The organism is Streptomyces sp. NPDC027962, assembly GCF_055566095.1.
Map to the genome: position 1 here is coordinate 1 of NZ_JBVHTA010000014.1, position 56862 is coordinate 56862.

Annotated in this window: 50 protein-coding genes and 6 pseudogenes (1 of these 56 only partly in view); 28 read left to right on the forward strand and 28 right to left on the reverse strand. The window is 69.7% G+C overall.

The features are described from left to right. The first annotated feature begins 113 nt into the window (after positions 1-113). Together ACZ4SA_RS15500 and ACZ4SA_RS15505 are read left to right on the forward strand one after the other, a co-directional pair. A complete protein-coding gene (locus ACZ4SA_RS15500) occupies positions 114-1067 on the forward strand; it encodes a hypothetical protein (RefSeq protein ID WP_468274283.1) in 954 nt (317 codons plus the stop codon). Next, positions 1064-1306 (forward strand): hypothetical protein, encoded by a 243-nt coding sequence (locus tag ACZ4SA_RS15505; RefSeq protein WP_269730250.1) that lies wholly within the window; start codon positions 1064-1066, stop codon positions 1304-1306. The genes ACZ4SA_RS15500 and ACZ4SA_RS15505 overlap by 4 nt, the downstream gene beginning before the upstream one ends. A 344-nt stretch (positions 1307-1650) precedes the next feature. Here ACZ4SA_RS15505 and ACZ4SA_RS15510 read toward each other — a convergent pair whose 3' ends face one another. Next, a complete protein-coding gene (locus ACZ4SA_RS15510; protein ID WP_468274576.1) occupies positions 1651-2172 on the reverse strand; it encodes an ISL3 family transposase in 522 nt (173 codons plus the stop codon). Between the two features lie 90 nt (positions 2173-2262). Continuing rightward, positions 2263-2838: pseudogene (locus ACZ4SA_RS15515) on the reverse strand (recombinase family protein); the annotation flags it as partial. Between the two features lie 113 nt (positions 2839-2951). Here ACZ4SA_RS15515 and ACZ4SA_RS15520 point away from each other — a divergent pair. The 14 genes and pseudogenes from ACZ4SA_RS15520 to ACZ4SA_RS15585 all read left to right on the forward strand — a co-directional run bounded on the left by ACZ4SA_RS15520 (position 2952) and on the right by ACZ4SA_RS15585 (position 19905). Further along, positions 2952-4373, forward strand: a complete 1422-nt coding sequence (locus ACZ4SA_RS15520) for a tyrosine-type recombinase/integrase (RefSeq protein WP_468274287.1) — start codon at positions 2952-2954, stop codon at positions 4371-4373. 65 nt (positions 4374-4438) lie between these two features. After that, the gene (locus tag ACZ4SA_RS15525; RefSeq protein WP_468274289.1) at positions 4439-5542 is read left to right on the forward strand and encodes a tyrosine-type recombinase/integrase; all 1104 of its coding nucleotides are present in this window, start codon (positions 4439-4441) and stop codon (positions 5540-5542) included. A gap of 17 nt (positions 5543-5559) precedes the next feature. Then, the gene (locus tag ACZ4SA_RS15530; RefSeq protein WP_468274291.1) at positions 5560-5910 is read left to right on the forward strand and encodes a helix-turn-helix domain-containing protein; all 351 of its coding nucleotides are present in this window, start codon (positions 5560-5562) and stop codon (positions 5908-5910) included. Next, a complete protein-coding gene (locus tag ACZ4SA_RS15535) occupies positions 5907-8336 on the forward strand; it encodes a site-specific integrase (RefSeq protein ID WP_468274293.1) in 2430 nt (809 codons plus the stop codon). The genes ACZ4SA_RS15530 and ACZ4SA_RS15535 overlap by 4 nt, the downstream gene beginning before the upstream one ends. Beyond that, a complete protein-coding gene (locus tag ACZ4SA_RS15540; RefSeq protein WP_468274296.1) occupies positions 8333-8791 on the forward strand; it encodes a nucleotidyltransferase family protein in 459 nt (152 codons plus the stop codon). The genes ACZ4SA_RS15535 and ACZ4SA_RS15540 overlap by 4 nt, the downstream gene beginning before the upstream one ends. After that, positions 8779-8946 (forward strand): hypothetical protein, encoded by a 168-nt coding sequence (locus tag ACZ4SA_RS15545; protein ID WP_468274298.1) that lies wholly within the window; start codon positions 8779-8781, stop codon positions 8944-8946. The genes ACZ4SA_RS15540 and ACZ4SA_RS15545 overlap by 13 nt, the downstream gene beginning before the upstream one ends. After that, complete coding sequence (locus tag ACZ4SA_RS15550) at positions 8946-10661, forward strand: hypothetical protein (protein WP_468274301.1); 1716 nt, start codon at positions 8946-8948, stop codon at positions 10659-10661. The genes ACZ4SA_RS15545 and ACZ4SA_RS15550 overlap by 1 nt, the downstream gene beginning before the upstream one ends. Continuing rightward, the gene (locus ACZ4SA_RS15555) at positions 10658-12829 is read left to right on the forward strand and encodes an integrase (protein ID WP_468274304.1); all 2172 of its coding nucleotides are present in this window, start codon (positions 10658-10660) and stop codon (positions 12827-12829) included. Before ACZ4SA_RS15550 ends, ACZ4SA_RS15555 begins: the two co-directional genes overlap by 4 nt. Then, positions 12826-13254: a hypothetical protein gene (locus tag ACZ4SA_RS15560; protein ID WP_468274306.1), complete on the forward strand. Its 429-nt coding sequence runs from the start codon at positions 12826-12828 to the stop codon at positions 13252-13254. Before ACZ4SA_RS15555 ends, ACZ4SA_RS15560 begins: the two co-directional genes overlap by 4 nt. A gap of 84 nt (positions 13255-13338) precedes the next feature. Continuing rightward, complete coding sequence (locus ACZ4SA_RS15565) at positions 13339-14256, forward strand: alpha/beta hydrolase (protein WP_468274309.1); 918 nt, start codon at positions 13339-13341, stop codon at positions 14254-14256. Between the two features lie 347 nt (positions 14257-14603). Beyond that, positions 14604-15260, forward strand: coding sequence for a TetR/AcrR family transcriptional regulator (locus ACZ4SA_RS15570; RefSeq protein ID WP_468274312.1), 657 nt, complete (start codon positions 14604-14606; stop codon positions 15258-15260). Positions 15261-15310: 50 nt separating this feature from the next. Next, the gene (locus tag ACZ4SA_RS15575; protein WP_468274578.1) at positions 15311-16726 is read left to right on the forward strand and encodes an MFS transporter; all 1416 of its coding nucleotides are present in this window, start codon (positions 15311-15313) and stop codon (positions 16724-16726) included. A gap of 160 nt (positions 16727-16886) precedes the next feature. After that, a pseudogene (locus tag ACZ4SA_RS15580) lies at positions 16887-17330 on the forward strand (DUF4158 domain-containing protein); the annotation flags it as partial. Positions 17331-17790: 460 nt separating this feature from the next. Beyond that, positions 17791-19905, forward strand: coding sequence for a Tn3 family transposase (locus ACZ4SA_RS15585; RefSeq protein WP_468274314.1), 2115 nt, complete (start codon positions 17791-17793; stop codon positions 19903-19905). On the opposite strand, the gene ACZ4SA_RS15590 is transcribed toward ACZ4SA_RS15585, so the two are convergent. Both ACZ4SA_RS15590 and ACZ4SA_RS15595 read right to left on the reverse strand, forming a co-directional pair. Next, positions 19902-20177 (reverse strand): hypothetical protein, encoded by a 276-nt coding sequence (locus tag ACZ4SA_RS15590; protein ID WP_468274317.1) that lies wholly within the window; start codon positions 20175-20177, stop codon positions 19902-19904. The genes ACZ4SA_RS15585 and ACZ4SA_RS15590 overlap by 4 nt on opposite strands. A gap of 578 nt (positions 20178-20755) precedes the next feature. Further along, positions 20756-20890, reverse strand: a complete 135-nt coding sequence (locus ACZ4SA_RS15595; protein ID WP_468274320.1) for a hypothetical protein — start codon at positions 20888-20890, stop codon at positions 20756-20758. On the opposite strand from ACZ4SA_RS15595, the gene ACZ4SA_RS15600 reads away from it, so the two are divergent. Together ACZ4SA_RS15600 and ACZ4SA_RS15605 are read left to right on the forward strand one after the other, a co-directional pair. Next, a complete protein-coding gene (locus ACZ4SA_RS15600) occupies positions 20889-23273 on the forward strand; it encodes a CHAT domain-containing protein (protein ID WP_468274322.1) in 2385 nt (794 codons plus the stop codon). The two genes, ACZ4SA_RS15595 and ACZ4SA_RS15600, sit on opposite strands and share 2 nt — an antisense overlap. A gap of 6 nt (positions 23274-23279) precedes the next feature. Further along, the gene (locus ACZ4SA_RS15605) at positions 23280-23675 is read left to right on the forward strand and encodes a hypothetical protein (RefSeq protein WP_468274325.1); all 396 of its coding nucleotides are present in this window, start codon (positions 23280-23282) and stop codon (positions 23673-23675) included. 16 nt (positions 23676-23691) lie between these two features. Here ACZ4SA_RS15605 and ACZ4SA_RS15610 read toward each other — a convergent pair whose 3' ends face one another. The 3 genes from ACZ4SA_RS15610 to ACZ4SA_RS15620 all read right to left on the reverse strand — a co-directional run bounded on the left by ACZ4SA_RS15610 (position 23692) and on the right by ACZ4SA_RS15620 (position 26329). Next, positions 23692-23871: a hypothetical protein gene (locus ACZ4SA_RS15610; protein WP_468274328.1), complete on the reverse strand. Its 180-nt coding sequence runs from the start codon at positions 23869-23871 to the stop codon at positions 23692-23694. Beyond that, entirely contained in the window at positions 23868-25007 is a 1140-nt protein-coding gene (locus tag ACZ4SA_RS15615) for a hypothetical protein (protein WP_468274330.1), read from the reverse strand. Before ACZ4SA_RS15615 ends, ACZ4SA_RS15610 begins: the two co-directional genes overlap by 4 nt. A 224-nt stretch (positions 25008-25231) precedes the next feature. Beyond that, positions 25232-26329 (reverse strand): hypothetical protein, encoded by a 1098-nt coding sequence (locus tag ACZ4SA_RS15620; protein WP_468274332.1) that lies wholly within the window; start codon positions 26327-26329, stop codon positions 25232-25234. 128 nt (positions 26330-26457) lie between these two features. Here ACZ4SA_RS15620 and ACZ4SA_RS15625 point away from each other — a divergent pair, with 128 nt between their 5' ends. Next, on the forward strand, positions 26458-26853 hold the full coding sequence (locus ACZ4SA_RS15625; RefSeq protein WP_468274335.1) for a TOBE domain-containing protein: 396 nt from the start codon (positions 26458-26460) through the stop codon (positions 26851-26853). Between the two features lie 25 nt (positions 26854-26878). On the opposite strand, the gene ACZ4SA_RS15630 is transcribed toward ACZ4SA_RS15625, so the two are convergent. After that, the gene (locus ACZ4SA_RS15630) at positions 26879-27226 is read right to left on the reverse strand and encodes a hypothetical protein (RefSeq protein ID WP_468274337.1); all 348 of its coding nucleotides are present in this window, start codon (positions 27224-27226) and stop codon (positions 26879-26881) included. Between the two features lie 361 nt (positions 27227-27587). On the opposite strand from ACZ4SA_RS15630, the gene modA reads away from it, so the two are divergent. From modA to ACZ4SA_RS15645, 3 genes are read left to right on the forward strand one after another with little or no spacing between them, the layout of a single operon-like run. Beyond that, a complete protein-coding gene (gene modA / locus ACZ4SA_RS15635; RefSeq protein ID WP_468274340.1) occupies positions 27588-28415 on the forward strand; it encodes a molybdate ABC transporter substrate-binding protein in 828 nt (275 codons plus the stop codon). Beyond that, positions 28412-29260: a molybdate ABC transporter permease subunit gene (modB, locus tag ACZ4SA_RS15640; protein ID WP_468274342.1), complete on the forward strand. Its 849-nt coding sequence runs from the start codon at positions 28412-28414 to the stop codon at positions 29258-29260. Before modA ends, modB begins: the two co-directional genes overlap by 4 nt. Next, positions 29257-30351: an ABC transporter ATP-binding protein gene (locus ACZ4SA_RS15645; protein WP_468274345.1), complete on the forward strand. Its 1095-nt coding sequence runs from the start codon at positions 29257-29259 to the stop codon at positions 30349-30351. The genes modB and ACZ4SA_RS15645 overlap by 4 nt, the downstream gene beginning before the upstream one ends. Positions 30352-30406: 55 nt before the next feature. Here ACZ4SA_RS15645 and ACZ4SA_RS15650 read toward each other — a convergent pair whose 3' ends face one another. The 5 genes from ACZ4SA_RS15650 to ACZ4SA_RS15670 all read right to left on the reverse strand — a co-directional run bounded on the left by ACZ4SA_RS15650 (position 30407) and on the right by ACZ4SA_RS15670 (position 37000). Continuing rightward, a complete protein-coding gene (locus tag ACZ4SA_RS15650; protein ID WP_468274347.1) occupies positions 30407-30694 on the reverse strand; it encodes a hypothetical protein in 288 nt (95 codons plus the stop codon). Beyond that, complete coding sequence (locus ACZ4SA_RS15655) at positions 30687-32237, reverse strand: sensor histidine kinase (RefSeq protein ID WP_468274349.1); 1551 nt, start codon at positions 32235-32237, stop codon at positions 30687-30689. The genes ACZ4SA_RS15650 and ACZ4SA_RS15655 overlap by 8 nt, the downstream gene beginning before the upstream one ends. Continuing rightward, positions 32234-32974 (reverse strand): response regulator transcription factor, encoded by a 741-nt coding sequence (locus ACZ4SA_RS15660; protein WP_468274351.1) that lies wholly within the window; start codon positions 32972-32974, stop codon positions 32234-32236. Before ACZ4SA_RS15660 ends, ACZ4SA_RS15655 begins: the two co-directional genes overlap by 4 nt. Before the next feature lie 87 nt (positions 32975-33061). Then, entirely contained in the window at positions 33062-34591 is a 1530-nt protein-coding gene (locus ACZ4SA_RS15665) for a streptophobe family protein (RefSeq protein WP_468274354.1), read from the reverse strand. Positions 34592-34738: 147 nt separating this feature from the next. Next, positions 34739-37000: an MMPL family transporter gene (locus tag ACZ4SA_RS15670; protein ID WP_468274356.1), complete on the reverse strand. Its 2262-nt coding sequence runs from the start codon at positions 36998-37000 to the stop codon at positions 34739-34741. A gap of 651 nt (positions 37001-37651) precedes the next feature. On the opposite strand from ACZ4SA_RS15670, the gene ACZ4SA_RS15675 reads away from it, so the two are divergent. Then, positions 37652-38446 carry a class I SAM-dependent methyltransferase gene (locus ACZ4SA_RS15675; RefSeq protein ID WP_468274359.1) on the forward strand — a complete coding sequence of 265 codons (795 nt, stop codon included), beginning with the start codon at positions 37652-37654 and terminating at the stop codon, positions 38444-38446. Positions 38447-38752: 306 nt separating this feature from the next. On the opposite strand, the gene ACZ4SA_RS15680 is transcribed toward ACZ4SA_RS15675, so the two are convergent. The 4 genes and pseudogenes from ACZ4SA_RS15680 to ACZ4SA_RS15695 form a co-directional block, all read right to left on the reverse strand. Further along, on the reverse strand, positions 38753-39469 hold the full coding sequence (locus tag ACZ4SA_RS15680; protein ID WP_468274361.1) for a tetratricopeptide repeat protein: 717 nt from the start codon (positions 39467-39469) through the stop codon (positions 38753-38755). 495 nt (positions 39470-39964) lie between these two features. Then, positions 39965-41359: a TIGR00341 family protein gene (locus tag ACZ4SA_RS15685; protein ID WP_468274580.1), complete on the reverse strand. Its 1395-nt coding sequence runs from the start codon at positions 41357-41359 to the stop codon at positions 39965-39967. 9 nt (positions 41360-41368) lie between these two features. Next, positions 41369-41752, reverse strand: a pseudogene (locus tag ACZ4SA_RS15690) (pyridoxal-phosphate dependent enzyme); the annotation flags it as partial. Next, positions 41739-42230, reverse strand: a pseudogene (locus ACZ4SA_RS15695) (Rossmann-like domain-containing protein); the annotation flags it as partial. The pseudogenes ACZ4SA_RS15690 and ACZ4SA_RS15695, both read right to left, overlap by 14 nt. Positions 42231-42241: 11 nt before the next feature. On the opposite strand from ACZ4SA_RS15695, the pseudogene ACZ4SA_RS15700 reads away from it, so the two are divergent. Further along, a pseudogene (locus ACZ4SA_RS15700) lies at positions 42242-42469 on the forward strand (MFS transporter); the annotation flags it as partial. Positions 42470-42483: 14 nt separating this feature from the next. Here the strand turns inward: ACZ4SA_RS15700 and ACZ4SA_RS15705 are convergent. Beyond that, positions 42484-42841 (reverse strand): annotated as a pseudogene (locus tag ACZ4SA_RS15705) (GTP-binding protein); the annotation flags it as partial. A 165-nt stretch (positions 42842-43006) separates the two neighbouring features. After that, on the reverse strand, positions 43007-43387 hold the full coding sequence (locus ACZ4SA_RS15710) for a winged helix-turn-helix transcriptional regulator (protein WP_468274582.1): 381 nt from the start codon (positions 43385-43387) through the stop codon (positions 43007-43009). Between the two features lie 138 nt (positions 43388-43525). Between ACZ4SA_RS15710 and ACZ4SA_RS15715 the strand changes: the two genes are divergently transcribed. Further along, on the forward strand, positions 43526-43933 hold the full coding sequence (locus ACZ4SA_RS15715) for a RidA family protein (RefSeq protein ID WP_468274363.1): 408 nt from the start codon (positions 43526-43528) through the stop codon (positions 43931-43933). A 116-nt stretch (positions 43934-44049) separates the two neighbouring features. Here ACZ4SA_RS15715 and ACZ4SA_RS15720 read toward each other — a convergent pair whose 3' ends face one another. From ACZ4SA_RS15720 to ACZ4SA_RS15730, 3 genes are read right to left on the reverse strand one after another with little or no spacing between them, the layout of a single operon-like run. Continuing rightward, a complete protein-coding gene (locus ACZ4SA_RS15720) occupies positions 44050-44457 on the reverse strand; it encodes a PRC-barrel domain-containing protein (protein ID WP_468274365.1) in 408 nt (135 codons plus the stop codon). 29 nt (positions 44458-44486) lie between these two features. Further along, on the reverse strand, positions 44487-45047 hold the full coding sequence (locus ACZ4SA_RS15725; protein ID WP_468274367.1) for a PRC-barrel domain-containing protein: 561 nt from the start codon (positions 45045-45047) through the stop codon (positions 44487-44489). Beyond that, positions 45047-45187, reverse strand: a complete 141-nt coding sequence (locus ACZ4SA_RS15730; RefSeq protein WP_468274368.1) for a hypothetical protein — start codon at positions 45185-45187, stop codon at positions 45047-45049. Before ACZ4SA_RS15730 ends, ACZ4SA_RS15725 begins: the two co-directional genes overlap by 1 nt. A 255-nt stretch (positions 45188-45442) precedes the next feature. Here ACZ4SA_RS15730 and ACZ4SA_RS15735 point away from each other — a divergent pair, with 255 nt between their 5' ends. Further along, positions 45443-46360 (forward strand): universal stress protein, encoded by a 918-nt coding sequence (locus ACZ4SA_RS15735; RefSeq protein ID WP_468274370.1) that lies wholly within the window; start codon positions 45443-45445, stop codon positions 46358-46360. 253 nt (positions 46361-46613) lie between these two features. Here ACZ4SA_RS15735 and ACZ4SA_RS15740 read toward each other — a convergent pair whose 3' ends face one another. The 5 genes from ACZ4SA_RS15740 to ACZ4SA_RS15760 all read right to left on the reverse strand — a co-directional run bounded on the left by ACZ4SA_RS15740 (position 46614) and on the right by ACZ4SA_RS15760 (position 52420). Beyond that, a complete protein-coding gene (locus ACZ4SA_RS15740; protein ID WP_468274373.1) occupies positions 46614-47063 on the reverse strand; it encodes a CBS domain-containing protein in 450 nt (149 codons plus the stop codon). Then, positions 47050-48300 carry a cation:proton antiporter gene (locus ACZ4SA_RS15745; RefSeq protein ID WP_468274376.1) on the reverse strand — a complete coding sequence of 417 codons (1251 nt, stop codon included), beginning with the start codon at positions 48298-48300 and terminating at the stop codon, positions 47050-47052. The genes ACZ4SA_RS15740 and ACZ4SA_RS15745 overlap by 14 nt, the downstream gene beginning before the upstream one ends. A gap of 456 nt (positions 48301-48756) precedes the next feature. Next, on the reverse strand, positions 48757-50064 hold the full coding sequence (gene nhaA, locus ACZ4SA_RS15750; protein ID WP_468274378.1) for a Na+/H+ antiporter NhaA: 1308 nt from the start codon (positions 50062-50064) through the stop codon (positions 48757-48759). A 226-nt stretch (positions 50065-50290) separates the two neighbouring features. Further along, on the reverse strand, positions 50291-51826 hold the full coding sequence (locus ACZ4SA_RS15755) for an alanine/glycine:cation symporter family protein (RefSeq protein WP_468274381.1): 1536 nt from the start codon (positions 51824-51826) through the stop codon (positions 50291-50293). Between the two features lie 369 nt (positions 51827-52195). Next, positions 52196-52420 (reverse strand): hypothetical protein, encoded by a 225-nt coding sequence (locus tag ACZ4SA_RS15760; RefSeq protein ID WP_468274384.1) that lies wholly within the window; start codon positions 52418-52420, stop codon positions 52196-52198. Positions 52421-52744: 324 nt separating this feature from the next. Between ACZ4SA_RS15760 and ACZ4SA_RS15765 the strand changes: the two genes are divergently transcribed. Then, complete coding sequence (locus ACZ4SA_RS15765) at positions 52745-54655, forward strand: NAD-binding protein (protein WP_468274387.1); 1911 nt, start codon at positions 52745-52747, stop codon at positions 54653-54655. A 215-nt stretch (positions 54656-54870) separates the two neighbouring features. Here the strand turns inward: ACZ4SA_RS15765 and ACZ4SA_RS15770 are convergent, their stop codons facing one another. Beyond that, a complete protein-coding gene (locus tag ACZ4SA_RS15770) occupies positions 54871-56361 on the reverse strand; it encodes a SulP family inorganic anion transporter (protein ID WP_468274585.1) in 1491 nt (496 codons plus the stop codon). Positions 56362-56786: 425 nt separating this feature from the next. Between ACZ4SA_RS15770 and ACZ4SA_RS15775 the strand changes: the two genes are divergently transcribed. Next, a protein-coding gene (locus tag ACZ4SA_RS15775) for a MerR family transcriptional regulator (protein WP_468274389.1) crosses the window boundary here: on the forward strand, positions 56787-56862 show its start. 347 nt of this gene lie beyond the right edge of the window; the window shows 76 of its 423 coding nt (coding positions 1-76); its start codon is at positions 56787-56789; its stop codon lies beyond the right edge, outside the window.

Here is a 56862-nt window from a genome sequence, read left to right on the forward strand (position 1 = left end):
AGAGATTCTGGCGAAGGTCCGCCTCGTCCAGACCAACATCAAGAAACTCGTGGCAAACAACTCGAAGTGACATCAACAGGATCACGAGACACTAGTCGCTAGGCGAGGTACCCATGCTGGTGTTCCAGCAGCTTCTCAATCTGAAAACGAAGCCGCTCGACGAGGCGATCGACGACTGGGTCGCCATGCTCAAGAAGCTCAAGGAACTCGCCAAGGGCGCCGGGGATATGGGCACCTACGCACAGGGGACGACCTGGAAGGGCAAGAACGCCAACGTCACCAAGCCGTTCGTGACGAGGACGGCGTACGAGTTCCAGGACGCGGTGACGCAAGCCGAGAGCATCCTCAATCTGCTCAAGGACGCCCACAGCACGTTCACCAAGGCCAAGGCCGACCTGAAGGCGATCTACGAGAACCCGCCCAAGGGCCTCACCATCGCCCCCGATGGCGCCGTCGGCTACCGGGAGGACTCCGACGCCGACGAAGGCGCGGCCGAGGCGCTCCTCAAACGGATGGAGGCCGTGCTCCAGCGCGCGGTGGACGCGGACGCGGCCTGTGCCTGGGGCCTGGCGAACCTCACCAAGGACAGCCGCGAATTCAACAGCCTGCACTACGGCTCACTGAAGGACGCGGCGGCGGGCGCGGCCAACGAAGCGCAAATGAGGCTGGACGAGTTGCAGCACCAGCCCGAGCCAAAGTGGGGTAGCGGCACCATCAAGCCGGTGGCCGAATTCCTCAGCTACCGCTCGTGGATGAACAGTGGCGAGTACTTCCTGCGCGGTGACATGGACAAGGGCTGGAAGTACTTCATGGGTGGTGCGCCCTCGGCATCTGCCGGCCTGGTCGCCGGCGGCCTGGAGAAGAACATCGGCGGCGGCGGGCTGCACCGTAAACCGTCCGCGGTGAACATACTGGGCAAGTTCGGCGGCAAGGTATTCGGCGCACCGGTAGCGGTCGTGGCCACCGTGGTCGACTTCTATTACACCCCGCCGGGATCAAACAAGGAGCCGGGCGACGAAAAGATTCTCGCCCCCGATGCACCGCCCCGGGTGGAGTACAACAAATGAAGCACGCGAGCAACAAACCCACCTCATACCGCGGACCTTTCTCCTCCAACTGGCTGAAACCCAGAGGGCATCGCACATTCCTCCTCGGAATCGGCGCCTCGGTGGTCGGCTTCGCGGGCGCCGTCAGAAGATTGCTCGAGGGATCCGGAATCCTGCCGGTCCTCGGATTCTTCGCGGCGGGTGTGCTCGGAGTGACGCTCACAGTCGCGTGGATCGTGACGTACGCGAAGGAACACTGAGCCCGGCGAAGGACTCTCCTCTCCTGCCCCGGTGGTCTGCGGCGGTTGGTCATCGACCACTTGGCGGCTCACGCCATGAAGGCGTTCACCGCCACCCGCATCGGCCGGGGCTATCGAGAAGCCTAAGTGCGTGCCCCGCCGCACATGGGAGGTCGTACCCATGCCGCCGACGGTGTCGCCGCCGCAGCATGGGTGCACCGGATCACCGTCACCTGGGCAGGAGTCCCAGCCCATGGACCGCGCACCGCTGTATGCTCCCGCCGGACCGGCATCGGCCCGCGCGCCGTTTCCCCGCGGCTCCGTCCAGCGGTCCGCAGCCACGGACACGGCGGGTTGATGGGTCTTCAATGTTGAGCGGTGCGGAGGTGTCCGCGGGCTCGGCAGGTGGTGACGCAGCGCGTGCGTAGGCGTTGGTCCTCTGCGCTGCGGAAGCCGAAGGCGTTGCGGGCGACGAGCTTGATCACGCGGTTGATGCCCTCGCTCTTGGCGTTGCTGTGGCCGGTGTCGAGGAATGCGGCGACCTCCGCCCACCACCGGTCCACGGTCACGGCCAGCCGGACGACCTCGGGGATGTCCGAGTCCGCGCACCAGGTGAGGAACTTCCATCGGGCATGGCCGATTTGGTGTCGGTCGGCGCTGGTGCGGGCCAGGGCGAGGAGATTGCGCAGGCTCTCCTTCGCGATCCACGCGGTCAGCAGCGTCTGCCCGATCTGCCCCTCGTCCAGCAGTGGGTTCCACATCTTTGCGAACTGCTCATCGGTGAGGTCCTCGCGGTTGCGCAGGAGACGGGGGCCCGAGTAGGAACTGGCCAGGAAACCGGTGTTGCTGTCAGAAGTTTTGACAGGTTCTGATCCGGGCCATGTCAGGGCCGGTGGCGACGCAGTCGGCGAGGCATGAACCGGTCCCCCTGTAGTCCTAGCTCGGACGCCAGGGAGCGAGTAACCCGCTGGTAGCTTTCAGGGCTTCGCAGCAGCCGTCTTCTTCGGCTGGCGGGGCACGGTCTTGGTCTTGTCGAGGTGCCCGTACACCGTCGACCGCGGCACGCCGAACATGTCGGCGATCTGCTGGACGGTCTTCTCCCGCTCGTCGTAAAGCCGTTGGGCGAGCGAGGCCTGGTCGTCGGTGAGCCTGGGCCGACGCCCGCCGACCCGGCCGCGGGCCCGTGCGGAGGCGAGCCCGTCGTTGGTGTTCGCCACGATCAGTTCGCGCTGGAGCTCGGCGAGCACGGACAGCATCCCGAACATCGCGCGGCCCTCCATGGTGGAGGTGTCGATGCCCTGCCCGATGACGTGAAGCCCGATGTCGCGCTCGCGCAGGTCTGCGCCGAGGGTCACCAGGTGAAGCACCGAGCGGGAGAGCCGGTCGAGCCGGGTGACCTTGAGCGTGTCGCCCTCGCGCAGCAGCTGGAGCACGAGGTCGAGCTTTGGCCGGGACGCCTTCGCTCCGCTCGCGGTGTCGACGTGGATGTGGTCGCGGTCGACGCCGGCCCGCAGCAGGGCGTCGATCTGGTGGTCGGGGTTCTGGTCTGCGGTCGAGACCCGCGCGTTAGCTCTGCGGTTTGAGCGTGTCTCGTGAGGGTGAAGTTCTGCTCCTCGTACGAGTGTTAACTCTTGCTCTGTCTCGTGTCTCGCTTCAGGTTCGTTCCGTGATCCTTCATTACTTCTGTTCCGCCGGGTGGGAAGAGTGGGGCCTGTACGAGCGGCCCGTCATCCGGGAGGCCATGCCCGTCCTCATCGACGAGGACCTTTGCTTCGAGGACTCTTCGGGGCCTCGGCCGACGGTGGTGATGAACCTGTGGCTTCGGGAGTTACCGGTCAGCGGGGCGCCGTCGCCGAAGTCGTGGCGTACGTACGCCCAGGCGCTCAAGGGCTGGGCGGAGTTCCTCGGCGCCTGCCGGATCCCGGTCTTCGCTGATCGGCAGCGGCTTCGGGATGCGTTGTCGATGTACGCCGAGTACCGGCTGTCCGGGCCGCTGGAGGTGCGGCTGAGTCCGGCGAGCTGGAATCTGGCGGTCAAGACGCTCTCGTCCTTCTACCGGTGGGCGGCGGCCGAGGGGCACGCGCCGACGGTTCCGTTCTCCTACGTGCGGCAGTCGATGACCCGCCCGGACGGTGCGCATGTGGAGGCCACCAGGAATTTGGCGACGGTGCGCACGGGCAACGCGCACGCGACGCGGAAGTACCTGGAGAAGCCGTACGCGGACCTGTTGATGCACGCCTTGGCGGGCAACGACCCGGCGGGCGAGAGGGACGTCTCGTTCCGGGGACGGGAGACCGGCCGCAACGCGGCCGTGATCGGCCTGGCGCTGTCCAGCGGGCTGCGGTCGCAGGAGTTCACGCATCTGACGGTCTACGAGGTGCCGCCGCTGCCGCGCCGCCGCACGGCGGTGCCGGTGCCGCTGGTGCTCGCACCACCGATGGCGAAGGGCAGGAAGGGCCGCTCGACGTGGATCGGTTACGAGGACCTGGCCCGGGTTCACGACTACATCGGCTGGGAGCGGGTCGCGGCGGCGGAGGGCTCGCGCTGGCGGCCCCGCGATCCGCTGTTCGTCGAGGCTCCGACTCACGACGGCGCGCTGATCAACGGAACGCGCCGCCGCTGGCACACCCTCACCCCGGCCGACCGGCTGCGCTTGGTGGCACCCGGCGGGGGCAGTGCCCTGCTGGCGGTGCAGTCCGGCGGGAGGCCGTTCGTCGACTGGGCCACCGTTCTGCGCCGGACCGCGCAGCGGATCCGGGACCGCTTTGAGCCGTCCTTCCCGCATGTCCATCCCCATGTCACCAGGCACACCTTCGCAATGGCCACTTTGGAGCGGCTGGTGCGCGGCTACTACCAGCAGGCCGCCCAGCTCGTCGTGGACACGCGCGGTGACGACGCCCTGGCGCTCTATCTGACCAAGGCTGATCCGCTGCTGGTGCTGCGTGATTTGTTGGGGCATACCAGTGCCGCCACCACTCAGGCGTATCTGAACCATCGGGAATTGCATCAGGCGGGCGAGAAGTCGCAGGTCGCCTGGTCGCGGAGGGAAACGGAAGGTGTTCGTAGGCTCTACGAACTGGCCTCCTGAACAGGGGTGTTGCCGAGCCGATCCCTTCTGATGCATGATCTGCTCTCCAGAAGGGATGGTCTGGAGTGGCACATCAGCGCAAGGTGGCCCTGGCCGGGTCGGCTCATATGGAGCTTGTCTCCGGTGTGGTCCAGTTGCGTCCGGAGGACGCGATGTTCGACGCGATGCTGAGGGGCTGGCGAGCTCAGCAGAAGTCGCGAGGGCTGAAGGACGACACGATCGACCCGAGGGAACGGCTGATCCGCCGGTTCCTGGAGTTCACGAACGAGTATCCGTGGCGATGGACGCCTGCCCATCTGGACGAGTGGTCGGCATCGCTGACGAGCGAGAGACACTTGGCGCCCTCCACGATCCGCAGCTACCAGGGCACGGTTGGACTGTTCACCGAGCTCCTCATCGACGCCCGATACGGCTGGGTCCCGGCGTGCGAAGAAGCCTTCGGCACCTTTCCGGTGGCGATCTGCCATGAGTGGAATACTCTCCCTCACCTGCAGGATTACGAAGGCAGCCCGGAGGCGAGACCGTTCACGAGGGAAGAGCTGCAGCGCTTCCTCGACTACGCCGACGACCAGGTCGCACGCGCCGTGAAGGCCAAGCGCAAGGGGGCCCTCGCCGCCTACCGCGACGCCACGTTATTCAAGGTCATCTACGGCTGGGGGCTGCGCCGGACCGAGACGTCCAAGCTCGACATGGTCGACTTCGGACGCAATCCGCAGGCCCGGCAGTTCGGCCGGTACGGCACGCTCAACGTCCGCTACGGCAAAGCGAAGAAGGGGCAGCCGCCGCGGCGGCGGAACGTGCTGTCGGTAATGGACTGGGCCGTCGAGGCGGTCGCTGACTACGTCGAGAACGTCCGGCCGCGCTTCGGATTCCCCGATCACCCGGCCCTGTGGATCACCGAGCGCGGGGGCCGCCTCCAGCCCGGCTCCATCAACGACCGGTTCGAGGCATACCGCGACGCCCTAAAGCTCCCAAAAGACCTAACTCCCTACTCAATCCGACATTCTTACGTCACGCATCTGACCGAGGACGGAGTCGACCGCCGGTTCATCCAGCAGCAGGTCGGCCACGAGTGCGACAGCTCCCTGGCCATCTACACGCACGTCAGCGACGACTTCATGAACACTTCCCTGCACAAGGCACTGGCCCCGGCGTTCGCCGGAGCCTGACGAGGAGGGATCCGGCGATGGCCGCCAAGCTCGACTACCACTGGCACCTGCGCAAAGTCATGGCCGACCGCGGGATGTTCTCCACCACCGACCTCCTCCCGCCACTCGCCGAACGTGGCATCAGCCTGTCATCGAGCCAGGTCTACCGGCTCGTCGTCGAGCGACCAGAGCGACTGAGCCTGAAGATCCTCATGGCCCTGCTCGACATCCTCGACTGCACCATGGACGACCTCATCGAGCCCATCGCGGCGGCCGGCGCTGTGAAGAAGCCGAAGAAGGCAGCTGCCGGCGGCTCGGCACCCAATACGGAGGGACTCGGCGGGCTGCGGCCAAAGCGGGCCCGGATCAGGGGTGTTGACCGCTCGTGATCACAGCGGACCAGCTCGACCGCGCCGTCGCCGATCCGATCGGCCTGCTCACAGACCTCGTCGCTGCTGTCGAGAACGATCTCGACAGCGCGACCGTCCGCACCGTGGTCACCGCGGTCGCGGGCGGCCGAGCGAAGTCACGACAGCTGGCCAAGGCCCTGGCGATCCGGCCCGCCGTCCTGACCGACGGCCGGTCCCCGGCGCCCCGGGCCGTCGGCGATCTGCTCATCGAGCTCCGCCAGGCCGGAGCATCGGCGATCGCACCGCCGGTCTGCGCCGAGTGCGGCAAGAAGCTGCGAACCCTCCAACGCAGGGGCCAGGACTGGTACTGCGGAGTCTGCGGGCAGGAAACCGCCGAGTGCACCACCTGCGGCAACGTCCGACGCGTCGGCTTCCGCGACCGCAAGGGCCTGCCCCGCTGCAAGATGTGTCCCGACCACGACGACCGTGATCCCGTCACAGTCGTCCACGAACTGATCAGCGCGATCGCCCCGGGTGCCGACCGTGACGCGGTTGCCGAGGCCCTCCGCCGGACGGCGCCCGACCGTCCTCACTATCGCCAGCGAGTGGTTTGGGCCCTGGAGGAGAATCCCCGGCTGCTGACCGGGGAGGGCTATCTGGCGCCGCATCGCGCCATCCTGAAGTTCATCGACCTGCTGCACGAGGCCGGTGTCGCCGGGATCGTCCGGCCCGCCTGCCCCCGCTGCCACCGGGTGGTCCGCATCGACAAGCCGCTGGACGGGCAGCGGGTCTGCCGCAACTGCATCGCCAAGTCCCGCTTCGAAGAATGCGTACGCTGTGGTGCCCGGCGCGAGCCGGCCACCCGCGACGCCGAGAGACGACCGCTGTGTCCAAGCTGCCTGATCAGGGACCCGGCGAACCTGGAGACCTGCATCGTCTGCGGCGAGTCACGCATGGTCAACTCCCGCACCGCGGATGGGCCGATCTGCCCGAACTGCCGTCCTTTGCCCGTGCTTCTCTGCTCGATCTGCGGCCGCACCGCTCCCTGCATGCTCTCGAAGCTCACCGGTTTGCCCCGCTGCGGCGGCTGTGATCGGCGCCAAGCGCACTGCACCGTCTGCGGACGATTGCGCGGCATTCACTCCGGCACCGCCGACGCCCCCGTCTGCGGCCCCTGCACCACGCCGGACGCTGAGCTCTGGCGCCCGTGTCCGACCTGCGGACAAGCCGAGCGTCTGCACGCGCCGGGTCCGTGCCCCCGCTGCACACTCAAGCAACGGCTCCACGACCTCCTCGGCGACAGCACCGGCTCCATACCCCCGAAGCTGCAGTCCCTCCACGACGCCCTGGCCAGCACTGAACGGGTCGGCACCGCGATGCGCTGGCTCTCCAAAGGCATCGTCTCCACCGTCCTGTCCGACCTTGGCTCCGGCCGCCGACCCCTCACCCACGAGGCCCTGGACGAACTCCCCGAAGGCAAGGTCGTCGAGCACATCCGCAGCGTTCTCGTCGCCACCGGCGTCCTGCCCCAGCGCGACGAGCAGATGGTCCGTCTCGAACGGCACGTGAAGAACCTCGTCGCCTCCCACACGACGGTCGAGGGGCGGAAAATCCTGCACCGGTACGCAACGTGGCACCTTCTACGTCGCCTTCGACGACGCAACCGCGGCAAGGATGTCACCCATTACCAGCTCTCGACCGCACGGCAACATCTGCGGGCAGCCGTCTATCTCCTGGACTGGCTCGAGGAACAGAACCTGACCCTTGCCACCTGCCGACAGGCCGACCTTGAACACTGGATGACCAGCGACGACGTCCTCCTTCGCACAGAGGCAGGCCACTTCGTTCGCTGGGCCCTGGCCCAGAAGATCACCCGCGATCTCAGCTTCCCGGCCGTGAGATGGAACGGCCCCACCCAGTCGATGGACGACGACGCCCGCTGGAACACCGCCCGGCGCCTGCTGCACGACGACACCCTCAGGCCCGAAGACCGCCTCGCCGGCCTGCTGTTGCTCCTCTATGCCCAGTGGCCCGCCGCGATCTCCCGGCTCACCGTCGACCACATCGAGGAGACGGACGGAGCCGTCCGCATCCACCTCGGCGCCGTCCCGGTCGAACTACCGGCACCCGTCGCTGACCTCGCCCTCCAACAAGTCGCGCTCCGTCGCAGCCATGCCGTCCTCGCCCGGACAGACTCGCGCTGGCTGTTCCCCGGAGGCCAGCCCGGCCGCCCGATCAGTGCCTGGGCCATGGGTGAACGGCTCCGCAAACTCGGCATCCGGCTCGCCGAAGCCCGCTCGACCGCGCTCTTCCAACTCGCCACCGAGCTACCTGCAGCAGTCCTCGCCCGCACCCTCGGCATCGACATCACCGTCGCCGTCAAATGGCAGCGAGCCGCCGCCGGAGACTGGGCCGCCTACGCGGCCGAGGCCGGCCGCCGTCAAAATACCCAGGAGCCCACATGACACACCGCGCCGGACAATCGAACCGGAACGAGGTCTCCCAGGAACGAGCCGCCGAAGTACAGGAGGTCATCGCCCGCATCGCACGCTGGGCCACGACCCGCCAGGACATCGTCGGCCTGCTACTTGTCGGCTCATATGCCCGCAATGCCGCACGGCCTGACTCGGATATTGACATCGTCCTGCTCACGACAGACCAGACCCAATACTTCAACAACTCCTGGGCCGACGAACTCGCCCTCGGCGAGCTCGTCCGAACGCAAGCGTGGGGGCCCATCACCGAACGACGTTACGCCACGGCCTCAGGTTTGGAAGTTGAGATCGGCATCGGGTCTCCGGAGTGGGCACAGACGGACCCCGTTGACCCTGGCACACGTCGCGTCGTCACCGATGGCGCCCGCCCTCTACATGATCCGGCAGGAGTCCTTGCCTCTCTGATCCAGACATGCGGATCATGAGCCATCCCATCAGGGCATTCCGGGAGTTCCAATACCCGACTCCACCATTACATCTGCTCGATACCCAGCGGATCTACCGGGACGCCTACGCGACCGCCGGAGGCGCTTTGGCCGTGGATGGCGACGCGGTCGCCGAGTTCGGGGGCGAGGTCTGATGCCGGCCGAGATCCAGCAGCCCCTGGCGGTGCTGTTCACGCTGCCGGACGGCGTCATCCACCACGGTGTCCTGCACGATCTGCCGAACCAGCAGCTGGCCGCAGACCTGGCCGTGGGGCTGGTCGCGGCCACGCATCCGCACGGGCCGATCCGGACCCGCTCGGTGGCCAGGCAGTACATGACGACGATGCGCCGGATGGCGCGCGACTTCGATGTCTGGGGAGCCACGGGCGGTCTTGCCGATCTGGCCCCGGCCACACTGGTCCAGTACTGGCTGACCTGCGACTATCACCGCGAACGACGCATCCGCGTGGTGCTGAACGCCTTCCAGGAGACAGCCGGAGGACTGGACCCGGGCATCTGCCGTCACCTGGCCGGGCGGCGGATCAACAAAGTGGAGAAGAGCCGCCCCAACCAGCCCTACAACGACGGTGAATGGCGGCGGCTTGAAGCCTCCTGCACCCATCAGATCGCGGCGGCCCGCCGCGCCCACCGTCAGGCGCTGGAGGCAGCCGGCCGGGGCGCCGATCCGTCCGTCCACGGCGTCACCTTCGACAACCTCGCCTGGCTCTGGCTCCATGCGGGCCCCGCGGAGGCGAGAAGGGCCGTCGAGCGGTTCGGCAGAGGCGCCGGTGTTGACCGGGCCCAGTGCGCGGCGGTCGAGGCGGCGCTGTTCCCGGCCTCGGAGACGGCGTTCGCCTACCTCACGCTGTTCGCGATGCGCACGGGCATCGTCCCTGACGGCATCGATGCCCTGCGACTCGACGACATCACCCGGACTTCGGCGAACACGGTCCTGCTCTCCTACCGCAAGGGCCGCACCGGGGATGAGGCGCTCAACCTGTCCCGTGATGCCGTGCGGCTGCTGGACCGCTGGCTGGAGCACTCGGCCCAACTACGTGAGCACGCCGGGGATTTGGCTGGTCGTCTGTGGATCTATGTGGGCTGTGACGGGCTCGGGAGAGGGCAGGGCAGGATCTTCGACCGCCCTCGCGGCCAGCGCCAGCGCCGGGCCTGGATGGAGTCGTCGGGCGTGCTCGGTGACGACGGGCAGCCCCTTCCGGTGCACGGCGGCCGGGTCAGGGCTACCTACCACCACCGGCGCGACCGCGCTGCCTGGACCGGCCGCACGACGATCGACCCCAACCACAGCGCCCGCGTCGAGGGAGATCACTACCTCAGCTCTCACACCCCGGCCCAGCTGGACGCGCTGGAGGGCGTCATCGAACAGGCCCAGGGCGATGTGCGCCGCAAGGCCGCCCCGCCGGTCGTGATCAACGGTGAGGACGCTGCCGCGTTCGCCGCGGACTTCCCCCGCCTGGTCGAGGACGCCGGTCTGGACGCGGCGGCCATCAAGGCTCTGCTCTCCGGTGAGCAGGACATGTTCGTCGCCGCGTGCGCCAGCCCGCTCAACGGTCCGCACGCCCCGGCGGGAACCTTGTGTCCGGCCCGGCCCTGGGTGTGTCTGCTGTGTCCGCTCGCCGCGTTCGCGCCCCGTCACCTGCCCAACCTGCTCCGGCTCAAGGGGTACTTCTCCCGGCATGCCCAGCAGATGACCACCGCGCAGTTCCTGCGGATCTTCGGCCCATACATGGCCCGCCTGGACGAGGACGTCCTGCCCCGGTTCGGCCCAGCCGCCATCGAGGCCGCCACCCGGCAGAGCACCGAGACCGACGCCTTCTTGCCGCTGCACCTGGAGGAACAGCCCGAGTGACGACTGCCCATGCCTCTTCCCCGGCCCTGGCCGGGCGGCGCCCCTTCCACGGTCTGCCGGTCATCGAGACCGCCGGCCTGCGACGCGAGCCCGGCAGCCCCCGGCCCGTATTCGACCAGGATGTCTGGGACCTGACCGGCCTCGCCGACGCCCCGGTGGTGATGACCGCACACCGCAAGATCCTGGACTTCACCGCCATCATCAACCCCCGCTGGCGGCAGGTTGCCCGCGAGTACCTGATGGCGCGGATGGCCCCGCTCCATCCGGACGTGGCCGTCTTGCCGCAGGCGTTCCGAACCCCACTGAACCCCAACTCTCTCTGGTCCGAACTCAAGCACCTGGCCCTGTGGTTCAACCGCCTCACCGCGGTTGGCGTCACCTCGCTGTCGCAGGTCCGCCAGCATCACTGCGACGCCTATCTCGCGGCTGCCTCGCGCAGTGCCACCGACCCTGACCGGCTGCTGTCGCCCGCGACCACGGTGGCGATGATCCGCATCCCGCAGTTCCTCGTCCTCTACGCAGAGATCCTCAGCGATTGCTACCAGCCGGGCTTCGCCCCGTGGCCGGGCCGCAGCGCGGACGAGGTCACGGGATATGTACGCAGTGACGAGAACCGGGTGCCGCCGGTCCCGGACACTCTGTTGCGGCCTCTGCTGGCGAACTGTCTGTACTTGCTGGGGACGATCGGCCCGCTGCTGGTGGCCGAGGCGGCCGCGGCCCGCGCCGCCGACCAGCATGAGGCCGCCTCACGGCGGGGCCTGCTCGTCACTGAGGTCGATGGCCTGCGCGAGGTCATCGAGCGACGGCGAGAGACCGGGCTTCCCGCTGCACGGGCCGCTGAAGCGACCGTCACTCAGCGCTTGAAGCGCGGATGGGACCCGGGCGACCCGCTCCTGCACATGTCGTGGCATCCGCTCGTCGTTCAGGCGGCGGGGGCCATGGGGCACCGCAGGGACATGGAGACTCTCCGTCCCGAGCTGGAACGGTGGGTGAGTGAGTGCGGCCTTCAGCAGCCCTGGTGCCGCGATGCGGCACCGGTGTCCCGCCCCGATGACGGCACACCGGTGCCCTGGGCCCTGCCGATGGCCCGGCACCAACTGGACGCCACGGTCCATGCCGTCACCTCGGCTGCCTACTTCCTCACCTCGGCGCTTTGCGGGATGCGTTCCTCGGAGTTGGCGGAACTGGCGAGCGGCTGCCGCCAGCAGGAAGAACGGCCCGGCGGCGGCACCCGCTACCGCTTGGTCTCCCGCCGCATCAAGGGCGAGGCATTCGGCGGGACCGAGGACGCGTGGGTGGTCACCGAAGACGTGCACAGGGCCATCGCCATCGCCGAAGCCCTCACCGGCGCCGCCCCGGGTGAGCGGCTGTTCGCCAAGGCATCCAACAACAGCAACAGCCGCTATACCGCCCTGCGCGCATGGGTGAACGGCGAGTACGGACAACGGCTCGGGCTGGAGCCCATCCCCGACGGCCCGGTCAACCCCCGAGCCCTGCGGCGCACGCTCGCGATGGCCATCGCCCAGCGCCCGCACGGCCTGATGGCCGTCAAACTGCACCTCAAGCATGTCAGCGTCGCCGCAGCCGAGGGCTATGCCGCCCGCCCCGGCGGACACCAGGCCGCCTTCGCAGCCGAAGTCGCCGCCGAGGAAGAAGCCGAACACCTGCGGCTGACCGTCGCCGCCTACGAGGACTACCAGCGCGCCATCCTGCCCAGCGGCCAAGGCGCCCGCGACCTCATCGGCGCCTTCAAGGCCGTCGACCAGGCCCTGGACCGGCACGAGGCCGGGCCGGTCACCGTCATCGACGACCGGCGCGTCGAGCGCGTCCTCAAGGCGAAGGCGAAGACCCTGCACCTCGGTGTCGGCAACTACTGCTGGTTCTCCGATCCGGGCAAGGCGTTGTGCCTGAAAATCGCCGGCACCCCGGACGCCGCCGAGCCGCTGATGGGGATGTGCGACTCGGCCCGCTGCCCGCAGGCCACCCATCACCCCCAGCACCGGCAGATCTGGGCCGACCACGCCGACAACACCCAGGCCGTCCTTCTCGGCAACCCCAGACTCTCCAAGCCCGAACGGGCCCGAGCCCAGGCCGCCTTCGACCGTGCCACCCGCATCGTCGCCGATATCGACGCTGCCGGCCACCCTGGCGAGGAGCCGCGCTCATGATGCACAACCCCCAAGCGGAACCCGAGGCCAGGATTCGGAACGCGATGCGGCAACTCCTCGCTGGCCCCGTTCCCGACGGGCTCAAGTGCGACATCAAGAGCGTGTGCACGCTCGCAGGAGTACCGCGGGCGACGCTCTACCGCACCTACCCCCACCTCAAGGCCGAGTTCGACCGTCAGCGGACCGCCGCCCAGGAAGCCGGACAGCAGCCCGATCCACGCCTGGCTCAGATCGAACGGCTAAAGGCCGAGGTTGCCACTCTGCGCGAGCGCCTGAGCAGGAAGAACACTGAACTAGACGCTCTGAAGGAGTTCCAAGCCACGGCCCTGTCCCGTCTCGCAGTCCAGCACGACGAGATCGCCACGCTTCGACGACAGCTTGACGCCACCCCGCCGGCGTCAGTCCGCACACTTCCTCGCCGGTAGTCGCAACCGTTGCTGCGTGCAGCGGATCGGGCGCCGCAGGTCAGCGATAGCGTGGCGTTGAGACCCGAGTGATGAGGAGGGCGCGTGCGATTCGCGCTGGACGCACTGTTAGCTGACGTACCCGCGGAGCAGGTCGATGAAGCTCGTGACTTCTACAAGTCGAGGGCGGCAGGCCGTGGCCCCAGCTCACTGGAGGAGCTGAAGGAGGCCCGAGCGAAGAGGTCTGCTCCTCCTGCCGCCGATCCGCCTGCCATCGAAGAGACGATCGAAGCCGCGGAAGCGCGCGTCCCTGTCAGGATCTTCACACCTATCGACGGTCCGCCGCGGGGCGTCCACCTGGACATACACGGCGGCGGCTTCTACATGGACTCCGCAGCGCGAGGAGACGAACGCAACCGCGAGCTCGCAGACGCCCTGCACCTCGCCGTTGTCAGCGTCGACTACCGGCTGGCCCCCGAGCACCCCTGGCCCGCGGCACCCGACGACTGCGAAGCGGCGGCGCTCTGGCTCATCGAAGAAGCCGATGCCCGCTTCGGAACGTCCCGACTTGCGATCGGCGGGAGCTCCGCGGGAGCCACACTCGCCCTGGCGACCCTGCTCCGGCTGAGAGACAAAGGTGCCGTTGGCCGATTCACCGGCGCCGCACTCCAATTCGGCACCTACGACTTGAGCGCACGAACCCCGGCCGGTCGCCGCATCACGGACGAATACTTCATCCAGGCATACGCCGGCCATGTGGAAGACCGCACTGTTCCCGACATCTCTCCCATCTACGGCGTTCTTCGCGGGCTTCCCCCAACGCTGCTGATCGTCGGAAGCACAGACGTGTTGCTGGAAGACAACCTGGCGCTGGCAGGTCGGTTGTCAGCGGCCGCCAATGACGTCGAGCTCCGGGTTTACCCCGACTCACCCCACGGTTTCACGGGCCACCCCACAGCAATGGCCAGGACGGCACTCAGCGGCGTCGAGTCCTGGCTGCGCGACCGGATTACGCAATCGTAGGCACTGACCGCGATCTCGAAGGATCCCAGTCCCAGAGGTCGATTACGTGAGACACGGCCTCGCGCACTCCCGCCGACGTGGGCGGCAAAACGTCAGGCGCGCAGTCGACATCGATCGAGCGAACACGTCTCATGCCCGGCTATCGGGCGTAGCCGATGAGCATGTGCCGGAATCTATCGGTGAGACCGTTCACCGACGTTGATTTCCGACGCGAGTTGCCGACGCTGCCCACCTGCGGGTTCGTGATCACGGGTACGAGTGTCGACAGACGGTCGTTTGACGACACTCGACCGCACGATTCCCTGAATTCGTAGACAGTGCCTAAAAGATCATGGTAGACACTGTCTATGGAACGCGAGAATTCTCTCAGGGAACGGTTGATCGACGCCGGAGTGGACCTTGTGATGACCGACGGAACCGCCTCGCTGGGGCTGCGTGAGATCGCCCGCCGGGCGGGAGTATCGCACGGGGCTCCGCGTCGGTACTTTCCCACTCATCACGCCCTGCTCTCTGCGATCGCCCACCGCGGTTTCGCGGACCTCAAGGCCCGGTTCGCAACCGCGACCGACGGCACGACGTCGCCGCGTGGTCAGTTGCAGGAGATCGGGCGGGCACACGTCAGGTACGCGCTGGAGCACCGCGGCATGTTCGAGCTGATGTTCCGGCATGACCTGCTCGACAGCGAGAAACACGCATCGGACCAGTCGCAGCTCCGAGATTCGACCCTGCCGTTGTTCGAGCTCATCGTCGAGCTCATCGTCCGGTATCGGTGGGAGCAGGCTGCCGCGCACCGGCCCAGCGAGCCGAGCGATCCCCAGCCGCCGCCGGCCGTGACGGCCGCCGCCCTCTGGTCGAACCTTCACGGCCTCGCCCAACTGTGGGCCTGGGGGAGCCTCCAGCTCGCCCTCGATGCCCCACCACCAGGCGGAGCACCTGATAGCAGCCATCTCGACCGGCTCGTCGCGGCGGTCCTGGACGCTCATCTCGGCCCGGTGAACTCGTGACCGCAACCGTACGGCGGCGCCTCGCACTCCTGGTCAGCGTTGCCAGCGCGATGATCGTCGCGCTGGACGGCACGGTACTCCTCGTGGCGCAGCCCAGCCTGCAACGCGACCTCGGCGCGAGCATGACGCAGGTCCAGTGGACAAGTACCGCCTACCTGCTCGCGGTGGCCGCGCTTCTCGTCATCGCCGGGCGCTTGGGTGACCGGTACGGGCACCCGCGGATGTTGTTCGTCGGCGTGCTCGGCTTCGCGGCCGCCTCGGCCGGCATCGCGCTCGCTCCCGGCGTCGGCTGGGTGATCGTCCTGCGCGCCGTACAAGGCGTGTTCGGTGCGCTCCTCCAGCCGACGACACTTGCGCTGCTGAGGCTGGCGTATCCGGCGGACCGGCTCGGTACGCCGGTCGCCATCCGTACCAGCGCGATCGGTGTGGCCGCGGCGGCCGGTCCGGTACTCGGGGGTGTTCTCGTCGCGCACCTGGGCTGGCGTGCCGTGTTCTGGATCAACGTCCCCGTCGCGCTCGCGATCGCCGTACTCACCCTCGCCGTGAGAGCACCGGCGCCCTCCCGTACCGGGTCTCAGCGACTCGACCTCACCGGCGCGGCGTTGCTCGCAACCGCCCTCGCGGTCCTGGTACACACCCTGACTGGCGTACCGGCGCACGGGTGGACCTCCGCGTCGACATGGCTCGGCCTCACCGCTCTCGCGGGCGTCGCGGCGGCGTTCGTCGGGCACGAACGCCGCACCGCGCACCCGATCGTGCCGCCGACAGTGGCGCGGTCCGTACCGGTGACGGCATCGGTAGCGATCCTGCTGTTCACCACCGGCGGTATGTTCGGCGCGCTGTTCGTGACCACATTCTTTTTCCAGGACGTACTCGGGCTCGACCCGCTTGCCAGTGGTCTGAGGGCACTCCCGCTGACCGCGCTCATGGTCCTCGGTGCGCCCGTCGCCGGCGCCGTGCTGCGCCGGTACAGCCCACGCCGCACCGCGATCCTCGGTACGGTCCTCGTCGTCCTTGGCATAGCGGGTCTGTCCCAGCTCGGCTCGGCAGGCACGTGGGCTGTTACCGGCGTGGCCTTTGCCGTCCTCGGCGCGGGATTCGCCACCGTCATGGTCACTGCCACCGCAACCGTCGTGGGTGAGGCGCCGCCCGGATACGCCGGGGTTATCGGTGGACTCAAGCAGACCGCCATGAACGTCGGCCCGTCCCTCGGAATCGCCGTAGCCGCCAGCATGATGATGCTGAGACCTTCGGCCGCCGGGACCCCAACTGCGGGCGTGACCCCGGCAATGTCGGCCTCGGCGACGGGCCCCACCCTGATGGTCCTCGCCGGACTCGCCGCCCTCGCCCTGCTACCGGCATCGCTGCTGCCGACGCAGCCGGTCCACCGCGCGAGACGTGACATGGCCGCCCCGGACGATCACGACATCCACACCGTTGACCAACCGCAGCGAAGTATCGGGTGACCAGCTGACACCGGGGCCGCTCGGCCAGTAAGAGTTCCCCAGCCTGGACTCTTTACCAAGTCGGGCCATGATCCGGACCGGAATCGAAGAGCACCGAACAAACGGTTGGACGGGCTGAGAGCGTCGCGCGCGAGACAAGCTGACGATCAAGGAGTGCGCGGTGCCCACCAACTTTTTGAGCGAGGACCAACGCAGGCGCTTCGGCCGGTTCGCGGAAGACCCGGACGAGGGACAGCTCGCCGGTTCCTTCCTGCTCGACCAGACCGCGCGGCGCCGGGCGATGGTCGCCAAGGGCGCCAGGAACCGGATCGGCTGGGCAGTCCAGCTCGGCACCGTCCGGTTTCTGGGGACGTTCCTGGACAACCCCGAACAGGTGCCCGTCGTCGTGGTCGACTACGTCGCCGAGCAGCTGGGCCTGGAGCCCGCGGAGTTCGCCGGGTACGGCACGAAAGAGCACCGCTGGGACCACCAGGAGCAGATACGCGAGGGATACGGGTACACAAAGTTCGAGTTCGACCAGTGGTTTGCGCTGGCCCGCTGGATGTACCAGCGGGCGTGGATCGGCTCCGAGCGACCGACCCTGCTGTTCGACCTGGCCACCAAGCGCCTGGTCGACAAGAAGGTGGTGCTGCCCGGGGTGACCGTGCTGGAACGGCTGGTCTCCGGCTCGCGCGAGCGCGCCGAGAAACGCCTGTGGGCGACGCTGACCGCTGCCCCCACCGAGGAGCAGGCCGCCGGGTTGCAGGGCCTGGTCGTCGTCCCCGTAGGCAAGCGCCTGTCCGAACTGGACCGGCTGCGGCGTTCCCCACGCGACATCACCGCGCGCGGGGTGGGCAAGGCCATGGAACGGTACGGGGCGCTGAACGCCTTCGGCGGCACCGCCTGGGATCTGTCCGCGATACCCCCGGGACGGCTCCAGGCGCTGGTCCGCTTCGCGCGGGCTGCCCGCGCCCAGGCCGTCTCCGATCTCGCCGGGGACCGGCGCCTGGCCACCTTGGTGGCGTTCGCCGCGGTGATGCCGCAGGTCGCTGCGGACGAGGCGATCGAGGTGTTCGACCTTGGTGATGGGCGACCTGATCCGCTCCTCCAGCACCAAGATGACCAAGCAGCGGCTGCGGACCCTCAAAGACCTGGACGCCGCCGCGATCCTGCTGCGCGAGATGTGGATCGCGGTGTCCGGGACCGCCGCCGACCCCGAGGGCGACATCCGCGCGACGCTCGACGCCATGGACGTCGGCCCGTTCCACGCCGCCGCCGAGACGGTCAAGCTCCTCGCGCAGGAACCCGACGACGTCGCCGAGCAGATGCTCGCCGCCCGCTACAACACCATCGCCCGCTTCCTGCCCGACCTGCTCAAGACCTTCGAGTTCGCGTCCAGCCCGGCCGGCGAGCCGGTGCTGGACGCGCTGGCGTTCGTGAAGTCCCTCAAGGGCCGGCGCCGCCCCATCCATGGCTGGGAGGTCCCGTCGAAGTTCCTCACCTCCGCCTGGCGGCGCCTGGTCTTCCCACCCCCGCCGATGCCCGTGGGCAGCGTCGAGAAGCGCGCCCTGATCGTCGCCTCCACCGAGGCCCTGCGCACCGCCCTGCACCGGCACGAGGTGTACGTGCCGGGCCTGCGCAAGTGGGGCGACCCCAACGCCCGGCTGCTCAACGACACCGCTTGGGAGGCGGCCCGCTCCCGGGTCTGCGAGGAACTCGACCTCGGCCCGAAGCCGGACAAGATCCTGGTGGGCTGGACCGATCGCCTCGACTCAGCCCACCGGGAGTTCGCGAACGGCCTGGCCGCCAACCCCGCCGTACGGATCGAACAGCAAAACGGCCGTGACCGGATCATCCTCACCGGCCTGGACCGCCTGGACGAACCCGTCTCCCTGCGCGAGCTCCACAAGGAGGTCGAGGCGCGCCTGCCGGCCGTCGACCTGCCCGAGATGGTGCTGGAGGTGAACTCGTGGGTGCCCTACCTGGGCGACTTCACCCACGTCTCGGAAGCCAACTCCCGGATGGACGACCTGGAACTGTCGGTGGCCGCCGTCCTCACCGCGGAGGCCACCAACGTCGGTGTCGAGCCGATCGTCCACGACGGCGTCGACGCCCTCAACCGCGATCGGCTGTTCTGGGTCGAACAGAACTACCTGCGCGCGGCGACCCTGTCCCGGGCCAACGCCCGCCTCGTCGACTACCACATGCGCCTGCCGCTGGTGCAGTCCTGGGGCGGCGGTGAACTGGCCTCCGCCGACGGCCTGCGGTTCATCACCCCGATCCGCACCCTGAACTCCGGGCCGAACCCGAAGTACTTCGGCACCCGCCGGCGCGGAGTGACGTTCTACAACTTCCTGTCCGACCAGTTCAGCGGCCTGCACGGCATCCTGATCCCCGGCACCCAGCGCGATTCCTTCTACATCCTCGACGGCCTCCTGGAGCAGGAGACCGCCCTCCGGCCCGTCGAGATCACCTCGGACACGCACAGCTCATCCGAGATCGTCTTCGGCCTCTTCCGGCTCCTGGGCTACCAGTTCTCGCCGCGGCTGGCCGACTCCGGCAGCGCGACCCTGTACCGGGCGGACCCGGACGCCGACTACGGGCCGCTCAACCCGCTGACCCGCGACAAGGTCAACCTCAAGCAGATCACCAGCCACTGGGACGACGTCCTGCGGGTGGCCGGCTCCCTGCACTCGGGCACCATCAAAGCCTCCGAGGTCCTGCGCGTGCTCGCCCCCGGCGGCAAGCCCACCCCCACGGGCAAGGCCATCATGGAGATCGGCCGCATGGACCGCAGCGCCTACCTGTCGTCGTACTTCACCGACGAGTTGCTGCGGCGGCGCATCAACACCCAGCTCAACCGGCAGGAGTCCCGCCACAACCTCGCCCGGAAGATCTTCCACGGCCAGAAGGGCGAACTCAGGCAGTCCTACAGAGAAAGCCAGGAAGATCAACTCGGGGCCCTGGGACTGATGCTCAACGTCATAATTCTCTGGAACACGGTCTACATGCAGCAGATCATCGCCGAGATGCGCGCCGAGGGCATCCACGTACGCGACGAGGACATCGCCCGCCTGTCGCCGCTGAAGTTCGCCCACATCAACTTCCACGGCCGCTACAGCTTCGCGCTGCCCGCCGAGGTCCAGGGCGGACAGCTCCGCTCCACCCGCAAGCCCGAAACGGCCAGCACCACGATCTAGGAAGGCCCGGCCGGCTCGTCCGACGCCTGGGCGAGCCGGTAGCGGACCTTCTCGTGGGACAGGCCCGCCTGGGCGCCGATCTGCCGCAGCCCCCAGCCCTCCGCCTTCGCCGCGGCCATCCCGCCGTCCAGGGCCGCGTCCGTCACCTCGCCCAGCGCCTGCCGCAGCTGGACGACCAGCCGCAGCCGGATCGCCGGTGCCAGATCATCCAGACCGGCGCAGAACCGCGCCACGTCCGCCTTCAGGAAACCGATCGTCGGGTCATCACTCACCCGCACACCCTGACGGCCCGGATCACCACCTGTCAAAACTTCTGACAGCAACACCGGTTTCTTGGTCCGTTCCTACTCGGACCCCCTTTCGGCTCCGCGCGGAGGAGGGCGAGATCATCGACACGGAGATCGCCGACGTGATCGTGAGTGACCTGGCTGCTCTCGCCGACCGAGCCCGCCACGAGGGCCAGCGTGTCTACTGCCGGGTCGGGTAGGAGTCCGGGTTCGGAGCCAGACGGTATCGATCGCCAAGCGGACCTTTGCGCCCCCGGCCAGGTGTGGGCAGTCGGATCCTCCCCAGGGCCATGCGGGCACATGCTTCGCTGCCGCGGCCGACTCGCGGGCCGGGGCGAGCGCTCGGGCAAATTGTACGAATGGCTGTCTGCCAAGGTGCGCCGTGGGTAAGGTGGTTGTTGCCGAGTCGGCGCTCGGCGCGTGCTGCACTGGTCGTGGCGATTCGGCCGGTGCCTCTTCATCCGAGGAGTGGATAGGTTGCAGGGAGGACCGTTCTACAACTTGCTCCCTCACCGCTATCTGGCCCAGAACGTGCTTCCCGCCCTGTCTTTCGATGCCCAGGTCTACTTCTTCTGCCGGGGCTGCGGGATGTACCTGCGGTCGAATCCCGCTCTCAGCGTCGACCCTTCCGTCATCCACTGTTCGAAGTGGTGCACGAGCTGCGGCACGGCCGTCGTGGAACCGAAACTCTTCGTCATGCGTGTCCGGCTGTCGTGCGACGACTGCGGTCGCGAATTCGGCGCGTTGACCACCAGGTTCTTCTTCGAACCCGAATGTCCGGACTGCGGTTCGCAGCGCTGTTCCCAGCAGTGGGCAGGGCCGCACGAGGACCTGCCGCCGGTCTTCTTAGACATGCAGGACGATCCGCGGTCGGAATCGCACGCCTGGGGCCTGAACTCGGTCGAGGACGAGTCCTCCATATCCCGGGAACTGCAGGTGGCGCGGCCCTCCCCTGACGGAATCCGCCATTACGTCCCCGCCGCGCTCTTCTCCGGCCGCCTCGCCACCTGGAACCACTACGGTTCCGGCGCGTGGCGCCTGCGCAACCTCGAAGGCATCCTGTTGCACCAGGTCTACAAGCACACCGGCGTCGTCCATGCAGGCGTGCACGCCTTCACCTCCCTCGCAGGGCTGGCCGAGGGTGAGGAGGCGGCCATGGACCCGGTGGATCGAGGAATGGTCGGCTACAACGCGGCGGCTGCGGGTTTCACTCTTCTCAATAATGTCCACGGCGCCGTCCTGGCCGGCGACCCCGAGGAGATCCGATCGCGGGCGCTGCGCCTCGCCGAACGCGCACTGGCAGCCTTCGACGCAGACCGCTCGGTCGACCCCGAGGTCCGCTCCGTCGAGATCGCACGCATCAACTACCTGTTGGGCGATCTCGCGCGCAAGCTGACGGCTGATGCCGACCGGCTGCGCGAAGCGTTGAGGTACTTCGACACGGCCCTCACGGAACCGGCCATGTCCACGCGCCTGCGAGCCGACATTGCGGCCTCGCGTGCGAGCACCCTTCAGCACTTGGAGTCGCTCGACCCCGACCGTAGCGCGCCGGTCCGCTGGGAAATCGACTACACGGGGGCGGACTGGGCGGCACTTCCCATGCACGACCAGTGCATCTGGCTGCACCGGGCGGCGATTCAACTGCAGTACGACGGAGACGACGCGGCTGCCGAGGAGGCGCTGCGCCGGGCCGCGGATCTCGCCTCGGCGGAACTCAGGACCACGCCGGACGACACGCTCGTTTCCGCCGTCCGCCTCTACCACCGGTACTTCGACGAGGTGGCGCGGATGAACGTCAGGCTCGGGCGCCCGCTCGCAGCGCTGGAGGCCGTTGAGGAGGCCCGCGCACTGGTTCTCCTGCGGCAGAGCACACCGGCCGACCGGGCCAGGAAGGAGTTCGCCGCGGCCTCGGTCCACAGGATCCTGACGGACCTGCTGACGACTGCGCCCGAGGCACCGCGGTTCAGTGCCTTCCGGCCGGCGGCCAAGTCGAAGCGACGGCCCAGTCCCCTGACCGATGCCGCGCTCGAAGACCTGGCTACCTCGGGTTGGCCAGCGGACACGGCGATCTGCTCCTTCGTCTTCGCCTCGAGCACGGTCAGCGTGGTCATCGCCGTTCCCAGCGAGGACGGCTGGCGGATCGACGGCACGCAGTGGCCCGCGGACGTCGTCGAACTCCTCCAGACCGCCAGTGTCAACCAGCTGGCGCACGCGAGCGGATTCCGCAGGCGACGGATGGCCGCGTACTGTGCTAAGGCGTCGCCGGTCCTGCTCAAGGGCCTGGTTCCCCTGCTGAGGGACTTCGGCGTGCGCCGCGTTGCGATTTCAGCTCCGGGCGTCTTCAGCCAGATCCCCTTCGAAGGCCTCGACTTCGACGGAGTCCCGTTCGGGGAGGAATTCGAGATCTTCCTGATCCCGTCACTGCGCTCCGCCGCGGCGATGGCGCGCCGTTCCGCCGAGACGGAGCCGGGCCGCGTGTTTGTCGCCAGCTACCGCGGGGCCGATCTGCCGGAGGCGTACGCCGAGTACGCGCAGATCCTGGAGGTGTGGGGAGAGCGGGCCGATCTGCTCGATCCGGACGTGCAGCGGAAGGTCCAGTTGCTGGACGCGATCTCGGCGGACCCGTACGAGCTGCTGCATTTCGCGTGCCACGGCTCGTTCGACCCCACCGAGGAGACGCGATCCGCCCTGCATTTCGGCGCGAGTCCCGATGGACGGCCGATCGTGCTGGAGGCTCGTGAACTCGCGGGCAGGGCCCTTCCCCGCCACCCCGTGGTCGTCTTGTCCGCCTGCGAATCAGGGCTCACCTCCTGGAGTCTGAGCGGCGACTGCATCGGCCTGACCGGAGCTTTCCTGCGGATGGGTGCTCGCGGCGTGGTCGGCAGCAGGTGGGCGGTGTTCGACGACTCGGCGCGCGTATTCATGAATCACCTGCACACGGCGATCAGACAGGGTGTGAGCCCGCAGCGCGCCGTGACACAGACCCAGCGGACGATGCGTGCCACCCACAGCATCGACGAGTGGGCCGCCTTCTCATACCTCGGACTGCCTGACCTCACGACCACGAACGAAAGGGCGTAACCGACGATGACGGACGTCGAACTTGAACTCAGCTTCCCTGCCGAGGACGCCGAACTGCAGGCGTTCATCGAGGAAGCCCTGCACACGAGCGACGGCATTACCGTCGGCAGGATCCGACAGATCCGGTCGGTCGATCTTCTTACCGTCATCGAACTCACCGGAACGGCGGTCGGGATCGCCGACGGACTCCTCGGCCTGCGTGACCGCGTGCGCGCCTTCCTGGCCCGCCGCGGTGCCAGCCGCGGCGGGGATGTCGCCACCGTCGAAGTGGCGAACACCGAGGGCGAGGGCGTGCCCCTTCTCCAAGCGACCGACGGCGAAGTGCAGTCTGTAGTCTCCGGCTCGAATCCGGCGGACCCCGGACCCGCCGGGGCGACCGAGAGCACCCTCGGCGCCGACTGACCGAGGTTCTGTACCGCTACCCGAGCAGGCACTCGGCCTGGGCGAGGACGTGGTGCCACTGCTCGGCGGTGGCGCGCAGTCGGGGTTCGCGCTGCTGGATGAGGGCGGTCTGCCAGACGAAGGGGCCGGGCAGGCCGGGGCCGGTGGCGCCGAGCTGGGCGGCGCCGCCCTTGAGCCGGTGGTGGACACGGATCACAGGCGCGGTTCTCCTGCGATCGGCGGGCGGTACGGGCCCATGGTGGCCTCTGCCTCTACGTTTCGGCCGTGCTCAGGTCGGGGATCCGCTTCCTGGACAACGAGCGCTGACGGCGCGGGAATCGCCGCGGTGGGGTTGGGGCGCCAGACGGTGGTGAAGGGGAAGTCGTTGTTCACCCAGAGCACGCCAGCCAGCTCGGGGGGCATGGTCCAGCGTGGCGGGTTGAACGGATCGACCTCGACTGGGTGATGGATGAACGCGTCTCCGAAGTTGAACTGCACGCTCACCGTGGGAGCGCCCTTCAGCAGGTCGTCGAGGTGCTGGACCTGAAGGCCGGTGAACTTGTCCGCGCCGGCCGCCACGATCAGCGGGAGTCCGGCTTCCTTGGCGAGGGTGCGGTACTTACTGACCTTCTTCTCGATCCCGACGGTGACCGACCGGGCCGAAACGACGCCAGCCATGTTGCTCGGGGGGATGAGGATCGTGCGCATCCCGGGGGGCCGCATGGCGTTGCCCGTGCTCGGGTCGGCCTGGAGCAGGAAGGTGTAGCCCTGACTCCGGAAGACGGTCTGGTGCAGTGGGGAGAGCAGTGCTCGGCGCAGGTCCTGGGCGATCTTCTTCACGGTGCGTGCATCAGGGGCGTCGAGCGGGCGCGACGGGTCGCCGGCCACTGTCAGGACGACGGGGACCGGTATCTGCTTGAGGCGCTCGACCAGGGCGTGCCACGCCTTCATCTTGGCGAACGTCCCCTGCTGCGGGCTGTGGGTAAGGGCTTCGACCAGCGCGACGGGCGCGCCGTCCTCACCAACGACGGTCCAGTCCGGTGTCAGCTTCCCCCACCACCGCTCGAACTCCACGCTGAAGCCTCGCCGCCGCAGCGCCGCGCCAGCGGCGAGCTCGATGATGTCGGGCCAGAAGTTTTGGTCACGCCACAAGTTCGCGGCGAAAGCCGCCGCAACATCCTCCGGGAGGAGATCGAGCTGCTCGTCCAGCCAGTTCCGCCAGGGCTCGTACTCCTCGAGCACCGCCAGGTCGTAGGAGAGCATCCGGTTCTCCGGGGGGCGCTTGCCGTAGCGGTGGCGCTGTTCGGCGACGAACTGAGGGCCGAAGCGCCGAAGAACCCGTTCCGTGTTCATGGGCCTGGATTCTCCGCCTTTCCACCCCTGCATGCACCCAAGTTCCAGGGGCCCCTACCCGGCATCTGAACGGGGGCGTGCACTCATAGACGCCACCTGGCCGTAGCTATACGAGAACCGGCCAAAACGTGCGGCACGTTCCGGCCTTGCGCTCGGCGGGACAGGCGAAGGCCCCGCTCGCCGAGGGCGAGCGGGGCCGGTTGGACCTGTTGGACCTAACGGGTCTACAGCGGGGCGAGGCGGGCGGCGCGGTCCAGGGCGCGCAGCAGTTCGGGCTCCCACCCGGCGCGCGGGGTGTCGTAGGCGAGCAGGCCGGAGGCGGACAGCACGTCGAGCTGCACCTGGTGCTCGATGCCGAGCCGCCACGCCTCGCGCAGGACGTGCCGGGCCTCGTCGCGGGCGGCGCGGCCGGTGGTCGTAGTGGCGCGGGCGTCGGGCAGGGCGGCGAGCTGGCGGCCGGCCTTCTCCAGGCGGCCCATAAGTTCGGCAGCCTTCTCGGCGTCGGGGCGCGGCGGCACGAGGTAGATCTCGGGGGCGGCGACGCCGCGGCGCAGCTGCTCCATCCGCTCCGGGAGCGGGCTCCAGCCCTCGGTCCCGGCGAGTTCGGCGTTCACCTTGGCGACCGCCGCGGTGTACGCCCGTCCGGCGCCGCGCGGCTGCAGGGTGGTGCCGGCGGGCCGGTGCTGCGGGCCGGTCTCCTCGTCGACGGTGCCGGAGTGGTTGCCGCACACCGAGACCCACAGCGCGTCCGCGCTGCCGGTGACCTCGCTCATCAGCAGGCGGCGCACGAGGAACCAGCGCTGCAGGGCGGCCCGGGTCGCACGGCGCAGCGGGTAGACCTCGACGGAGACCGGATCGTCGGGGCGGGCGTTCTGCGGCCGACGCACGATGCGGACCTCCTCCAGGGCGGGGGAGAGGTCCTCCAGCCGGATCGCACACAGCTCGCCGACGCGGGATCCTGTATCTAGCGTGACTGAGGCCATCGCCAGCATCCGCACCCAACGCGGGAAGCCGCGGGTCAACAGCCCGCCCGCGGCCCAGCGGGTGCGGCGGCCGATGTAGTCGGCGACCGTCTGCAGGCTGGCGCGCATCCGCTCGCGGCGGGCGACGTCGACCGGCTCCTTGCGGGGCTGCTCCTCCTGCGGGCGCAGGTGGACGACCTCCAGGCCGAGCTCGCGCTGCAGCAGCGTCATCACCCCGGAGCGGACGTTCGCCGTGGCCTCGGAGGTAGGCCGCACGCCGCCCCGGTCGCGCAGGTCGCCGGCCAGCGCGAGGCGCTCGTACGCCTTGAGCGCGTCGAGGGCGAACACGTTAGCGTTCACCGATTACGCGAAGGGCTCCGGCACGGGCGTCGACCGGACCGAGTCGTCCTCGGCGCCGGCCAGGCAGGAGATGCCGTCAGCAGTGGGGCCCACCTGGGCGTCGCGGTCCAGGGCCTATCTTGGCGCGCATGAAGTCATACACGATCGGCCAGGCGGCACGGCTGCTCGGCGTGAGTCCGGACACGGCGCGACGGTGGGCGGACGCGGGCCGGGTGGCGACCCACCGCGACGAGGGCGGGAAGCGGCTCATCGACGGGAAGGATCTGGCCGCCTTCTCCGTGGAGCTCGCCAAGAGCGGCAGCGGCGAGGAGGAAGCCTCGACCACCTCGGTCCGCAACGCCTTCCCCGGCATCGTCACCGGAATCAAGCTCGGTGACGTGGCGGCGCAGGTGGAGATCCAGGCCGGTCCGCACCGGTTGGTGTCGCTCCTGACAAGGGAGGCGGTCGAGGATCTGGGGCTCGAGGTGGGCATGGAGGCCACCGCCCGGGTGAAGTCGACGAACGTGCACATCGACCGCGTCTGAGCGAGCCGGCGGTGGCTCCCACCGGTCACCTGGTGGCCGAGTAGGAGTGCGCGGCGGTTCCGGCCAGGGCGCCGCCGTCGACGATGAGGTACTCGTCGCGGTTGGGTCGGCCCGCGAACCGGGCCGAAGCCGGGGCCGGTCTCCGCCCAGGACAACAGTGCGCCGTGGCCGTCCGCGCCGCGTACGGCGGCAAGGATTCGCAGACGGCCCTTGCGGCGGGCGGGTCGAATGCGGGGCCGGGGATGACCATTCCCGCCACCTCGCCGACGGCCGTGTCGACGGCTGCGAGGACCTGGCCACGGGCCGCCACCTCCCGCAGGACCGTTCCCGAACCCTCCTGACGGCCCTCCTGACGTACAAACGCACATGCCATGCCAGTCGACGACGTACTCGGCTCATGCGAAGCCACAGGAGACTTTCACCTCGCATCTGCGGCATTATAATCGGCGTATGCACAGCTACCGGAGCGGAGTGCGGCCGTCCTGCTCGGCGCCGGCGCCGACACCGCGACGCGTCTGGTCGACGGCGTGAAACGCACCGCCGAACGGGACGGGCCGGGCCGGGCCACCGGATGATCCCCGGCCCTGACCCCGACAGCTGCGACGCGCCCACCCAGGCCGTGAGGAGTCGGAGCCGGAGCCGGTGTTCCGGCGGTTGCCGTGATCAAGTCGACCGACGTGGCCGTCGAGAGACCGTAGATGAGTCCGTCAGGACCAGAGGGAGTTGGACCCGTGATGACCCGTTCCACGCGCCGGACCCGCCGCATGCGCCAGGCGGCCGGCGCAGGCGGCGCCGCTCTGCTGGCCGTGAGCGCCTGCTCGTCGTCCGACTCGGACTCCGCCGCGAAGTCCGGCTACTCCGCGTCGGCCGGCGCCTCGGACGAGCTGTCCGGGGACGTGAACGTCTTCGCCGCGGCCTCACTGAAGGAGAGCTTCACCAAGCTGGGCAAGGAGTTCGAGAAGGAGCACCCGGGCACGAAGGTGGTCTTCAACTTCGGCGGCAGCGACTCGCTCGCCGCGGGCATCACCAGCGGCGCGCCGGCCGATGTCTTCGCCTCGGCCAGCCCCAGGACGATGAAGGTCGTCACTGACGCGGGAGACGCCGCCGGGACGCCCGCCACCTTCGTCCGCAACCAGATGGAGATCGCCACCCTGCCCGGCAACCCGGACAAGATCACCTCCCTCGAGGACCTCACCGGCTCGGACCTGAAGGTCGTGCTGTGCGACAAGACGGTGCCCTGCGGCGCCGCCGCACAGAAGGCGCTGACCGCCGCCGACCTCAAGCTCACGCCCGTCTCGTACGAGGAGGACGTCAAGTCCGCCCTGAACAAGGTGGTCCTGAAGGAGGCCGACGCCGCGGTGGTCTACAAGACCGACGTGAAGGCAGCGGGTGACAAGGCGCAGGGCGTGAACTTCCCCGAGTCGGCCGAGGCCGTCAACGACTACCCGATCACCCTGCTCAAGGGCGCGCAGAACACCGAGGCCGCCAAGGCGTTCATCGCGCTGGTGCAGTCCGCCGAGGGCCAGAAGGTCCTGACCGAGGCAGGGTTCAGCAAGCCGTGACCTCGCTCGACAAGACCGGCGCCGCGACCGGCCCCCGCACGGGTGGGCCGCGGAGACGCCGCGTCCGCGGACGCGCCCCGCTGCCTCTCCTCGTGCCCGCGCTGATCGGCCTCGCGTTCCTGGTCCTTCCGCTCGCCGCCCTGCTGATCAGGGCCCCCTGGCAGAACATGCCCGACCTGCTGACCAGCACCGAGGTGTGGCAGGCGCTCCAGCTGTCCCTGGTCTGCGCGACGGCGGCGACCGCGGTGAGCCTGGTCATCGGGGTGCCGCTGGCCTGGCTGCTGGCTCGGGCCGAGTTCCCGGGGCGTGGACTCGTACGTGCTCTGGTGACGCTGCCGCTCGTCCTGCCGCCCGTGGTGGGCGGTGTGGCCCTGCTCATGGCGTTCGGCCGCAACGGGGTCATCGGAGGCCGGCTGGACTCCTGGTTCGGGATCACGCTGCCGTTCACCACGACCGGGGTGGTGCTCGCGGAGGCGTTCGTGGCGATGCCGTTCCTGGTCATCAGCGTGGAGGGCACGCTGCGGGCGGCCGACCAGCGGTACGAGGAAGCGGCCACGACACTGGGCGCCTCCCGTTTCACCGCGTTCCGCCGCGTCACTCTGCCGCTCATCGCCCCCGGCATCGCGGCCGGCGCCGTGCTCGCCTGGGCGCGGGCGCTCGGCGAGTTCGGCGCGACGATCACCTTCGCCGGCAACTTTCCCGGCCGCACCCAGACCATGCCGCTCGCCGTCTACCTGGCCCTCCAGAACGACCCGGAGGCGGCGATCGCGCTCAGCCTTGTCCTGCTGGCCGTGTCGATCGCGGTCCTGGCCGGACTGAGGGACCGTTGGATGACCGCCTCATGACCGACCTCCACGAGCCCGCGCAGGACTCCGTCGTCACCCCCGGGCCGGCCGGTGAGGGGCTCGACGCCCGGCTGGTGGTCGAGCGCGGCGCCTTCCGCCTCGACGTGCCGCTGACCGTCGCGCCCGGCGACGTGGTCGCGCTCCTCGGCCCCAACGGCGCCGGCAAGACGACCGCCCTGCGGGCCCTCGCCGGTCTCGTCCCGCTCACCGACGGCCATCTTCGCCTCGACGGTGCCGAGTTGGACCATACGCCACCGGAATCCCGCCCGGTCGGCGTCGTCTTCCAGGACTACCTGCTCTTCCCCCACCTCTCCGCCCTCGACAACGTGGCCTTCGGGCCGCGCTGCCACGGCGCAAGCAAGGCGGAGGCCCGGGCCCAGGCAGCCGTGTGGCTGGACCGCATGGGACTGGCCGAGCACGCGGCCGCCAAGCCCCGCCGCCTTTCCGGCGGCCAGGCCCAGCGCGTCGCCCTCGCCCGCGCCCTGGCCACCCGGCCCCGGCTGCTGCTCCTCGACGAGCCGCTCGCCGCGCTCGACGCACGCACCCGCCTCGACGTCCGCTCCCAGCTCCGCCACCACCTGGCCGGCTTCGAGGCCGTCGCCGTGCTCGTCACGCACGACCCGCTGGACGCCATGGTCCTGGCCGACCACCTCGTCGTCATAGAGGACGGCCGTGTCGTGCAGGAGGGCACCCCCTCCGACATCGCCCGCCACCCGCGCACCGACTACATCGCCCAGCTGGTCGGCCTCAACCTCTACCTCGGCCAGGCCCAGGGACACACGGTCCACGTCGAAGACGGACCCGTGATCACGACCACAGAGGACCTCGACGGCCCGGTCTTCGTCGCCTTCCCGCCCAGCGCGGTGACCCTCCACCGGGACCGTCCCACCGGGTCCAGCGCCCGCAATCTCTGGCGGTGCGAGGTGGCCGGCCTGGAGATTCACGGCGATCTGATCCGCGCCGACCTCACGGGCGATCTGCCCCTGGCCGCCGACCTGACCACGGTCGCCGCGGCCGAACTCGACCTCCGCGCCGGGGTAACGCTGTGGGCGTCGGTCAAGGCGGCCCAGACCCACGCGTACCGCGCCTGAGGGTGACGGCACGTGCGGCCATGCGGCCTGACGCACGCCGGGTGGGTGGGTGGGCTCAGGCGTGCCGCTCCAGGAGGGCCTTGAGCCCGGCCAGATCCTTGTTCTGGGCGCGGCGCACAGCGGCCGCCGTCGCGGGGCCGCCAAGAAGGCGATGCGGGCCGCCTCTCAGGCGTCCGGGTTCTTGCCGGCGGCCGAGACCTTGATGCGGTCCGCGTGGAGCTCGACGCGCCTGGTGGAAGTCCTCGGGCTCGGGCACGTCACTCCCCGCCCCGGAGGCGACGACGGTGCCGATGCGGACCTCGGCGACGGACGCACCATCCTTCGCGTACCGGGTCTTACGCATTCCCGTCACCACCGTGGCGATGTGTCGCGTCGGGCAGGGGGAACACGATGCGGAACGTGCAGCCTTCGCCGGGGGCCGTGTCGAGGGTGATGCGGCCGCCTTGGGCGGTGACGAGCGCCTGGGCGATGGAGAGGCCGAGGCCGGAGCCGCCGGTGGTGCGGGTGCGGGAGTCGTCGGCGCGGTGGAAGCGGTCGAAGACCCGGTCGCGTTCGGCGGGGGTGAGGCCGGGGCCCTCGTCGGCGACTTCCAGGACTGCGTGGGCGCCTGCGGTGCCCACGCCGATACGGATCGGGGCGCCGGCAGGTGTGTGGGTGACGGCGTTGCCGATGAGGTTGGTGACGACCTGGCGGAGCCTGGCCTCGTCGGCGACGGCGGGGGCGGTGGAGGGTTTCCCGCCACCGGGACCGGTCAGCCTCACCGGCCGGGTGGTGTCGAGGGCCCGTACGTCGTGGAGGGCGTCGGCGGCGAGCGTGCGCAGGTCCATGGGGGCCAGGTCGAGCGCGAAGGCCGGTTCCCGGTCGGGCCCGGTGACCTCCGTGCCCTCGTCGAGGCGGGCGAGCAGCAGCATCTCCTCCACGAGCCGGGTGAGGCGTTCGGACTCCGCGGCGATCCGGGTCATGGTCTGGTCGACGTCCTCGCGGGTGGGCAGGGCGCCCATGCGGTAGAGGTCGGTGTAGCCCTTGATACCGACGAGGGGCGTGCGGAGTTCGTGGCTCGCGTCGGCGAAGAAGCGCCGCGTTCTCGATTCGGCCTCCGCGCGGGCCTGGAAGGCGGTGTCGATCTGGCTGAGCATCTCGTTCAGGCAGGCGGTCAGCCGTCCCACCTCGGTGTGGGGCGCGGCCAGTTCGGGGACGCGGTGGGAGTAGTCGCCCGCGGTGATGGCCGTCGCCGTCTCCTCGATGCGGGTCAGGGGGCGCAGACCGGAGCGGACGGCGAACCAGCCGGCGGCAGCCAGAACGGCGAGCAGCGCGGTCCCCACCGTCAGCAAGAGGTTCCGGGTCTCGGCGATGGTGCGGTCGACCTCTTCGAGGGAGGTGGCCACGAGAACGCTGCCCCGGACGTCGGACCGCCCGGGCGGGAAGACCTGGTCGTGCTGTGTGAGGGCGATGACCCGCCAGCTGTGGTCGCCGTCGTGCGCCGGAACGGTGAACGGGCGGCCCTCGTGGGCGAGGACGCCGGCGCGGTCGAGGGCGGGGAGGTCGGGGCCACCGCCCGGTGGCGCGGTGCTCGCGTCGAACGACCTGCGGACGGCGCCGCCGTCGTCCAGGTAGGTCACGGTCGTGTCCCCGAGGACGCTGAGGGCCTGCGCGCCGACCGGGGTACCGGTGCCGGAGGGCGGTGACAGACGGGCGGCGATCTGCCCGGTCAGGAGGAGCCGGTCGTCGATCCGGTCCTGGAGGTAGTCCTGCAGGGCCGTGGTGACGAACATGCCCGTGCCGAGGAGGCCGACGGCCACCAGAGCGATGGACAGGCACAACAGGCGGGTACGGAGGGACAGACGGCTCGGCCGGTGCCTGGGCGGCAGCAGGGCGGGGCGCCTCATGGCCGGGGCTCGCGGACCACGTAGCCGACGCCGCGGACGGTGTGGATGAGTTTGGGCTCGTCGGTGTCGACCTTGCGGCGCAGGTAGCTGATGTAGGTGTCGACGATGCTGGGATCGCCGCCGAAGTCGTACTCCCACACGCTGTGCAGGATCTGGTTCTTCGTCATGGTCCGTTCGGCGTTGGCGACCAGGAAGTGCAGGAGACGGAATTCGGTCGGGGACAGCCGCACGGTCCGGCCCGCCCGGGTCACGTGGTGGCTGTCGGGTTCGAGTTCCAGATCGCCAACGGTGATCCGGGCCGGCTGCTCACCTCTGGTACGGCGCAGCACCGCGTGGATCCGGGCGATCAGTTCTTCGAGGTCGAAGGGTTTGGTGACGTAGTCGTCGCCGCCGAGGCGCAGGCCGTGCAGCCGGTCCTGGCGCTCGTCGCGGGCGGTGACGAACAGGACCGGCACGTCGCCGCCCTGTCCCGCTCGCCGTGAGCGGGGTCGGGCGCGCAGGCGGCGGATCACCTCGAAGCCGTCCATGTCGGGGAGCATGACGTCGAGCAGGACGAGATCGGGTGTGTGCTGTGCGGCCAGGTCGAGGGCTTCCTGGCCGGTGGCGGCGGCGTCAACGGCGAACCCGGCGTACCGCAGCGCGGTGCGCAGCAGTTCCCGGACGGTGGGTTCGTCGTCGACGACGAGCAGGTGGTCCGGGCGCCCCACGGGACGAGAGGGAGGTGTCGGTGCCGCCACGGTGTGGATCGCCTCCCTTCACGGACGCAGGCTGCACAGAGGCAGGCTGGTTGGGCTGTCACGGCTTTTCAGGAGATCACACGGGGCTCACGGAGCCGAGTCCGACGGGACCCGGGACGCGGAACGGGAGGCGGCGGATCCGGCCGGGCGCCGGAGCACGGTGCCGGGCGTCCGCGCGGCGCGGTCACGGCCCCGGGCGCGTCGGCCGTGCAGGCGGCTGCCGCCGTAGGCGGCGAGGGAGGCCAGAACGCAGCCGGTGAGCGCGGACAGCCCCGGACTTCCGTCGAGACCGGCGGCGACGCCACCCAGCTCGCTTCCCATGACGCTGACGCCGATCCGCAGCGATCCCCGCGCCAGCAGCGGGAGCACCAGCGTCGAGACACCGACGGCGACGCCCATGCGCAGGGCGATCTCGGTGTGGCGACCGAGCAGGGCATCGGCTTCTTGCCGCGGGGTGCGGGCGGGGGTGCGGGCGGCGGCGACGTATCCGGCGATCACCAGCAGGAGCAGCAGGAGCATCAGTCCGATCAGCCACATCGGTACGCCGGCGCCCGACCAGCCACCGAGGTTCACGGACTTGTCCGCGCCCGCCGCACCGCGCTGGGCTCCCGCGCCGAGCATGCCGAGTATCCCGCCGCCCTCGTACTGCAGGCGGTGCACACCCGCCTCCCAGGAGGTCCCGAGGCCGGAGGTGAGCAGCACAGCGACCAGGTTGGGGCCGAGGAGGAGCAGCATCCCGGCTGCCTTGGCGGCCTGCTCGCGGCCGGTCAGGGCAGCGGCGCCGACCACGAGTGCGGCGGTGAGGGCGGCGCAGCACAGCACGACCGCCGTGCCGGTCAGGGTGGAGGTGACGGCGTTCCACTTCAGCCGCAGCCGCCCCAGGGCGATGCGTCGCGGCAGCGTCGTACGGCGGGCCGCGACGCAGCCGACGGCGAGGACGACGCCCACCCACAGCAGACCGGAGAAGACGGTCGCAGCGGCATCGGTCGTGAAGGTCACCGAGGACAGTTCCGGGATGAGGTCACCGCCCCCGCCCCCGTCACCGCCGCCGGTGAACCGGCTGAACGCTCCGCCCGACGGGCTTCTGCCGAACCGTTCCGTCACGCTCTCGGGCAGGCGGGCCCTGCCACGGGCCGTGCCGGCGAGCACCGGGAGGAGCACCGCAGTGGCCGCAAGTGCGCCCCCGCACCGGGCCCACAGCATCACCGGGGAGGGCCGCGGCCGCCGGTACAGGGGGCGGAAGAAGGCGATCGCGAGGACGGCGGTGCCGAGGAAGGTCAGGGTCAGCGGCGTCACCGCCGCCTCACCGGTCAGGCCGAGGTTCAGACCGCCCCGACCTCCCAGCCCGCCGAGTCCGCTTCCCCCAAGGCCGCCGCCCTCTGCGGACCCGGCTCCGGCCGCCGACTCCACGGTGACGCCGCCGCCGACGGCCATGCCGACCATCGTCGGCACCAGGCGGGAGACAGGCGCGACCGCGCCGGCGCCGAGGAAGGTCAGTGCCGCCCACGCGGTGGCGGCCATGACCACGAGGGCGGCCGCGACGGAGAGGGCGCCTTCGAGGACGTGGCGCCACGGTGTGACGGGAGGAGCGGAGTGCGGCGGCGGGGCTGCGGACATGGGCGGGCTCCTTGTGGCAGAGGCGTTCAGGGCGGGCCGGCAGGCGGGGTGGGCAGGCGGCTTGCCCACCGTCTCGGCCTGTGCCCGCCCGGGGCACGGGGCCCCGGGCGGCGGATGCGTTCTGGACGGCCGGGAGGTTGGGACGGCTCAGTCGCCGGACGGGCGGCCGCTGCCGCTGCTCGCGTTTTCGACGACAGAGCACGGGCCGGCATCGGGCGCGGTCACCACCGCCGACGCCTCGCGCGGGGCTCGTTCGAGCCGCTCGCCTTCGATGTCGAGGTCGGGGACGATGCGGTCCAGCCGGCCGGGCAGGCTCCAGGCGCGTCGGCCGAGCAGGGCGAGGACGGCCGGTACGAGCGCCATACGGACGACGAACGCGTCGAAGAGGACTGCGGCGGCGAGCCCGAAGCCGACGGTCTTGAGCATCTGCTCGTCGGAGCCCATGAAGGCGGCGAACACCGAGATCATGATCACTGCCGCGGCGGTCACCACCCGCGCGCTGTGCTCGAACCCGCTGATCACGGAGTCCGACGGCGACTGCCCGTGCACATACGCCTCGCGCATCCTGGTCACCAGGAACACCTCGTAGTCCATGGCGAGACCGAAGACCACGCCGACCATGAAGATCGGCATCATCGACATCACCGGGCCCGGTTCCGCGACTTCGAAGGCGGACGCCAGCCAGCCCCACTGGAAGACCGCGACCACCGCGCCGAGTCCGGCCAGGACCGACAGCAGGAATCCCAGGGCCGCCTTGAGCGGCACGAGGAGGGAGCGGAAGACCGCGATCAGCAGCAGGAACGCCAGTCCGACCACGAGTGCCAGGTACGGGATCAGCGCGTCGGACAGTTTCTGTGAGACGTCCACGTTCATCGCCGTCGTACCGGCGACGAGGACGCCGGCGTCGCTCCCGCTCGCGAGCGCCGGGTCGCGCAGCGCGTGCACGAGGTCGGCCGTCTCCGCACTCGCGGGCGACGCGGCCGGGACGACGTTCAGTACGGCGGTGTCGCCGGACTCGCTCAACCGGGGCTGCCCGACGGCCGCGACGTCCTCCCTGCCGCGGATCTGCTCGGCGACGCCCTGCGCGGCCGCCTGGGCGCTGCCACCTCCGTCGGCCTGGACGACCACGGTCAGCGGTCCGTTGAAGCCCGGGCCGAAGCCCTCGGCGATGAGGTCGTAGGCCCGGCGCTCGGTCGTCGACACCGGCTTGCTCTCGTCCCCGGGCAGCCCCGTCTCCAGGGAGGCCGCCGGCAACGCGACCACGCCGAGCAGGGCGACGCCGCCGAGGAGGACGGCGACCGGCCGCCTGACGACGAACCGGGCCCAGCGCACGCCCATGCCTGCGGGCGGAGGGTCGCCCGTGTCCGTTCCCCGGCCCGCTTGCCTCCCCCGGCGCCGTGGGCGGGCCGGGCCGATCCGTCGGCCGCAGATCCCGAACAGCGCGGGAATCAGGGTGATGGCGATCAGCACCGCGATGACGACCGTGCCGGCCGCGGCGAGGCCCATCTGCGTCAGCAGCGGGATGCCGACCACGCACAGCCCCGCAAGGGCGATGACCACGGTCAGACCGGCGAACACCACCGCTGACCCGGCGGTGCCGACCGCGTACCCGGCCGCCTCCTCACGGTCCCGGCCACGCGCGAGTTCGGCTCGGTAACGGGAGACCACGAACAGCGCGTAGTCGATGCCGACGGCCAGCCCGATCATGGTGGCGAGACCGGATGTCGTCGAGCCCAGACCGAGCGGCTCCGCAAGGACCCGGATCGCCAACCCGCCGATGCCCACGCCGAGTACAGCGGTGAGCAGCGGAAGTCCGGCAGCCAGCAGCGAGCCGAAAGTGAGGACGAGCACGACGGCCGCCACCGCGAGGCCCAGGGCCTCCGAGGAGTGTCCGCCGGCCATCGCGTTGACGGCGTTGCCGCCGACCTCGACGGCCAACTCCGGCGAGCCTGCCTGCTCGACGGTGTCCTGGAGCGCGGTGCGCGAGTCCTCCGCCAGTTCCGAGGCGGGCACGGGGTAGGAGACCTGCGCGTAGGCGGTGGTGCCGTCCTCGCTCACCGATCGGGTGGTGAACGGGTCGGTGACCCGCGCGACCTGCGGATCGTTCCCGAGTGCCCGGACCGTTTCCCCGATCGCCTTCCTCGCCTCGGGGTCGGTGACCTTGCCGTCCTCCGCCCGGAACACCACGCGGGCCGACGCGCCGTCGGCGTTCAGCTGCGGGAAACGCTCCTCCAGCAGGTCGTACGCCTGCTGCGCCTCCGTGCCGGGCATCGAGAAGTCGTTCGGCGGCGCGGCGGGCGCCCGCCCGGCCAACACCCCCGTCCCCACGAGCAGTACCACCCACAGCAACGCGACCAGCCGCCGCCTCCGGAAGGAGAGGCGGCCGAGTCCGCACAGGAATGTGGCCACAGCAAGGGCTCCAAGTCAGGTCGAGGAACGTCGGAAGACGGCATCGACGCTGTCAGCCCTGCCTGACCGCACCCGGAGAGATCCTGGGAGCCTTCTGAGAACTCCGGCCGCCCCCCACATGACTGAAGCGGAGCGAACCGGACATATCACCGTCCGCCGCATAGTGATTCACAGGAAGCTCATCGAACCGCCGGTCGGACCGCGGCATCCGAACGGGAACGCGGGGTTGACGCGTGCGCCGATCGACGCGCGCCCCGGGCAGGGCGAGATCGAGCACATCCTGCGCTACGCCCCGGTGCGCGCCCTGGTCTTCGACGCGGCCCACCGAGAGGACACCCTGGCCGCGATCGCCGCGACAGGCACCGACTTGCCTGCCCGTACCGCTCGACGACGCCCCGGAGGGTACCGAAGGGCCCGACTCACCCGCTCCTGGGCGGACGCCAGGGGGTTGCGGGCGCCGGGCAGCTCCACGACGTCGCCGGTCGGCCCCCGACCACCCGGGCCACACACGCGCTGCAGCCGGTCCGCTCCCGGCCGTCTCCTGGAAATCTCCAGGCGGAAGGGCCGTCCTGGTATTCCGGCGCCCGGAAGGAGGTTTGCGCGAGGGCCAGAATGCACATCGGTTCCATACACATGTAAACGGAGGGGCAAGTGTCCACTGAATTCAACCCGGACTTCGGACTGACGGCCGAGGACTACACCCGCCACCGCGCCGGATTCCCACCGGAGATCGTCGAGCGGCTCGGCCGCCTCGGAGCGGAGGTGCGGGACCAGGATGTGCTGGACCTCGGCACCGGGACCGGGAGCCTCGCCCGGCTCTTCGCCGGGGCCGGGGCGCGGGTCACCGGTGTCGACCCCGCCGCCCCACTGCTCGAACAGGCCAGGGAACTGGACCGGGAGGCCGCCGTCGAGATCAGGTACGAGGTGGCCACGGCCGAAGACACCGGGCTTCCCGACGCGGCATTCGACGTGGTGTCGGCGGGCCAGTGCTGGCACTGGTTCGACGCCCCCAAGGCCGCCGCCGAGGTGTGGCGGCTGCTCCGCCCGGGCGGGCGCGCCGTCATCGCGCATTTCGACTGGCTGCCGCTGCCCGGCAACATCGTCGCCAGGACCGAGCAGTTGATCACCGCGTACAACCCCGCCTGGACCATGGGCGGCGGAACCGGGCTCTACCCGCGCTGGCTGACCGACCTGGCCACCGCCGGCTTCGGCGCCATCGAGACGTTCTCCTTCGATCTCGACGTGCCGTACACCCCCCAGGCATGGACCGGGCGGATCCGGGCCAGCGCCGGCGTGGGCGCGAGCCTCACCCCTGAACGGGTCGAGGCGTTCTCAGCCGATTTGGACGGCATCCTGCGTGACCACTTCCCTGGTGACGTCCTGCGCATTCCGCACCGCACCTGGGCTGTGGTCGCGGTCAAGACAGCTGAGGGGGCGGGACTTTGACCCGGAGGCCATGACCGTCACCCCTCCCCGGCGCGGCCCGGTGCCGCACCGGGGAGGCCCCATGCCCGGTGGTCTCCGGTTGTGCATGACGGAAGATGACGGGGCGTCGGCAGACCCGCCGCCGGTACGGATCGCTGATCGCCCTCAGATCTGTTCCGTCAATGATCTCTGAGTGATGCGCGGCAGAGAGCCGGCCGACTGGAGGGTTGGCTTGTAGTGCCGGCGAGAGGCGGGACTACGGGCAGAGGTGAGCCGCCGATCGGCCCTGTCTGTCGGCTGGAACGCTGCTGACCGACGGCAGGAGCCTCAGCGGCGACGCCACCAGCGTCGTTTGCGCTCGGCCCGGAGAGTCCGGAGATTATCGGCCGCGACTGGGTTGCCGGCCTCGGCCGACCGGCGGAACCAGTTTTCGCCCTCGCCGAGGTCGCCGCGTTCCACAAGCAGGCGTCCGAGATTGTTGGCGGCATCATCGTCTCCGGCTTCGGCGGCCCCGCGGAACAACATCTCGGCCTCGTCAAGGTCCCCGCGGTCACGGACCAGGAGGCCGAGCAGTACCGCACCGTGGGTGTTTCCGGCTTCGGCGGCGCGCCGGAACCAGGTCTCGGCCTCGCGGAGTTCCCCACGGTCACGGAGCAGGACTCCGTAGTTGCCGGCGCCATCCGGGTCATTGCCCTCGGCCGCCCGGCGAAGCCAGGGTTCGGCCTCGGCGGTCTCGCCGCGCTCGCTGAGCACTGCCCCGAGGTAGAAAGCGGCCCGGGGATTGCCGAGTTCGGCGGCCCGACGCCACCACACCTCCGCTTCGGCATGGTCTCCGTCTGCGCAGAAGAGCATGCCCAGCACATGCGGCTCGCCAGGTGAGCCCGGCTCGACGGCGCGCATGTACCGGATGTGGGCCCTCTCCTCCTCACCTGCTTCCCGCAGCAGAAGGCCGAAGCGGTAGACAGCGTTGATCTCGCCCGCGTCGGCGGCCACCTCCAGTCCGGGGTACGGGAGTTCAGGTCTGCCCGCCGACTCTGCGTCCATGGTCCGCCTGTCCTCCCGCTCGGCCGAAAGAAGGTAGAGATTATCCCTTGACCGTTGACCGCCGGGCCCGAATGGGATGATCTTGTTCTGGCTGGTGTGATCACGGCGTCGGAGCCGTCCTGGACAGCCCCGTTCACCGGGCTGAGCCCGCGCCGGTGAGGTCGAGGTCAGGGGCCTGATCGCATCGCGGGTCGGGTCTCTGAGTGGTTCCGCAGGCCGTCTTGGGAGCCGTTTGGGAGCCGAATTCGGATACCGGCTCCCCCTGGGTCCCGGGCGGTATGGGCGAGTGTCTGCTGAATCGGCTGCCTCCGATGGCGGTCGTGAGCGACAGTCTGCGGGCCCAACCGGCGCTGGAGTTGCTCGCCGCCCGACGGCTGCTGGAGCGCTTGTCGGCGTGCAGTCCTGGTGCGCAGCGGCAGAAAGCGCGGTCCACCGGTTCTCGAAGACCGTCCCGTCACGAACGACGGGCACGGCTGGATCGAGCCGGTGCGATGCTCAGTTGCCGACCACTCCGGCGTCGATGCGCCGACCACGTGACGCGTCCACCACGACGGGGATGCCATCCGGGATCCGTCCCTCGAGCCGGTCGAGCAGAGACTCCACCGGCGGGAGGTCTCCGGGGGTGCGGACGTGGACGTACATCGTCCGGGAGGCCGCGTCGACACTCGTGACGGACGCGCCGGGCTCGTCGGCGAGCCACTGTTCCGCCGCCTCCTTGGTCCGGCCGGTCCATGCGTTGAGCAGGAGCGTGACCACGGTGTTGGCCGTCAGCGGAATGAACACGACGACGAACAGCAGCGCCATGGCGGCGTATGCACGGCGGGCAGGCCGTCCGGCCGCCTTGTCGGCCTCCACGCCGTAACCGAGCGAAGCGAAGACCACCATGCCCCCGAAGACCAGGGCGAAGAGGTTCGACACGAACAGCACAAGTGCGCCCAGCGCCAGCCATCCCGACAACTGTCCCAGGCATACCCCGACCACCACCAGGGGCGGGACGAGGGAGATGGCGATCGCGACGCCGGGCAGCACGGCGGCGACGTCCCTCCGGGCCAGCGCCACCGCGCCGGCGAAACCGGTCGCCAGGGCAGCGATCAGGTCCATCAGCCCCGGCGACGTCCGCGACGAGATCTGGCTGTTGGACAACAGGTCGTAGCCACTGGGGAGGGCCACCGACATGGCCATCCCGACCGCGACCACCAGCAGGCACGCGAGGAGGACGACCCTGGCCGATCCGGTGCGGCGGCGCTGCACCGAGCCCAGGGCGATGCCCATGATCGGCGTGGACAGCGGCGCGATGATCATCGCGCCGATCACGGTCGCCGTCGAGTCCGTGAGCACCCCGCCGCCTGCGATGACCGACGACAGCGTCAGCATGGTCCAGAAGGCCGAACGCTTGGACGTGGTGTCCCCGAACGAGAGGTCCAGGTCCTGGGTCAGTTCGTCCAGCGAGCGGCGCTGGGAGGCTGGCAGAACACGGGCGCGAACTTTGCTGATCACGCCCCCCAAACAACCACGGTCAGCACGGTTTCGGCGGGCAGGACACGGGCGGCGCAAGTCCGCCTCCGGCAGGGGGCTCAGTGGAGGATCTTCTCCTTGGCCCCGCCGGAACTCGTCGTCGGTGATATCGCTCTTTGCGCGGATCCCAGGCAGTGTGGCGAGTTGCTCTGCCTCGCTCCCAGGGCCCGCGCCATGGCCGGCAGTCTCGCGGATGCAGTGGTCGAGCACCTGCTGCCGGGCCTTACGAGGCCATGGGCCGGGCCGCCCCCGGAGTCCGGTTCCAGCGCATCCGGCACCACGGCAGCACCAACTGGCTCTGGTCGGAGACCTCCCGCGGGGCAAGGTCCGCGATCCGCGCGGCCTCGTGGTGCCGAGCGTAGACGGTGTCGACATACCGGTGGCCGCGAGGGCGCCGGTGGACGCGCCGGACCCGACACCGCCTACGACGGTGAGCCCGTCCGCGCCGGTCGCCTCCAGGATGCGGTCGGCGATCGCGCGGTAGCCGAGGTAGTGGACGTCGTCGTGGTACTGCCGCATCCAGTGGTACTCGGGGTGTTCGGCGAGGATCTCGTGGATCCGCTCCACCCGCCGCTTCTGGTCCAGCTTGAGGTCGCTGCACGGTTCCATCTGCTCCAGCGTTGCCCCGAGCACGGCGAGTTGGGTCCGCAGGGTGCGGTCCACCGTGGTCGAGCCGACGATGTGACAGCGCATGCCGTACCGGTGGCAGGCCAGGGCGAGCGCGTACGCGTAAATGCCGCTGGAGCTGTCCTGTAAACGGTTCCGCGGACAGGGCGGTCACGCCCGAGCCGAGGAAGGCGCGGGCGACGGCGCTGCCGGTCTGCGCGTAGACGATCGGAGGGTTGCCGCGGGAACGGCAGCGCTCGAGGATGGTGTCGAACGAGCCGTTGCTCAGGGTCATTCCGGTGGCGACGACGGCCTCGGCGCGGTCCAGCACCTGATGCATGTCGTCGGTGACGGGGTCGCCCCACTGGGTGGCCTTGAGGTTGAAGTCGCAGGGCTGCGGTTCCCCGCCGCGCTCGCGGATCGCCGCGACCAGCGGGTTGACGACGCCGATGAGGCCGACCTTGGCACCGTCCTCGATGTAGAGCAGGCCGGCGATGGCGGCGTCCCGGGCCTTCGCCCGGACCTCCGGGGTACCGGTGGGGAGGATGACAGGCTCGGCGTCGCCCGCCTCGGCGGCCCCACGGTGCGGAGTCCACCAGCGGGGGGCCGCGGCTCGACGTCCAGGCCGAGATGGGCGCCGGCGACGCGGGCGAGGTCGCCCCGGAGAAGCTGGCCCGCGTCTCCTCGCTGGACTTCCTGGTGTCCTACGGCCTGGCGCCGGTCGGGCTCGCCCTGATCGCCCCGGCGATCGACGCCTTCGGGGTCACGGCCGTGCTCGCGGTGTGCGCCGCCGCCTGCTTCCTGGTACCGGCCGCGGCGGCGCTGGCGACGCCCACCGCCCGCCACTTCACGCGGACCGCCCCGGCGACGACGGGCTGACGAAGGACCGCCCCGTCGAGCCCCCGCTCCACGGGCCCGTCCCCGCCCCCCGGTTCCGGCAGGAAGTTTGCGGCATCGACGACCGTGACCATGGTGTCGAGGCGGGCCAGGTCGCCGAGGGTGGCGCCGTCGTCGCGGGGGAAGGCCGAACGTCGCGGCCACGGGCATCGGTTCGGAAATGCCGCTGGACTCGATGAGCAGGTAGTCGAAGCGGTCCTCGCGCGCGAGCCGGTCGACCTCCTCGAGCAGGTCGTCGCGCAGGGTGCAGCAGATGCACCCATTGGTCATCTCGACGAGGCGTTCCTCGGTCCGTGAGAGGGCGGCCTCGCCGCCACGCACCAGTGCTGCGTCGATCCGGATCTGCGCGATGTCGGTTTCCGGCCCGTCTCCGCCTCCCAGCGGACTGCCTCCGCGATCAGGGATTCGAACGCATCCTGCGGGAGCCTCCCCGCCTCGGCATCCGGGTGGCGGCCGAGGCGGAAGGGAGCCGTGCCCGGGGATGTCCGGTCGGCGGCTTGGCGTACGAGCGATCCGCGGTCAGGCGCCGAAGCGGCGACGGGAGGACTCGATGTGGCCCAGGTACCGGTGGGTCCAGTCGCACAAGCCGTCGATCGTCACGCGCAGGGCCTGGCCCGGCTCGGTCAGGTTGTACTCGACCCGCGGTGGCACGGTGGGGTGAACGGTCCGCTCGACCAGGCCGTTGCGCTCCAGCATGCGCAGGTTCTGGGTGAGCATCTTGTGGCTGATGCCCTCGATCCCCTTGCGCAACTCGCTGAACCGCAGGGTGCGCTCACCGAGGACCTCGATGATCAGGAGCGCCCACTTGTTGGCGACGTCCGAGAAGATTTCCCTGGCGAGGGAGTCCGCGCGCATCAGGTCCGCTTCCTCGGACGATCCCCTGAGCTGCTTGGTCACTATAAGGTTCCCCAGTCACTGAAAAGTGCGTTCTTCCAGGTCAGCCATCACTCTCCTATGGTTCTTCAGTAACCACAAGAGACAACTGACCCCGCTGGTGGAAACGAGCCCGCGGGCTCTCAGGACAAGGAGACAGGCAACATGGCCATCACCCTGGTAAACCCCGGCGGACTGCCGGAGATCAGTGCCTACCGGCAGGTGTCGATCGCGACCGGGTCGAAGCTGGTCTTCGTCGCCGGGCAGGTCGCCTGGGATGCCGAGGGAGTCACGGTCGGCGAAGGTGACCTCGCCGCACAAGTCGAGCAGTGCTACCTCAACGTCTCCACTGCCCTGGCCGAGGCCGGTGGCAGCTTCGACGACGTGGCGAAACTGACCGTCTACGTCGTCGACTGGACCCCCGACAAGATGCCCATGCTCATGGAAGGGATCACCCGGGCGGCCGCGAAGCTGGGGGTCACTCCGGTACCGCCGGCCACGCTGCTGGGCATTGCGGCACTGGACGTACCCGACCATCTGGTCGAGATCGAAGCCACGGCAGTCCTCGACTGAACAAGGATTCACTTCACGAGCAACGAACCCATCGCCCTCAGCAAGGCACTATGGGCGCCGACGGCACGTTCTCCTTCGAACCCGGCGGCGCCTACCGAACCCGCGTGAGTAGTCCGTCAGTCGGTGCCGACGACGACGGCGAAGAGGCCGGTGCCGAGGATCCGCTCGCCGCTGATCTCCGCCTCGGTGGTGAGCAGTCGGCGGATGCGCCCGGTCGCCTCGTCGAAGTCGATGTCGTCGGCCGTGCCCAACGCCTCGCCCCTTTCGGTCAGCACGAGTTTGCCGAGCGGATCGTGGCTCTTGTGGGCCGGGTCTGCGGGGTCGATGTCCCTCTCGGCCCGCAGATCCTCGGCAGCGCGGATGGTGACGGCATCGGCCCCGAAGGCCAGGATGTCGTCCCAGAGCAGCACATGGCCGCCCCGGCCTCTGGCCTTGAGCCGGAAGCCCGCGACGCGAGCCGGGGCAGCGGCAACGGTGCACGCCGCGAGCGTGCCCACGGTCTCGGCGCCGGAGACACTGACCACGCTCCGACTCCGGGCATGACCGAACAGCATCACTTCTCCTGTGTGAGTCGATTGCGCAGGGATTCGACGGCGGCGGGCAGGCCGACGAGGTCACCGGCGGCGTACTCGACGGTGACCTCCGGCACCACGACCATTTCCGCGGACGCGGACAACGGCCGGACCACCGGTAGGACCAGCAGCCTTCCTGCCTCCGCGGCGGAGTCGATCTCGTAGCCGACGACCCGTGCCGTCTCCCCGGGCTCGATGACGACATCCGTGATTCTGCCGAGATCCCTGCCGCCCTCGGTCATGATCCGGGCCCCCAGCACGTCGTCCCCACCCGCATCCGCTTCCGTGCGTGCGGCAGCGTCGTCGTCCAGGGCGGCCTCGTCGCGGATCATCACAGCGTCCGGGCCCAGTGCGTGCACGTTCTGCCACAGCAGGACACGTTTCAGTGGACCGGCGAGCATTCCCCGGCCGCTGAGCGTGAAGCAGCGGATGGTGCCGCTGTCGCTGTCGAACACGATGTCCTTGATCTGCGCGACGTCGTCGCCGCCCAGCGTGACGACAGGCTTGCCGGCGATCTCACCTGCCCGAAGACAGCCGGTCATCACAGGCCGCCCTTGCCGTGCGGAGTCCTTCCACCGGCGATCACCCGGCCCTTGCGGCGCCGTGCCTGTACGGCCAGCGCCGAGAAGGCGAGCAGGGCGAGTACGGCGAGCACCAGGACGAGCCAGACCCACCATTCCATGGCCCACACCTCCGAGGTTCGAACAGAGTCCGACCGGAACCCTCCCTTCCGGATTCTGCCCGGTCTCGGGAACCTCGAACACGGGACGAAGTCCGTAGGCGCACCGAGCAGCTGGTTCTCCGGGGCAGACATCACCGGTTGCCGGTGGTCGCGGCTGCCGGGTGTGATGGAGACGAGCCCGCATCAGGTCCCGAGCCGCACCGCAAGGGCCCCAGGACCGTCGGATCCGGGCCCGCGGCGGGAGAGGAGGTGGCTGTGCACGTTCACCACACGGCCGGCCCGGTGGTGGTGGGGGTCGTTGACACCCATGAGCAGGGGCGGGTCGTCCACCACGCCGCCGAAGAGGCGGTTCGCCGCGGGACGGCCCTGCACATCCTGCACGCGGTCGAGTGGCCGCTGCCCGCGGGATCGGCCGAAGCCCTCGACACGACCGCCACGTACGTGGAACGTGCGGAAGGTGTGATCGCACCGTTCGCCGATTCCGTCTCCCAGCAGTTTCCTCGGCTGGAGATCGTACCGGACCTGGTGTCCGGGTCCCCCGTGCCGGCGCTCATCGAACGGTCTGCCGAGGCGTCACTGATCGTTGTCGGTCACCGTGCCGGTGGTGGGTTCTCTCGGCTGGCGCTCGGCTCAGTGAGTCTCCAGGTCGCCACACACGCCGAGTGCCCGGTCCTCGTGGTCGGGCCCGGGGAGAGCGCCGAGCCGAAGGAGAACCGGGTGGTGGTGGGTGTCGATGTGCACGACCTCCTGTCAGGTCTGATGGAGTTCGCGCTCGACGCGGCCGACTCCCGCAGCGCCGCCCTCGACGTGGTCTATGCGTCCACGCGGCCCGACCTCCTCAGCACCGGGCCCGCCGGGCCCCTGATCGGGGACCGCGAGGCGGTTTTGAGGAGAGCGCAGGAGGCGCTGGAGAAGGTGCTGGCCCCTCACCGTTCCCGTCATCCAGACCTGAAGATTCGGTCGCGCGTCGAGCGGCGCCGACCCGGGCACGCCCTGGTGGATGCCTCGCAGCACGCGAGCCTGTTGGTGGTCGGCTCCCACGGCCGCGCCGGGCTGAAGCGGCTGCTGCTCGGCTCGGTGAGCGCTGAGGCGCTGCGCACGGCCGTGTGTCCGGTCGTCGTGGTGCCGACCGTGCATCGGGGGGGTGTGGGTTCGTCGGGTCCGCCGGCGTGACGACAGGCGCGGTTCGCACGCGATCGGCTGCCCGAACCATGCGTGTGTGGGCGGCTCCCGCCGCACACCGCTTTGGGTGCGGGCGAGCACGACGGCGCTGGACAGCAGACCGACGTGGAGGTCTTGCGGGAAGTTCCCGGGAAACGGGAAGTTCCCGGGAACGGAGCCGTCGGAGGGGTCGATCTGCTCGAGGAGCAGGCCGAAAGGACTGGCGTACTGACGGGTCGGCCCGCGTGCCGGTCAGGTGCGCCGGTCAGAGAAAGTACTGGACCAGCGTCAACGCGTCGATGGTGCCGAGGAGGTGGGGTCGGTCGTCCTCGTAGTCGACGACCAGGACGAACGGGCTGCCGGTACGTTCCATGAGCGCGGCCATCTGGAGGGGCGAGGCATCGGGGCTCACGACGGCCGGCGTGGGCGGCCGCTTGGGCAGCACGTCGGTGAGCCGGAGGGATGCTGCCCTGCCCCGTACGTCATGGTCGAGCGATTCGCCCACGACCGCGGCGAGGAGCGGGTCCTCGCGTACGGCTCTGGGCAGAGCGGCGGTCAGGACCTGTGTCGCGGGAACGACGGCAAGGGGGTGCCCGTCCTCGCTCGCCACGACGACCGCCGGGGCCCGTTCACGGACCAGCAGCTCCGCGGCCTCCCTCCACGGCGCATCCGGGTGCACAGGCGTGCAGGGCCAGGCCAGGTCACGTGCGCGCATGGGGAAGGGCCTCGGTGGTCGTCGCGTCGTCTGCGGGACGGCTTTGGGGTGGAGTGCCGGTGTCGACGAGGTCGTCGACGTGGAAGAGGCGGGCGATCGGGACGTCGGTGCTGCTGTGGGCGATGATCGAGAAGGCGATGCATACGGCGATCAGCGTGTATGCCTCCTTGCCCTGGGGGATTCCGGCCTGCAGGACCAGCAGCCCGTAGACGACCGAGGCGAAGCCCTTCGGGCCGAACCAGGCCGCGACCAGCTTCTCCCTGCGGTCGAGCTTCGTGCCCACCAGCGAGAGCAGCAGCGACGCGGGCCGGATCAGGACGATCGCCAGGATCACCGCTGCGTATCCGCCGAGGGACAGGTCCCCGAAGAGCTGCGGGGTGAGCAGCGCGCCGAACACCAGCAGCGCGGCGAACTTCGCGAGCTCCGCCAGCGACTCCCCCAAAGGCTCGAACGCCTTCTGGGATTCCGGCGAGACGGCCGCGAGGACGGCGCCCGCGGAGAACGCGGCGAGGTAGGGGTTGGCGTGGGTGAGATGGCAGGCGGCGTAGAGGATGATGCCGATGGCCAGCGGCAGGAGCGGCTGCAGCTTCGCCTCAGCGCCCAGGAACCGTACCCGTACGAGTCCGTTGACGAGCAGCGGCAACACGACGCCGAACGCGAGACCCAGCCCCAGCTCCAGGCCGATCTTCCCGAGGGACGCCTCGGCGTGGGGCGAGGTCGGGCCGGCGGCGGCGATGAGGACGAGGACGATCGGAAGAGCGAGTCCGTCGTTGATGCCGCTTTCGACGTTGAGGAGTTCACGCAGCCGGGCCGGAACTTCCTTGCGCCCCACGATCGCTGAGGCGAACACGGGGTCGGTCGGCGCGAGGACCGCTCCCACCAGGAAGGACGTCGTCCAGTCCAGGCCGACCAGGTAGTGGGTGATGAGAGCCATGCCGACGCAGGCGAGCGGCATGCCCAGACTGAGCGCGCGTGCGGGATTGCGCCAGTTGGCCCGCAGCTTGGCGAAGGAGACGTGCATCCCGTCGGTGAACAGCACAGCGAACAGCGCGAGGTCGGCGGTGACCGACACGATCTCGCTGTCGGGCGTGATGTGGATCAGCCCGAGGAAGCCGTCGCTGACCAGTGCCCCGCCCAGCAGGAAGAGCAGCGAGGTGGACAGGACGGTGCGGGCGGCGAGCCCGGACAGGAGTACGGCGACGAGCAGCGCGGCCCCGAAGACGGCGACGAGCAGCATGGCAGAAATCCCCGATCGACGAAGAGACGTGTCCCTTGTTCGCCGACCAGACTTCCCGGCACACCGGTACGAACCTTATACGTTCCTCACGCGGCAGTGACAGGTCCGTGACGGGCAACCGGACAGACCTTCGGCTGCCGGAACGCGGAAATCACCTCGCCGGTGGGGGGAAGGGTCCTCAGGCCATCAGCGCATCTGCTCGGCCGGGCGACGGTGAACGCGACGAGCAGCCCGGCCAGTACGCCCGGGGCGGGATCGTCGGCCCGGCGAACGCCCCTCCGGCCGCCCCGAGGACGAGCGGGGTGGTTGCACCTGCGCCCAGAGCCCGACGGTCTCGGAGGCACGCCCACTGATGTCGTCCGCTGCCGGGCACTCTCAGTTCGCGGACGGCGGTGCGGATGACCTGGATGGCGAGAACCATGGTCGTCCGAGCAGTGCGGCTTCCATGGCGTCTCCCTAGCCGCGTGCGGCGTCGCCGGGCCGCACGCCGGTCTGGTAGATGTCGGGGATGCCGTCGGCGTTCTCGTCCCGTTCCTCTTCCTCGCACAGACGCCGGTACAGGCGGTTGCGGCGCCGCAAGAGCACCGAGGCAAGGGCGGCTGCGGTCAGGGAGCCGATGAGGACAGCGGCCTTGACGTGCTCGGCCTCCGCAGGGTCCGGGAAGGCGAGTTCGCCGATGAGGAGAGCAACGGTGAACCCGATCCCGGCCAAGGCCGCGATCCCGAACACGTCGGCCCAGGCGAGGTCGGGGTTGAGCTGCGCTCTTGTGAAGCGCGCGGCGAGGTACGTGCCGAGGAAGATCCCGAGGATCTTGCCGATGACGAGGCCGATCAGCACGGCAAGCGGCTCGGGGTCGGTGAAGACCTGGGTCAGAGCGGCACCGGAGATGGTGACACCGGCGGCGAAGAGGGCGAACAACGGCACCGCGACGCCTGCCGAGAAGGGATGCACGAGGTGGGAGACCCGGGCCGCCGGCGATGCCTTCTCACCCTTGTCACGGGTGGTACGCAGAATGAGGCCGATGGCGACGCCCGCGACGGTGGCGTGGACACCGGAGTTGTACATCAGCGCCCAGATCGCCAGCCCGAGCGGCACGTACCACCACCAGCCCCGTACGCGGAATCGCTGGAGGAGGTGGAAGAGGACGAGTCCGGCGAACGCTCCGCCCAGCGCCCAGAAGTTGAGCCCCGAGGTGAAGAAGACGGCGATGATCAGGATGGCACCGAGGTCGTCGACGACGGCCAGAGTCAGCAGGAACGCCCGCAGAGCGGACGGCAGATGGGTGCTGATGACGGCGAGGACCGCGAGCGCGAAGGCGATGTCGGTGGCCATCGGCACGGCCCAGCCCTTGAGGCTTCCGTCCCCTGCCGCGGCCGTGGCGATGTAAAGGACGGCCGGTACCGCCATGCCGCACACGGCTGCGATGACGGGGAGAGCCGCGGTGGCCGGCGTACGCAGCTCGCCCACGACGAGTTCGCGTTTCAGCTCGACGCCGGCGACGAGGAAGAACACGGCGAGCAGCCCGTCGGCGGTCCAGTGCCCGACGGACAGGTCGAGGCCCAGGGCGGGTATGCCGAAGTGGAAGTCCCGTATGGACTCGTAGACGTCGCTCCAGGGGCTGTTCGCCCAGACGAGCGCGACGACGGCGGCGGCGAGGAGGACGAGGCCGCCGACGGTTTCCGTACGAAGCGCTTCGGAGATGGCCTGCCGTTCGGGCCACGGCAGGACGCCGAAGAGCGGGTCGCGCGGGCGGGTCTGCGTCATGGAGTGAGCCTCCGGGGCGTTCGGCTTTTGGGCACACGGGCCCTCGGACGCCGACCAGACTTCCCGGCACACCAGCGTCGCATTTGACGCGTTCTTTGAACCCTATCGACCCTCACCTGATCCCACCAGTGGGGTTCTCACCTGCTGAAACGCACGCAAGCGGGCCCGTCCACACCAAGGCGCGAGGTGTGCACGGGCCCGCTCGGGAACCGGGCCGCGGGGGCGGTCAGACGGTGGTCGTCACCGGCTCCTGGTCTTCGTCGCCCTTCGGGGGCGTCCCCGCTTCGCGCTTCTTCACGAAGGCGAGGAAGGAGTTCAGCTCGCGCTTGACGACGGGGGCGAGGAGGTAGAGGCCGATGATGTTGATGACCGCGAGCATGAACAGCACGGCGTCGGCCATGTCGATCAGGGTCTGCAGCGTGAGCAGGGAGCCTGCGACCGCGAAGACGGTGTAGACGACCTTGTAGATGACCTCACTCGCCTTGCTGCGGCCGAAGAGGTACGTCCACGACTTGAGGCCGTAGTAGCCCCAGGTCAGCACCGTGGAGATGGCGAACAGCATCACTGCGAAGGTGAGGATGTACGGGAACCACGGCATGACGGTGGCGAAGGCGTCGGAGGTGATCGTGACGCCTCCGATCGACTCGCCCGCGCGCGCCTCGGCCCAGCTGGCCGGGTTGGCGATGACGATGGTCAGCGCGGTCATCGTGCAGATGACGACAGTGTCGATGAACGGCTCGAGGAGGGCGACCAGGCCCTCGCTCGCGGGGTGCTTGGTCTTGACCGCGGAGTGCGCGATGGGCGCCGAGCCGAGTCCGGCCTCGTTGGAGAAGGCGGCCCGCTTGAAGCCGACGATCAGCGCACCGAGCACACCACCGGCGACACCCTGCGGGTTGAAGGCACCCTCGATGATCGTGCTGACGGCCGCCGGGACCGCGGTGACGTGGACCAGGATGACGACCAGGCAGGCGACGATGTAGATGCCGGCCATGGCCGGGACCAGCCTGCTGGTGACGTTGGCGATGGAGCGGATGCCGCCGAGCAGCACGATGCCGACGAGCGCGGCGATCAGGATGCCGAAGAACAAGGCGCCCGCGGAGGAGCCCATGAGGCCGTCCTCGCCGCCGGTGACGGAAACCAGCTGGGCGTAGGACTGGTTGACCTGGAAGAGGTTGCCGCCGAAGAGGCCGAAGAACAGGACCATGAAGGAGGCGAGGACCGCGAGGACCTTGCCGAGGGTCTTGCCGTTCTTGCCGAAGCGCTCGGCGAGGCCCTTGGGCAGGTAGTGCATCGGGCCGCCGGAGACGGTGCCGTCGGCGTGCACCTCGCGGTACTTCACACCGAGCGTGACCTCGACGAACTTGGTGGCCATGCCGAGCAGGCCGCACAGGATCATCCAGAAGGTCGCGCCCGGGCCACCGATGGAGACGGCGACGGCCACACCGGCGATGTTGCCAAGGCCGACCGTTCCGGAGACGGCGGCGGTCAGGGCCTGGAAGTGGTTGACCTCGCCGGCCGACCCCTTCTCGTCGTACTTCCCTCTCACGACGTCGACGGCGAGACGGAATTTGCGGACCTGCACGAGCCCGAACCAGCCGGAGAAGACCAGACCGGCGACGACGAGCCAGGCGACGATGAGGGGCAGGTCCGTTCCGCCGACGGAAACGGAGTAGAAGACGATGTCTCCGAGCCACTTGGCTATGGGCTCGAAGAATCCGCTGACGGCTTCGTCGACGGACTGCGTGATGGAGTCGAGTGACACGGTGGATACCTCGTGACGCAGGGCCGGCGCGCGGGAAGGCTACGCCGGTGAATGTGCGGTCTTGGAGCGAACGCCGTTGTCCGATCGGCGACCCGGGGGGGGTCGCGCCCGCGGACTCGGAGCGTGATCACCTCGGTCGTACTGCCGGGTACGTGCCCGGCGCCCCGCAGGATGGCGAGGGGTGGTGCCACCTGCGAAGTTGCGCATTCCTATCACGGCAACACCGAAACGTGAGGTGATACAGATCACATCACGTACGGTGATCTTCAAAAGCCGCAGCGAGCGTGACACGACCGTTATCCGGACACCTATATCCGTTCAACGGGCATCTATTTCGACTGGTCAGTAGCTTATGGGCTCGCGCACCTGTCAGTGCCCTGTCCCGCGCGTCGTGTCACCCTTGATCGGCGACAGCCGTTCCCCCGGGCTCGGCCGACGCTCGCCGTCGGCGCGCCGCACAGCAGCGATGCGGGCAACACCGTCCCGCGCCTTCCCGCAGAAGCAGGCGCGGGAGCCGCCACGCACGGACACCCAGAGCGATGCCGAACGCCAGGCCGGCGCGAACAGCGCCAGGAACAGCAGGGCGACAGGCACGCCGGGAACTCCAGGGCTGGCGGAAGACCGTGCCGACCGGACTTCCCGGCTCACCGGAGCGCGATCCAACGGGCACCGCCTCCGTCCCGTCCGGCCGACGACCTGACGGTGACGGCATTGAAAACACGTAAAGACTGCCGGACTCCGGCAGTGAATCGAAGCACTGGTCGGTGGAACCATGCTCCCGACGGCAGACAGCGCTGGGCCCATGACCCTCGCCCTCGCGGAGCCGAGCACCCGGGCAGGCAGGCCGGCAGCAAGGCCGTTCGCCCCGCGCAGACCGGTGATCGGGAACCGTACGTCCACAACGTCACAGGGGGAGACATGGCGGCACTGCCGCACCAGGGGAACGCGGAGGCGCGCGCCGCTGGGCACATGGTGGTCTGCGGCGACGACGGGCTCGCGCCCCGCCTGGCCGACGAGCTCCGGGAGGTCTACCGTCAGCGGGTCGTCCTGGTCGTCACCCGCGAATGGGCCGAGGAGCGGACCGGCGGGCCGGTCGCGGTGCCGGCGGACACGACGAGCGGCGGCACGGTGGTGCCCGTACACGTGATGACGGCGCAGGCTCCGACGCAGGAGGCGCTGCTGCGGGCCGGGGTCGACCGGGCGACCGCGCTCGCGCTGCTGTACGAGGACGACGAGACGAACGTGCGGGCCGCTCTCGCCGCCCGCCGGCTCAGCCCCGGGCTCCGGCTCGTGGTCCGCATGTACAACCGCAAGCTGGGCCAGCACCTGGAGGAACTGCTCGACCAGGCGGCGCTCGCGCACTCCCCCGGCATGGACCGGGCCGTCCTCGACGCCTCCGCGACCGTCCTGTCCGACGCGGACACCGCGGCCCCCGCCCTCGCCGCCACCGCCGTCGCCGGAACGAGCAAGGTCGTCCAGGCGGACGGCGTCCTCCTGCGCGCGGCCGAACGTCCCCCGCCCGGACGCGGTGAGATGCCGGACCCCGGCCTGTGCACCCTGGCACTGCTGTCGTCCACCACCGCCGACCCGGCGGGCGCCGAAGGCTCGGAGGCCAGCGGCCCACAAGGCCCTCTCCTCCTGCCCGACGACCGGACCGTGACAAGCGGCACCGGGCGCGGCAGCGTCGTCCTGGAGACCGTCCGGTACGCCGGCCCCGCCCTGCCCGCGCGGCGTCTGGCCCGCCGTGGGGCGCCGCTGCGCGAACTCTTCTCCAGCCGCCTGCGATGGGCGCTCGCCGGCATCGTCGCCGCCGTCCTCGCCCTCACCCTCACCACAACCCTGCTCACCGACGCCGACCCGGTGCACGCCGCCTACATCACACTGCTCGACCTGTTCTCGATCAACGACCCGGCGATCAAAGGGTCAGTCACCAACCAGGTTCTCCAGCTCCTGTCCGGGCTCGTCGGCCTCGCCCTGTTGCCCCTGCTCGTCGCCGGAGCACTGGAGGCAATGGGCACCTTCCGTGACGCGGGCACACTGCGCCGCCCGCCGCGGGGACTGTCCGGCCACGTCGTCATGCTCGGCCTCGGAAAGGTCGGCAGCCGTGTCCTCACCCGGCTGCGAGAGCTCGACATCCCGGTGGTCTGCGTCGAGGAGGACCCCGACGCCCGCGGCATCCCCCTCGCCCGCAGCCTCCACGTGCCGGTCGTCCTCGGAGACGTCACCGAAGAGGGCGCCCTGGAAGCCGCCAAGATCCACCGTGCGCACGCCCTGCTCGCCCTCACCAGCTCCGACACCACCAATCTGGAGGCCGCGCTCCACGCCCGTACCGTCAAGGCCGATCTGCGCGTGGCCCTGCGCCTGTACGACGACGACTTCGCCTCCGCCGTCTACCGCACCCTGCGCACCGCGCACCCCGACGCCCTCACGCGCAGCCGTAGCGTCACCCATCTCGCCGCCCCGGCCTTCGCCGGCGCCATGATGGGCCGCCAGATCCTCGGCGCCATCCCCGTCGAACGCAAAGTCCTCCTCTTCGCCGCCCTGCTCGTCTCCGGACACCCCCAGTTCGAGGGACGCACCGTTTCCGAGGCGTTCCACCCGGGCGCCTGGCGCGTACTCGCCCTCGACACGGCCTCGCCCGCAGCACGCCGCCCCGACCTCGCCTCCACCCACCACGACGGCGACCAGCCGCAACTGCTGTGGGACCTCCACCCCGGCTACGTGCTGCGCCCGGAGGATCGCGTGGTCATCGCCACCACACGCCGCGGTCTCGCCGAACTGCTGGGGAGACATCCCGCCGGCGCCGGCCCCGAACCGCGCGACCGCTGACCCGTCAAGGACGCCAAGAGCCGCGTATCGGCCGGCCTGCGGTCCCCGCGGAGGACGAAGACCGTGGCCTGGACGGTGCCCCCGGACGACCACCGTCATCACCACGGCCGCCCGTGCCATGCCTCTTGCCGACGCCGGCCGCGGAGGCGACGTCACGTGACGGCGGAGGACCCCCGGACCGGTGCCGGGGGTCCTCCGAGGTGCGTGCGGTGTCGTCAGTGGCCGGCGGTGAGTTCGCCGGTGAGCTTGCCGTGGAGGTGGGCGCTGGGGGTGTTGAGGCCGGTGATCTCGACGGTCTTGCCGCGCTGGGCGTACTTGGTCTCGATGGCGTCGAGGGCGGCGACGGAGGACGCGTCCCAGATGTGTGCGGCGGACAGGTCGACGATGACGTTCTTCGGGTCGCCTGCGTAGTTGAACTGGCCGACGAGGTCGTTGGAGGAGGCGAAGAACAGTTCGCCGGTGACCCGGTAGACCACGGTGGTGTGGTCGGGGTCGGTGACCGCGGTGACCTCGGCGAGGTGGGCGACACGCTTGGCGAAGATGACCATGGCGGTGACGGAGCCGGCCACGACGCCGATGGCGAGGTTGTGCGTCGCCACGACGCACACGACGGTGACGAGCATGACGACGATCTCGCCCGCGGGCATGCGACGAAGTGTCTTCGGGGCGATGGAGTGCCAGTCGAAGGTCGCGAACGACACCATGATCATGACGGCGACCAGGGCGGCCATGGGGATGTCGGAGACGACCGGGCCGAAGACGATGCACAGGACCATCAGGAACGCGCCGGCGAGGAAGGTGGACAGCCGGGTGCGGGCGCCGGAGACCTTCACGTTGATCATGGTCTGGCCGATCATGGCGCAGCCGCCCATGCCGCCGAAGAAGCCGGTGACGATGTTGGCGATGCCCTGGCCGATCGATTCGCGGGTCTTGTTGGAGTGGGTGTCGGTGATGTCGTCGACCAGCTTGGCCGTCATCAGCGACTCCATGAGCCCGACCAGCGCCATCGCGAACGCGTACGGCGCGATCGTCGCCAGCGTGTCCAGGGTGAAGGGAACGTCCGGCAGACCGGGCACCGGCAGGGAGGAGGGCAGGGCGCCCTTGTCGCCGACGGTCGGCACCGCGATGGCCGCGCCGACGGTGATCACGGTCAGGATCACGATCGAGACGAGCGGGGCGGGGACGACAGTAGTGATCTTCGGGAAGAACACCATCAGCACCAGACCACCGATGATCAGCGGATACACCGGCCAGGGAACGTGTCTCATCTCGGGGACCTGGGCCATGAAGATCAGAACGGCCAGGGAGTTGACGAAACCGACCATCACCGAACGGGGAATGAAGCGCATCAACTTGGCGACCCCGAGAGCGCCGAGGATCACCTGGAAGACGCCGGCCAGGACAACCGCGGCGATCAGGTGGCCGAGACCGTGCTCACGGTTCAGCGGCGCGATGACCAGGGCGATGGCACCGGTGGCAGCGGAGATCATCGCGCGTCGGCCGCCGACGATCGCGATGGTCACGGCCATGGTGAAGGAGGCGAACAAGCCGATCGCGGGGTCGACACCGGCGATGATCGAGAACGAGATCGCCTCGGGAATCAGGGCCAGGGCGACGACCAGGCCGGCCAGCACCTCGGTGCGCCAGACCTTCGGATCGTTCAGCCAGTCGGGCTTCAGGCCGCGCAGGCGCGCGGCCGGGGACAGAACGGAAGCAACAGAAGACAAGGGGGACGGAACCTGTCGTGCTCGGGCACGCACCGTTCGGCAGGGCGAGGCGTGCGGGAAGAACGCGAGGTGGCCGGGTCGGCACCCCGCGGACGGCCCCGTGAAGACGCGGGCCGGAAATCGGAGTAGGGAGCGGGGACCTGCCCGAGGGCGCGGCCGGGCTCACGTCCGGGGGCCGAGCGTCACGGCGGGCAGGCGGCGGCGGGCGTCGTGGGCTCGCGCACGCTTCTCTCCTGCAACAATCGGAACTTCGCCGGGGGCACCATCGGCCCCGACACGGCAATGGCGGGGCAGCGGCACGCCGCCCTCACCGACAACAACTCTACCCTAACGTTAGAGTAGTGATCGGCGGCGCCCTACGCGGTCCCGCTGACAGCAGCGAGAGAGGCCAGAGGATCACGGGCGTGGACGGCAAGCACATGCAGATCGGCGAGGTCGCCGCACGGACCGAGTTGTCCTTGCGCACGATCCGCCACTACG

Bases quoted from the DNA above. Each gene is read 5' to 3' on its own strand.
- ACZ4SA_RS15500 (WP_468274283.1), top strand. From the start codon at position 114: ATGCTGGTGTTCCAGCAGCTTCTCAATCTGAAAACGAAGCCGCTCGAC.
- ACZ4SA_RS15505 (WP_269730250.1), top strand. From the start codon at position 1,064: ATGAAGCACGCGAGCAACAAACCCACCTCATACCGCGGACCTTTCTCC.
- ACZ4SA_RS15530 (WP_468274291.1), top strand. From the start codon at position 5,560: ATGGCCGCCAAGCTCGACTACCACTGGCACCTGCGCAAAGTCATGGCC.
- ACZ4SA_RS15540 (WP_468274296.1), top strand. From the start codon at position 8,333: ATGACACACCGCGCCGGACAATCGAACCGGAACGAGGTCTCCCAGGAA.
- ACZ4SA_RS15545 (WP_468274298.1), top strand. From the start codon at position 8,779: ATGCGGATCATGAGCCATCCCATCAGGGCATTCCGGGAGTTCCAATAC.
- ACZ4SA_RS15550 (WP_468274301.1), top strand. From the start codon at position 8,946: ATGCCGGCCGAGATCCAGCAGCCCCTGGCGGTGCTGTTCACGCTGCCG.
- ACZ4SA_RS15560 (WP_468274306.1), top strand. From the start codon at position 12,826: ATGATGCACAACCCCCAAGCGGAACCCGAGGCCAGGATTCGGAACGCG.
- ACZ4SA_RS15570 (WP_468274312.1), top strand. From the start codon at position 14,604: ATGGAACGCGAGAATTCTCTCAGGGAACGGTTGATCGACGCCGGAGTG.
- ACZ4SA_RS15575 (WP_468274578.1), top strand. From the start codon at position 15,311: ATGATCGTCGCGCTGGACGGCACGGTACTCCTCGTGGCGCAGCCCAGC.
- ACZ4SA_RS15585 (WP_468274314.1), top strand. From the start codon at position 17,791: ATGGGCGACCTGATCCGCTCCTCCAGCACCAAGATGACCAAGCAGCGG.
- ACZ4SA_RS15600 (WP_468274322.1), top strand. From the start codon at position 20,889: ATGCGTGTCCGGCTGTCGTGCGACGACTGCGGTCGCGAATTCGGCGCG.
- ACZ4SA_RS15595 (WP_468274320.1), bottom strand. From the start codon at position 20,890: ATGACGAAGAGTTTCGGTTCCACGACGGCCGTGCCGCAGCTCGTGCAC.
- ACZ4SA_RS15605 (WP_468274325.1), top strand. From the start codon at position 23,280: ATGACGGACGTCGAACTTGAACTCAGCTTCCCTGCCGAGGACGCCGAA.
- ACZ4SA_RS15615 (WP_468274330.1), bottom strand. From the start codon at position 25,007: ATGAACACGGAACGGGTTCTTCGGCGCTTCGGCCCTCAGTTCGTCGCC.
- ACZ4SA_RS15625 (WP_468274335.1), top strand. From the start codon at position 26,458: ATGAAGTCATACACGATCGGCCAGGCGGCACGGCTGCTCGGCGTGAGT.
- ACZ4SA_RS15630 (WP_468274337.1), bottom strand. From the start codon at position 27,226: ATGGCATGTGCGTTTGTACGTCAGGAGGGCCGTCAGGAGGGTTCGGGA.
- modA (WP_468274340.1), top strand. From the start codon at position 27,588: ATGACCCGTTCCACGCGCCGGACCCGCCGCATGCGCCAGGCGGCCGGC.
- ACZ4SA_RS15645 (WP_468274345.1), top strand. From the start codon at position 29,257: ATGACCGACCTCCACGAGCCCGCGCAGGACTCCGTCGTCACCCCCGGG.
- ACZ4SA_RS15650 (WP_468274347.1), bottom strand. From the start codon at position 30,694: ATGCGTAAGACCCGGTACGCGAAGGATGGTGCGTCCGTCGCCGAGGTC.
- ACZ4SA_RS15655 (WP_468274349.1), bottom strand. From the start codon at position 32,237: ATGAGGCGCCCCGCCCTGCTGCCGCCCAGGCACCGGCCGAGCCGTCTG.
- ACZ4SA_RS15665 (WP_468274354.1), bottom strand. From the start codon at position 34,591: ATGTCCGCAGCCCCGCCGCCGCACTCCGCTCCTCCCGTCACACCGTGG.
- ACZ4SA_RS15680 (WP_468274361.1), bottom strand. From the start codon at position 39,469: ATGGACGCAGAGTCGGCGGGCAGACCTGAACTCCCGTACCCCGGACTG.
- ACZ4SA_RS15685 (WP_468274580.1), bottom strand. From the start codon at position 41,359: ATGTCGACACCGTCTACGCTCGGCACCACGAGGCCGCGCGGATCGCGG.
- ACZ4SA_RS15715 (WP_468274363.1), top strand. From the start codon at position 43,526: ATGGCCATCACCCTGGTAAACCCCGGCGGACTGCCGGAGATCAGTGCC.
- ACZ4SA_RS15725 (WP_468274367.1), bottom strand. From the start codon at position 45,047: ATGACCGGCTGTCTTCGGGCAGGTGAGATCGCCGGCAAGCCTGTCGTC.
- ACZ4SA_RS15730 (WP_468274368.1), bottom strand. From the start codon at position 45,187: ATGGAATGGTGGGTCTGGCTCGTCCTGGTGCTCGCCGTACTCGCCCTG.
- ACZ4SA_RS15740 (WP_468274373.1), bottom strand. From the start codon at position 47,063: ATGCGCGCACGTGACCTGGCCTGGCCCTGCACGCCTGTGCACCCGGAT.
- ACZ4SA_RS15745 (WP_468274376.1), bottom strand. From the start codon at position 48,300: ATGCTGCTCGTCGCCGTCTTCGGGGCCGCGCTGCTCGTCGCCGTACTC.
- nhaA (WP_468274378.1), bottom strand. From the start codon at position 50,064: ATGACGCAGACCCGCCCGCGCGACCCGCTCTTCGGCGTCCTGCCGTGG.
- ACZ4SA_RS15765 (WP_468274387.1), top strand. From the start codon at position 52,745: ATGGCGGCACTGCCGCACCAGGGGAACGCGGAGGCGCGCGCCGCTGGG.